General features: G+C 30.1%; 49 protein-coding genes (2 of these 49 only partly in view). 24 read left to right on the top strand and 25 right to left on the bottom strand.

Annotated features, from left to right (window positions below):
* Positions 1-1099: the 5' portion of an HD family phosphohydrolase gene (locus IU405_RS12885; RefSeq protein WP_197439019.1), read on the bottom strand. The gene continues 965 nt to the left of window position 1, outside the view; the window shows 1099 of its 2064 coding nt (coding positions 1-1099); its start codon is at positions 1097-1099; its stop codon lies off the left edge, out of view.
* Between the two features lie 134 nt (positions 1100-1233).
* Here IU405_RS12885 and IU405_RS12890 point away from each other — a divergent pair, with 134 nt between their 5' ends.
* A complete protein-coding gene (locus IU405_RS12890; RefSeq protein ID WP_197439020.1) occupies positions 1234-2409 on the top strand; it encodes an acetyl-CoA C-acyltransferase in 1176 nt (391 codons plus the stop codon).
* Between the two features lie 29 nt (positions 2410-2438).
* The gene (locus IU405_RS12895) at positions 2439-3209 is read left to right on the top strand and encodes a C40 family peptidase (protein ID WP_197439021.1); all 771 of its coding nucleotides are present in this window, start codon (positions 2439-2441) and stop codon (positions 3207-3209) included.
* Between the two features lie 52 nt (positions 3210-3261).
* Here IU405_RS12895 and IU405_RS12900 read toward each other — a convergent pair whose 3' ends face one another.
* Positions 3262-4506 carry a tetratricopeptide repeat protein gene (locus IU405_RS12900; RefSeq protein ID WP_197439022.1) on the bottom strand — a complete coding sequence of 415 codons (1245 nt, stop codon included), beginning with the start codon at positions 4504-4506 and terminating at the stop codon, positions 3262-3264.
* A gap of 22 nt (positions 4507-4528) precedes the next feature.
* Positions 4529-7051, bottom strand: a complete 2523-nt coding sequence (gene gyrA, locus IU405_RS12905) for a DNA gyrase subunit A (RefSeq protein ID WP_197439023.1) — start codon at positions 7049-7051, stop codon at positions 4529-4531.
* Positions 7052-7312: 261 nt separating this feature from the next.
* Here gyrA and IU405_RS12910 point away from each other — a divergent pair, with 261 nt between their 5' ends.
* The 3 genes from IU405_RS12910 to IU405_RS12920 all read left to right on the top strand — a co-directional run bounded on the left by IU405_RS12910 (position 7313) and on the right by IU405_RS12920 (position 12416).
* Entirely contained in the window at positions 7313-9889 is a 2577-nt protein-coding gene (locus IU405_RS12910) for an ATP-dependent Clp protease ATP-binding subunit (RefSeq protein ID WP_197439024.1), read from the top strand.
* Positions 9890-9974: 85 nt separating this feature from the next.
* Positions 9975-11723, top strand: a complete 1749-nt coding sequence (locus tag IU405_RS12915; RefSeq protein ID WP_197439025.1) for a TrkH family potassium uptake protein — start codon at positions 9975-9977, stop codon at positions 11721-11723.
* A gap of 9 nt (positions 11724-11732) precedes the next feature.
* Entirely contained in the window at positions 11733-12416 is a 684-nt protein-coding gene (locus IU405_RS12920) for a potassium channel family protein (protein WP_197439026.1), read from the top strand.
* Between the two features lie 15 nt (positions 12417-12431).
* On the opposite strand, the gene hutH is transcribed toward IU405_RS12920, so the two are convergent.
* The gene (hutH, locus tag IU405_RS12925) at positions 12432-13937 is read right to left on the bottom strand and encodes a histidine ammonia-lyase (RefSeq protein ID WP_197439027.1); all 1506 of its coding nucleotides are present in this window, start codon (positions 13935-13937) and stop codon (positions 12432-12434) included.
* A 111-nt stretch (positions 13938-14048) separates the two neighbouring features.
* Here hutH and IU405_RS12930 point away from each other — a divergent pair, with 111 nt between their 5' ends.
* A complete protein-coding gene (locus tag IU405_RS12930) occupies positions 14049-15074 on the top strand; it encodes a TlpA family protein disulfide reductase (protein WP_197439028.1) in 1026 nt (341 codons plus the stop codon).
* A 473-nt stretch (positions 15075-15547) separates the two neighbouring features.
* On the opposite strand, the gene IU405_RS12935 is transcribed toward IU405_RS12930, so the two are convergent.
* From IU405_RS12935 to IU405_RS12970, 8 genes are all read right to left on the bottom strand, one after another.
* A complete protein-coding gene (locus IU405_RS12935) occupies positions 15548-16501 on the bottom strand; it encodes an acetyl-CoA carboxylase carboxyltransferase subunit alpha (protein WP_197439029.1) in 954 nt (317 codons plus the stop codon).
* Positions 16502-16574: 73 nt separating this feature from the next.
* On the bottom strand, positions 16575-17489 hold the full coding sequence (locus IU405_RS12940; protein WP_197439030.1) for a DMT family transporter: 915 nt from the start codon (positions 17487-17489) through the stop codon (positions 16575-16577).
* Positions 17476-18567 carry an LptF/LptG family permease gene (locus tag IU405_RS12945; protein ID WP_197439031.1) on the bottom strand — a complete coding sequence of 364 codons (1092 nt, stop codon included), beginning with the start codon at positions 18565-18567 and terminating at the stop codon, positions 17476-17478. The genes IU405_RS12940 and IU405_RS12945 overlap by 14 nt, the downstream gene beginning before the upstream one ends.
* A 2-nt stretch (positions 18568-18569) precedes the next feature.
* Positions 18570-19700, bottom strand: coding sequence for a tRNA guanosine(34) transglycosylase Tgt (tgt, locus tag IU405_RS12950; RefSeq protein WP_197439032.1), 1131 nt, complete (start codon positions 19698-19700; stop codon positions 18570-18572).
* Positions 19701-19760: 60 nt separating this feature from the next.
* Entirely contained in the window at positions 19761-20654 is an 894-nt protein-coding gene (gene rluF, locus IU405_RS12955) for a 23S rRNA pseudouridine(2604) synthase RluF (protein ID WP_197439033.1), read from the bottom strand.
* Between the two features lie 32 nt (positions 20655-20686).
* A complete protein-coding gene (locus IU405_RS12960) occupies positions 20687-21289 on the bottom strand; it encodes an alpha-ketoglutarate-dependent dioxygenase AlkB family protein (protein ID WP_197439034.1) in 603 nt (200 codons plus the stop codon).
* A gap of 38 nt (positions 21290-21327) precedes the next feature.
* Positions 21328-21657, bottom strand: a complete 330-nt coding sequence (locus IU405_RS12965) for an FUSC family protein (RefSeq protein ID WP_197439035.1) — start codon at positions 21655-21657, stop codon at positions 21328-21330.
* Between the two features lie 5 nt (positions 21658-21662).
* The gene (locus IU405_RS12970; RefSeq protein WP_197439036.1) at positions 21663-22445 is read right to left on the bottom strand and encodes a DUF3108 domain-containing protein; all 783 of its coding nucleotides are present in this window, start codon (positions 22443-22445) and stop codon (positions 21663-21665) included.
* Positions 22446-22535: 90 nt separating this feature from the next.
* Between IU405_RS12970 and IU405_RS12975 the strand changes: the two genes are divergently transcribed.
* Together IU405_RS12975 and IU405_RS12980 are read left to right on the top strand one after the other, a co-directional pair.
* Positions 22536-22736, top strand: a complete 201-nt coding sequence (locus IU405_RS12975) for a hypothetical protein (RefSeq protein WP_197439037.1) — start codon at positions 22536-22538, stop codon at positions 22734-22736.
* A gap of 649 nt (positions 22737-23385) precedes the next feature.
* Positions 23386-24084 carry a hypothetical protein gene (locus tag IU405_RS12980; RefSeq protein ID WP_197439038.1) on the top strand — a complete coding sequence of 233 codons (699 nt, stop codon included), beginning with the start codon at positions 23386-23388 and terminating at the stop codon, positions 24082-24084.
* Positions 24085-24984: 900 nt separating this feature from the next.
* Here the strand turns inward: IU405_RS12980 and IU405_RS12985 are convergent.
* From IU405_RS12985 to IU405_RS12995, 3 genes are all read right to left on the bottom strand, one after another.
* The gene (locus IU405_RS12985) at positions 24985-26034 is read right to left on the bottom strand and encodes a nucleotidyl transferase AbiEii/AbiGii toxin family protein (protein WP_197439039.1); all 1050 of its coding nucleotides are present in this window, start codon (positions 26032-26034) and stop codon (positions 24985-24987) included.
* On the bottom strand, positions 26021-26629 hold the full coding sequence (locus tag IU405_RS12990; protein ID WP_197439040.1) for a DUF6088 family protein: 609 nt from the start codon (positions 26627-26629) through the stop codon (positions 26021-26023). Before IU405_RS12990 ends, IU405_RS12985 begins: the two co-directional genes overlap by 14 nt.
* Before the next feature lie 290 nt (positions 26630-26919).
* A complete protein-coding gene (locus IU405_RS12995) occupies positions 26920-27648 on the bottom strand; it encodes a hypothetical protein (protein WP_197439041.1) in 729 nt (242 codons plus the stop codon).
* A gap of 333 nt (positions 27649-27981) precedes the next feature.
* Between IU405_RS12995 and IU405_RS13000 the strand changes: the two genes are divergently transcribed.
* From IU405_RS13000 to IU405_RS13060, 13 genes are all read left to right on the top strand, one after another.
* On the top strand, positions 27982-28203 hold the full coding sequence (locus IU405_RS13000; RefSeq protein WP_197439042.1) for a hypothetical protein: 222 nt from the start codon (positions 27982-27984) through the stop codon (positions 28201-28203).
* A gap of 143 nt (positions 28204-28346) precedes the next feature.
* On the top strand, positions 28347-29921 hold the full coding sequence (locus tag IU405_RS13005; protein ID WP_197439043.1) for a tetratricopeptide repeat protein: 1575 nt from the start codon (positions 28347-28349) through the stop codon (positions 29919-29921).
* Complete coding sequence (locus IU405_RS13010; RefSeq protein ID WP_231749724.1) at positions 29890-30588, top strand: response regulator; 699 nt, start codon at positions 29890-29892, stop codon at positions 30586-30588. Before IU405_RS13005 ends, IU405_RS13010 begins: the two co-directional genes overlap by 32 nt.
* 312 nt (positions 30589-30900) lie before the next feature.
* Positions 30901-32217, top strand: coding sequence for a hypothetical protein (locus tag IU405_RS13015; RefSeq protein WP_197439044.1), 1317 nt, complete (start codon positions 30901-30903; stop codon positions 32215-32217).
* A gap of 2 nt (positions 32218-32219) precedes the next feature.
* The gene (locus tag IU405_RS13020) at positions 32220-32636 is read left to right on the top strand and encodes a hypothetical protein (RefSeq protein ID WP_197439045.1); all 417 of its coding nucleotides are present in this window, start codon (positions 32220-32222) and stop codon (positions 32634-32636) included.
* Positions 32637-32639: 3 nt separating this feature from the next.
* Complete coding sequence (locus IU405_RS13025) at positions 32640-34109, top strand: hypothetical protein (RefSeq protein WP_197439046.1); 1470 nt, start codon at positions 32640-32642, stop codon at positions 34107-34109.
* A 6-nt stretch (positions 34110-34115) separates the two neighbouring features.
* Complete coding sequence (locus IU405_RS13030) at positions 34116-37490, top strand: cell division protein FtsA (RefSeq protein ID WP_197439047.1); 3375 nt, start codon at positions 34116-34118, stop codon at positions 37488-37490.
* A 183-nt stretch (positions 37491-37673) separates the two neighbouring features.
* Complete coding sequence (locus tag IU405_RS13035; protein WP_197439048.1) at positions 37674-38348, top strand: hypothetical protein; 675 nt, start codon at positions 37674-37676, stop codon at positions 38346-38348.
* A 3-nt stretch (positions 38349-38351) separates the two neighbouring features.
* Complete coding sequence (locus IU405_RS13040; RefSeq protein ID WP_197439049.1) at positions 38352-39968, top strand: hypothetical protein; 1617 nt, start codon at positions 38352-38354, stop codon at positions 39966-39968.
* Positions 39968-40720: a hypothetical protein gene (locus IU405_RS13045; RefSeq protein WP_197439050.1), complete on the top strand. Its 753-nt coding sequence runs from the start codon at positions 39968-39970 to the stop codon at positions 40718-40720. Before IU405_RS13040 ends, IU405_RS13045 begins: the two co-directional genes overlap by 1 nt.
* Before the next feature lie 2 nt (positions 40721-40722).
* The gene (locus IU405_RS13050; RefSeq protein WP_197439051.1) at positions 40723-41427 is read left to right on the top strand and encodes a flagellar motor protein MotB; all 705 of its coding nucleotides are present in this window, start codon (positions 40723-40725) and stop codon (positions 41425-41427) included.
* A gap of 2 nt (positions 41428-41429) precedes the next feature.
* Positions 41430-42170, top strand: a complete 741-nt coding sequence (locus tag IU405_RS13055; protein ID WP_197439052.1) for a transglutaminase-like domain-containing protein — start codon at positions 41430-41432, stop codon at positions 42168-42170.
* Between the two features lie 32 nt (positions 42171-42202).
* The gene (locus IU405_RS13060) at positions 42203-43027 is read left to right on the top strand and encodes a DNA/RNA non-specific endonuclease (protein ID WP_197439053.1); all 825 of its coding nucleotides are present in this window, start codon (positions 42203-42205) and stop codon (positions 43025-43027) included.
* Positions 43028-43104: 77 nt separating this feature from the next.
* Here the strand turns inward: IU405_RS13060 and IU405_RS13065 are convergent, their stop codons facing one another.
* Together IU405_RS13065 and IU405_RS13070 are read right to left on the bottom strand one after the other, a co-directional pair.
* Positions 43105-43683: a hypothetical protein gene (locus IU405_RS13065; RefSeq protein WP_197439054.1), complete on the bottom strand. Its 579-nt coding sequence runs from the start codon at positions 43681-43683 to the stop codon at positions 43105-43107.
* Between the two features lie 218 nt (positions 43684-43901).
* Complete coding sequence (locus tag IU405_RS13070; protein ID WP_197439055.1) at positions 43902-45281, bottom strand: BspA family leucine-rich repeat surface protein; 1380 nt, start codon at positions 45279-45281, stop codon at positions 43902-43904.
* A gap of 144 nt (positions 45282-45425) precedes the next feature.
* Between IU405_RS13070 and IU405_RS13075 the strand changes: the two genes are divergently transcribed.
* Both IU405_RS13075 and IU405_RS13080 read left to right on the top strand, forming a co-directional pair.
* Positions 45426-45755: a hypothetical protein gene (locus tag IU405_RS13075; protein ID WP_197439056.1), complete on the top strand. Its 330-nt coding sequence runs from the start codon at positions 45426-45428 to the stop codon at positions 45753-45755.
* 190 nt (positions 45756-45945) lie between these two features.
* Complete coding sequence (locus tag IU405_RS13080; RefSeq protein ID WP_197439057.1) at positions 45946-46965, top strand: hypothetical protein; 1020 nt, start codon at positions 45946-45948, stop codon at positions 46963-46965.
* A 72-nt stretch (positions 46966-47037) separates the two neighbouring features.
* Here the strand turns inward: IU405_RS13080 and IU405_RS13085 are convergent, their stop codons facing one another.
* Genes IU405_RS13085 through IU405_RS13095 form a run of 3 tightly spaced genes read right to left on the bottom strand, consistent with a single transcriptional unit; the run spans position 47038 to position 50605 of the window.
* The gene (locus IU405_RS13085; protein ID WP_197439058.1) at positions 47038-47922 is read right to left on the bottom strand and encodes a DnaB-like helicase C-terminal domain-containing protein; all 885 of its coding nucleotides are present in this window, start codon (positions 47920-47922) and stop codon (positions 47038-47040) included.
* On the bottom strand, positions 47919-49688 hold the full coding sequence (locus IU405_RS13090; RefSeq protein ID WP_197439059.1) for a DUF262 domain-containing protein: 1770 nt from the start codon (positions 49686-49688) through the stop codon (positions 47919-47921). The genes IU405_RS13085 and IU405_RS13090 overlap by 4 nt, the downstream gene beginning before the upstream one ends.
* The gene (locus tag IU405_RS13095; protein ID WP_197439060.1) at positions 49685-50605 is read right to left on the bottom strand and encodes a helix-turn-helix transcriptional regulator; all 921 of its coding nucleotides are present in this window, start codon (positions 50603-50605) and stop codon (positions 49685-49687) included. Before IU405_RS13095 ends, IU405_RS13090 begins: the two co-directional genes overlap by 4 nt.
* A gap of 422 nt (positions 50606-51027) precedes the next feature.
* Between IU405_RS13095 and IU405_RS13100 the strand changes: the two genes are divergently transcribed.
* Positions 51028-54381 carry a TM0106 family RecB-like putative nuclease gene (locus IU405_RS13100; RefSeq protein ID WP_197439061.1) on the top strand — a complete coding sequence of 1118 codons (3354 nt, stop codon included), beginning with the start codon at positions 51028-51030 and terminating at the stop codon, positions 54379-54381.
* 117 nt (positions 54382-54498) lie between these two features.
* Here IU405_RS13100 and IU405_RS13105 read toward each other — a convergent pair whose 3' ends face one another.
* The 5 genes from IU405_RS13105 to IU405_RS13125 form a co-directional block, all read right to left on the bottom strand.
* Entirely contained in the window at positions 54499-54819 is a 321-nt protein-coding gene (locus tag IU405_RS13105) for a hypothetical protein (protein WP_197439062.1), read from the bottom strand.
* 19 nt (positions 54820-54838) lie between these two features.
* Entirely contained in the window at positions 54839-55978 is a 1140-nt protein-coding gene (locus IU405_RS13110; protein ID WP_197439063.1) for a DUF4433 domain-containing protein, read from the bottom strand.
* On the bottom strand, positions 55971-56666 hold the full coding sequence (locus IU405_RS13115) for a hypothetical protein (protein WP_197439064.1): 696 nt from the start codon (positions 56664-56666) through the stop codon (positions 55971-55973). Before IU405_RS13115 ends, IU405_RS13110 begins: the two co-directional genes overlap by 8 nt.
* Position 56667: 1 nt before the next feature.
* Complete coding sequence (locus IU405_RS13120; protein WP_197439065.1) at positions 56668-57351, bottom strand: macro domain-containing protein; 684 nt, start codon at positions 57349-57351, stop codon at positions 56668-56670.
* Between the two features lie 106 nt (positions 57352-57457).
* On the bottom strand, positions 57458-57671 hold the 3' end of the coding sequence (locus IU405_RS13125) for an ATP-binding protein (protein WP_197439066.1). Its footprint extends 2216 nt past the window's final position; 214 of the gene's 2430 nt are visible here — the last part of the coding sequence; the start codon falls outside the window, past its right edge — the gene reads right to left on this strand; the stop codon is at positions 57458-57460.

The following is a 57671-nucleotide window of genomic DNA, read 5'->3' on the forward strand; positions in this document are numbered from 1 at the left end:
TGTTTGGAACGATATATCCTAAAAGCAATACCGTTAAAACATGAGTAAATAGTCCTAAACGTGCATCAAAAAATGCTTTGATAATGATAGGAAGAATACTTAATGGAACTACATATAAATAATCTGAATTGTATTTTATCACTAATGTTTGAACGAATATGATTGCAAAAACATTGAAAAATATAAAGGTTACTTTGTTATTATTATTGAAAATATCGATTCGGTATTTGTGAAGAAATAACAACAACATCAATAATGCTAATGAAACAAGAATTGTGTATCCTAACACAATCCAATTGTAGTTTGATTCTGTCCAAATTTTTGATTCAGATTCCGTTTTTAATGAATTTAATATCGCTAATTTTTTACCTTCAACAATACCGCCTTTTAATATAATTAATTCTCCAGCTGCAACTTTCCCTTTTGTTAAAGAGATACTTTTCAACTGATTATCAATAATTTTCGTAGTAAATTCTTTATCATAAAAAACATTTGGCTTTATAGAATTTACCAAAATATTCAACAATATTTCCTGCTTAAAATCATACGGTTTTTTACCAAGGTTTGAATTAATTATTGATAAAATATCTTTCGTTGTAAGTAAATTTGTGAACAAAACATCACTGACAACATTGTCTTTTTTCAAAGCTACTATTTCATCATTTCTTGAAACCACATCAGTTGTCAAATCCTCCAAAAATCCTGCTTCATACACATTTTGCAATACTTTTTCTCCAATTTTTCTCAGTGATTTTACATCTTCATCACTTAAGGAATCTTTTGATTTGATTGAGTATATTTTTTTAACAAAAGTTTCATTGACCTCATCAACTATTTTAGTATCAAATTCAAAATAATGAATTGCATTGGCCTCAATATCCTTCTTTTCGGAAGCAATTTCATCTGCTGTTTTTTGAATAGCAAAATCAAAAGGAGCGTATAAATTATCATATTTCCAAAGTTGTCCATTGCTGAAATCATATTTAAATTGACCTCCTTTTGGAAATAAATAAACGATTGCAATCGTGGTAAGTATGAATAAGATTATCTTATAAATAATCGAATTATTTCTATAAAGTTTATTTACAAATTCGCTCATAAATGCTGGCTAATAACAACAAACTTACCATAAAAATATGAAGGTTAAAAATTACACCTCTATAAAGATTTCATTTTGATTAAAAATGGTTAATTTTACACTACAATTTTTTTATAAAATCAAAATCTAAACAAATGAAAGAAGTAGTAATTGTATCTGTGGCAAGAACTCCAATTGGAAGTTTTATGGGAAGTTTATCTACAATTCCTGCACCAATATTGGGAGCTACTGCCATAAAAGGAGCATTACAAAAAATAAATTTAAACCCAAATTTGATTGATGAAGTGTATATGGGAAATGTAGTTTCTGCTGGTTTGGGGCAAGCTCCTGCAAGACAGGCTGCAATTCACGCTGGAATTCCAGATACTGTTCCATGCACAACTGTAAATAAAGTTTGTTCTTCTGGAATGAAAGCAATTATGCTAGCTGCCCAAACAATTGCTTTGGGTGATGCTGATATTGTTGTGGCTGGAGGAATGGAAAATATGAGCTTAATTCCACATTATCATCATGCAAGAATGGGCTCAAAATTTGGACCAATTTCCATGGAAGATGGCATGCAAAAAGATGGTTTAGTAGATGCATATGAAAAAGTGGCCATGGGAGTTTGTGCTGATGAATGTGCCTCAACCTATGAATTCACAAGAGAAGACCAAGATGCTTTTGCCATAGAATCTTACACACGTTCTGCAAATGCTTGGAAAGAAGGGAAATTTGCGAACGAAATTGTTCCTGTTGAAATTCCTCAAAGAAAAGGAGATCCAATTCTTTTTTCAGAAGACGAAGAATATAAAAATGTATTTTTAGATAAAATTCCTTCTTTAAGACCTGCATTTACTAAAGATGGCACTGTAACTGCTGCAAATGCTTCTACTATAAATGATGGTGGTGCTGCATTGATTTTAATGTCAGCAGAAAAAGCAAAAGAATTAAATATCAAACCTCTCGCAAAAATCTTGAGTTATGCTGATGCAGCACACGAGCCAAAATGGTTTACAACTGCACCAGCAAAAGCATTACCAAAAGCATTAGCGAAAGCAACTATAACAATTGAAGATGTTGATTATTTTGAGTTGAATGAAGCTTTTTCGGTTGTTGGTTTGGCTAATATGAAAATCTTAGGATTGTCCAAAGAAAAGGTAAATGTGAATGGTGGAGCTGTTTCGTTAGGACATCCTTTAGGAGTTTCTGGAGCAAGAATTGTCATTGCGTTGACGTCTATTTTAGCGCAAAATAATGCTAAAATTGGAGCTGCTGCAATTTGCAATGGTGGTGGAGGTGCAAGTGCTATCGTTATAGAAAGAATCTAATCATTGTAAAACCATTTAAACTATCCATTTTGTTTTACGGAATTTGTAATCTTAGTATTGTTGCTGTTCGTTTTGAGGCATCAGAAAAATCAGAAATGGTGACGCAATTGCTTTTTGGAGAACATTTTACAATTCTAGAAAAACAGAAAAATTGGAGTAAAATAAAGATCTTTTCTGATGGCTATGAGGGTTTTGTAGATAACAAACAATTTGAGGAAATAACTGAAGATTATTTCGAAAAACTATCCATTTCTGAGCCCACTTTTTCAGGAGAAATCATTGATTTTATTTCAAACTCAAATAATGATTTCACCACAATTCCAATTGGTTCGAGATTGCCTTTTTTTTTCAAAAATGAATTTACCATCAACACCAAAAAATATGCCTATGATGGAAAAGTGTATTCAGAAAAACTTCCCAAAAAGGAAATTATTCAAAAGGCTTTTATTTTTTTAAATACCCCTTTTTTGTGGGGAGGAAAAACTCCTTTCGGAATTGATTGCTCTGGTTTTACACAAATGGTTTATAAATTATGTGGATATCAACTTTTGAGAGATGCCAAAAAACAAGCAACTCAGGGTGAAGTTCTCAGTTTTATAGAAGAAAGTGAACCTGGAGATTTGGCTTTTTTCGACAATGAAAATGGCGAAATTATTCATGTAGGTATTATTCTGAAAGAGTATCATATCATTCATGCTTTTGGAAAAGTGCGAATTGATACGCTTGATCATAGTGGAATTTTCAATGCTGAGTTACAAAAACATACTCATAAATTAAGAGTCATTAAAAAAATGATATAAAAAAAACCGAAATCCACTAGATTTCGGTTTTTTTCTAAAAGAAAATAAAATATTATTCTTTCATTTTTTTATAAATTGCTCTCATAGCATCTGCTTTGTCAGTCAATTCAAGAATATCATAGATATTCATTAATGATCTCACAGTATCTTCAGTTCTCTCAATTTCATCTGCTTTTTCAATATATGGCAAAGCTCTTTTGTATAACTCTTTTTGTTTCTTTTCTAACTCAGTATACTTTTTATTATTTGATAAATTATTATTCATCTCATTTACAATAGCTTCTTCACCAGATAAAATTGCCACAGCAGTATTCATATAAGCATCTCCATAATCTGGTTTTAATTCAATAGCTCTTTTGTAATACCCAATTGCCTCCTCAATTTTCTTTTCATTTTGATTCACAACACCTAAATTGAAAAACAACGTTGGATTGTTTGGATCTAATTGAATCGCCTCTTCCATCAATTTCGCAAATTTATCCATTTTCTCTAGTTTGATGTACAATTGAGCTTCATTCAAAAGTAAATTGATATCCTTTGGATCAGATTTTCTTGCTTCTTGCAAAGCAATCATAGCCTCTTCTGTTTTTCCTTCATTTACATAGATGTAAGCAATATTTTTAATGATATCAGCTCTTTTAGATTTTGTTACTTCAGTAGTAGGATCAGAATATTGACCTAACTTTACCATTGTATCTCTATTTTGTTTGGTACCTAAATTATCTTTAGTGCCTGTTGCTTTGTTAACTGCATAATACACAGTTTCAATTCCAGTATATCCAAGTTCTTGAAGTTTTTTATAATACTCTAAAGAAGTTGTATAATCTTTTGCTAATGAGGAACTTATTGCAGCATTATACAAAAAAGAAGTGTCTTTAGGACTCAATTGATACGTTAAATAAAAATTTTCAGAAGCACCTTTATAATCATTTCCTGAATTGTATTGGTCAATCGCTTTTTTCGAAACAAAACTTAACAATTCATTCAATTTTGGCTCAGCTTCTTTAGAGTATTTTTGCTTCCCAATTTGTTTTTCGTAAGCTGTTAATTTATTATAAGCCTCTGCAGCTTTTTTAACGTCTCTTGTACCATAAGCTTGCCCTTTTAAGAAATAATATTGAGCCTTGTATTTCTCTTCCATGGTTTCTTCCATGCTATCCAAAGATTCAATAATTGTAAGAGCTCCTTTAAAATCTCCTCCTTTTATGGCTTTTTCGGCATTTTTTAATTCGTCCTTTTGCGCATGTAATCCAATTGTCATGAATCCTAAACAAAGCGCTACTATTTGTTTTCTCATTGTTACTTGATTTAAATTAAATTTATTCTTGATTTTCGTTTGATTCGTTTTCAATACCTGTGCCATTATCAATTTCTAGGTCACTTTCTGCTTGAGTTTCGTTCTCATCTTCATGAACAACTCTTGCAACAGCCGCAATTGCATCATCTTCTTTGATATTGATTAAACGTACACCTTGTGTTGCACGTCCCATTACTCTTAAATCTTCAACTGCCATTCTAATAGTCAATCCTGATTTGTTAATAATCATCAAATCGTTTTTATCATCCACATTTTTGATTGCTACTAAATTACCTGTTTTTTCAGAGATATTCAATGTTTTTACTCCTTTTCCTCCTCTATTGGTAATTCTGTAATCTTCTAAACTTGAACGCTTTCCATATCCTTTTTCTGAAACTACTAAAATGTCACAATTCAAATCATTTACTGCAACCATTCCAATTACCTCATCTTTTTCGTCTTGCAAAGTAATTCCGATAACTCCTGAAGCTGTTCTTCCCATTGGACGCGTTTTTGCTTCTTCAAAACGAATAGCTTTTCCAGATTTTAATGCCAACATTACTTGACTATCACCTGTGGTTAATTTTGCTTCTAATAATTCATCATCTTCTCTAATAGTAATGGCATTGATTCCATTGGCTCTTGGACGAGAATATTGCTCTAAAGAAGTCTTTTTAACTTGACCTTTTTTAGTAGCCATAATGACATAATGACTGTTTACATATGCTTCATTTTTCAAATCTTCTGTCACTAAAAAGGCTTTTACTTTGTCATCAGATTCTATGTTGATGATATTTTGAATGGCTCTTCCTTTGGTATTTTTTCCACCTTCTGGAATTTCGTAAACTCGCATCCAAAATACTTTTCCTTTTTGAGTAAAAAACAACATGTATTGGTGATTTGTTCCAACAAACAAATGCTCTAAGAAATCCTCATCTCTTGTAGTTGCTCCTTTTTGACCACGTCCTCCTCTATTTTGTACTTTGTATTCATCCAAATTTGTGCGTTTCAAATAACCTGCATTTGAAATGGTAATTATAACTTGAGTATCAGGAATCATGTCTTCAATTTGCATGTCTCCTCCAGCATATTCTATAGTTGATCTTCTTTCGTCACCATATTTATCTTTGATGTGCAACAATTCATCTTTGATGATTTGGTAACGTCTTGGCTCGTTAGCTAAAATATCTTTATAATCAGCAATTGCCAACATGATTTCTTCATATTCTGAACGTAATTTATCTTGCTCAAGACCCGTTAATTGACGCAAACGCATTTCTACAATTGCTCTCGATTGAATTTCTGTCAATAAAAAACGTTCCATCAACTTTTCACGAGCTTCATCAGCATTGTTAGAACCACGAATAATGGCAATTACCTCATCAATATTGTCTGATGCAATAATCAATCCCTCTAAAATGTGGGCTCTTGCTTCTGCTTTTTTAAGTTCAAATTCAGTTCTTTTTACAATTACTTCATGTCTATGCTCAACAAAATAATGAATTAATTGTTTCAAGTTCAATTGTTCAGGACGTCCATTTACCAACGCAATATTGTTTACACTAAAGGAAGTTTGAAGTGCTGTATATTTATACAATTTATTTAGAACGATATTTGGAATTGCATCACGTTTTAAAACATATACGATTCGCATTCCATTTCTATCAGATTCATCTCTAATGTTTGAAATTCCTTCTAATTTCTTTTCATTGACTAAATCAGCAGTTTTTTTAATCATTTCTGCTTTATTCACTTGGTAAGGAATTTCAGTAACAATGATACATTCTCTTCCTTGCACCTCTTCAAAAGCAGCTTTTGCACGAATTACAATTCGTCCACGACCCGTTTCAAATGCCTCTCTTACTCCATCATACCCATAAATAGTTCCACCTGTGGGAAAATCAGGAGCTGTGATGTGCTGCATCAATTCTTCAATTTCAATATCTCTATTGTCAATATACGCAACAGTTCCGTTGATTACTTCTGTCAAATTGTGTGGAGCCATATTTGTAGCCATTCCCACTGCAATTCCAGAGGCACCATTGACTAATAAATTAGGAATTCTAGTTGGTAAAACTGTAGGTTCCTCTAAAGTATCATCAAAATTTAATTGAAATTTTACGGTTTCTTTTTCAATATCAGCCAACATTTCTTCTGATATTTTCTGCATACGCACCTCAGTATAACGCATTGCAGCTGGAGAATCTCCGTCTACAGAACCAAAATTTCCTTGACCATCAACCATCATATATCGCACACTCCATTCTTGAGCCATACGCACCATGGAATCATACACTGAAGTATCTCCATGAGGATGGTATTTTCCTAAGACTTCACCAACAATTCTTGCTGATTTTTTATACGCTCCTGTTGCTTTAATTCCTAATTCATGCATTCCAAAAAGCACTCTTCTGTGAACGGGTTTTAAACCATCTCTTACATCTGGTAATGCTCTTGAAACAATCACTGACATTGAATAATCAATGTAAGCTGATTTCATTTGATCTTCAATATTAATTGGAATTAACTTTTCACCTTCTGTCATAAATGTATTTTTACTATTTCTTGTTGATTTTTAAAACAAGGCAAGATACAATTTATTACCCTTTTGACAAAGATTTTGTAACTCTTTAATCCCTTATTTATCAACATTTTTTAATAAAATTTAACATGCTTATATTTGCTTGATTTTCAGTAAATTCGCTTCAAAATAAACTTGACAACATGTCAGTTTTTTTTGTTGGCACTTTTTTTGTTATTTTCTTGACAAAAAAAGACTTAAATTTACATCAATATAGACAAAAATATGGACGATAATTTTTCACCAAAAGTTAGAGATGTAATTACTTTCAGTAAAGAAGAAGCTTTGAGATTGGGCCACGAATTTATTGGAACTGAACATTTATTACTAGGTTTGATAAGAAAAGGCGAAGGAAAAGCCATTGAAATATTAACTGCATTTGATGTTGACTTGAATTTATTGCGAAAAAAATTAGAGCAATTAAATCCAACAAACCCAACTTTTGTAGATAATAGTAACAAACCCAATTTACAACTCACTAGACAAGCTGAAAAAGCACTAAAAACTACTTTTTTAGAAGCTAAATTATATCAAAGCGAATCTATAGACACTGCGCATTTATTGTTGTGTATCTTACGAAATGAAAATGACCCAACAACCAAATTGGTTCAGAAATACAACGTAAATTACGATGATGCAAAAGCATTGTACAAACAATTACATGTGGAAGAAAATGACCTTGATAATGATCAAGATTTACCTTCAAATCCCATAGCAGAAACCCCTTCTGATGATGATTATTCTTCAGAAAGAAACAATCCTTTTGATCAATCGCAAAGAGGAAAAACTGTAAAAAAATCAAAAACACCCGTTTTAGATAATTTCGGTAGAGATTTGACTGTTTTGGCAGAAGAAGGAAAATTAGATCCTGTTGTTGGAAGACAAAAAGAAATTGAACGAGTTTCTCAAATTTTAAGCCGTAGAAAGAAAAACAATCCCATGTTAATTGGCGAACCTGGAGTTGGAAAATCAGCAATTGCAGAAGGTTTAGCGCTTAGAATTATTGAAAGAAAAGTTTCTAGAATTTTATTTGACAAACGAATTGTTTCTTTGGATTTGGCAAGTTTAGTTGCTGGCACAAAATACAGAGGTCAGTTTGAAGAACGCATGAAAGCATTGATGAATGAATTGGAAAAAAATGATGATATCATTTTGTTTATCGATGAAATTCATACAATTGTTGGTGCTGGTGGTGCAACAGGTTCGTTAGATGCATCAAACATGTTAAAGCCTGCGTTGGCAAGAGGAGAAATTCAATGTATTGGAGCAACAACTTTAGATGAATACCGTCAAAATATCGAAAAAGATGGTGCTTTAGAACGCCGTTTTCAAAAAGTGATTGTAGATCCTACATCTGTGGAAGAAACGATTCAGATATTGCACAATATCAAAAATAAATACGAAGAACATCACAATGTTAATTACACAAATGAAGCCATAGAAGCTTGTGTGAAATTAACAAATAGATACATGACTGACAGATATTTGCCTGACAAAGCAATTGATGCTTTAGACGAAGCTGGTTCTAGAATTCACATCACTAATATTGTGGTTCCAAAACAAGTATTGGAATTAGAAGCGCAATTAGAAGTGATTCGTGAACGCAAAACAAAAGCGGTAAATGGTCAAAAATACGAGGAAGCTGCCAAATTGCGTGATGATGAAAAAAACATGGAATCTGCATTGCATTCTGCCCAAAAACAATGGGAAGAAGATTCGAAATTAAACAGAGTTGTCGTTACAGAAGACAATGTTGCTGAAGTAGTTTCTATGATGACAGGTATTCCTGTAAACAGAGTTGCAGAAGCAGAAAGTCATCGTTTATTTGAATTGCCTCAATTAATTAAAGGCAAAGTAATAGGTCAAAATGAAGCTGTTACTAAAGTTGTAAAAGCCATTCAAAGAAATAGAGTTGGATTGAAAGACCCAAACAAACCAATTGGTTCTTTTATTTTCTTAGGACAAACTGGTGTTGGAAAAACTCAGTTAGCAAAAATTTTGGCGAAAGAATTATTCGATTCTGAAGATTCTTTGATTCGGATTGACATGAGTGAATACATGGAAAAATTCGCGATTTCTCGTTTAATTGGTGCACCTCCAGGATATGTAGGTTATGAAGAAGGAGGGCAATTGACCGAAAAAGTAAGAAGAAAACCTTATGCTGTTGTGCTTTTGGATGAAATTGAAAAAGCACATCCTGATGTTTTCAACATGCTGTTGCAAATTTTAGATGATGGATTTATTACTGATAGTTTAGGAAGAAAAATCGATTTTAGAAATACGATTATCATCATGACATCTAATATTGGTGCTCGTCAAATCAAAGATTTTGGAAGTGGTGTTGGATTTGGAACTGCTGCAAAAAGTGCGCAAACGGAAGAATATGCAAAATCAGTCATTGAAGGCGCATTGAAAAAATCATTTGCCCCTGAATTTTTGAATAGAATAGATGATGTCATCATTTTCAATGCTCTTGAAAAAGAAGATATTCATTCAATTATTGATATTGAATTGAACAAATTGTTACACAGAATCTCAGATTTAGGCTACACGTTAAACATCAGTGATAAAGCAAAAGATTTCATTGCAGACAAAGGTTTTGATAAAAAATATGGAGCAAGACCATTAAAAAGAGCTATCCAAAAATATGTAGAAGACGCACTTGCTGAAGAAATTGTCAACTCAAAACTTACAGAAGGTGATACAATTACGATGGATTTGGACGAAGAAAAAAGCGAGCTTTTTGTCAAAATTCGAAAAGGCTCTAAAAAAGAAGAATCACGAACTGAATCTGGTTCATAAGTTTTAAAACCTCAAGCGAAAGTTTGAGGTTTTTTCATGCATGCTATTTTCTGCAAAGTCAACTAATTTTTATTATTTTTGAATAATGATTTTTAACAAGGAAAAATTACACAAAACTGCTTTTTGGGCAAGTGTTATAGGGATGCTTGCCTTTATCATAGATTTTGGATTCTCACAAAATACTATTTATCAACAAATTATAGATGCTTTTTACTTTATTGTCATCACTTTAGGAATATCATCAACAATTGTTAGATACTTTGCCAATATAAGTCTTTTTAAAAGAAAATTTTTCCTCTTTGACTTCATCACAGTTAGTTACTCTTTATACATTCTTTTTTTATATATTTTTATTGGAGAGGCATTTAAAACCGATTTGATTTTAGCCAATCCAACTTGGGTGGTTTTAGCAGTAATTTTATCATTTATCAGAGAGTTTTTCGAGTTAAAATTAAACTTAACTCGAACGTATTTAAACCCTGCACAACTTTTTATTTTTAGTTTTTTATCTATAATTCTAGCAGGAACTTTATTGTTAATGCTACCAAAAGCTACATATAATGGAATTTCATTTATTGATGCATTATTTACATCTACAAGCGCAGTTTGTGTTACAGGGCTTATTGTAGTAGACACAAGTACTTATTTCACTTTGTTTGGACAAACAATCATCTTGTTTTTAATTCAAGTTGGTGGTTTGGGAATTTTGACATTTGCGAGTTATTTCAGTTATTTTTTTAAAGGTGGAACCACTTACGAAAATCAACTTACTTTATCAGAAATGACCAATTCACAAAAAATTGGAGACGTTTTTAAAACTTTTAAATATATCATTATCATTACCATTACTGTAGAACTTGTTGCTGCTGTTTTAATCTTTTTCACTTTAGATAACAATTTGATAGGACGTTTTTCAGACAAAGCTTTTTTCTCCATTTTTCACTCAATATCAGCTTTTTGCAATGCTGGTTTTTCAACGTTGACAAATAGCATTTATGAAAGTGGATTTCGATTTAACTATCCTTTACAACTTGTTATCATTGCCACATTTATTTTAGGTGGATTAGGATTTCCGATTGTGGTAAATATTGTAAAATATACCAAACATAAACTTACCAATTTATTCCGTTTTCCAAACAATAAAAAGATTTACAAACCTTGGATTATCAATCTAAACAGCAGAATAACATTAATTACGACATTAACCCTAACTTTTGTAGCATTCTTTTTATTTTTGATTTTGGAATACAACAATACGTTAGCCGAACATTCATTTTTTGGAAAACTTGTCAACGCATTATTTGGCGCAGCAACCCCAAGAACTGCAGGTTTCAATACAGTTGATATGACAGCATTAGCAATGCCAACAATCATGATAACTTTTTTATTAATGTGGATTGGTGCTTCACCTGCTTCTACAGGAGGTGGAATCAAAACTAGTACTTTTGCGATTGCTACTTTGAATATTTTAAGTTTGGCAAAAGGAAAAAGCCGAATTGAAGTTTATAGAAGAGAAATTGCTGATATTTCAGTGAAAAGAGCTTTTGCAACCATTTCTTTATCTTTGGCTGTTATTGGATTTGCAATTGTTTTGGTGACCGTTTTTGACCCAGAAATAGAACTTTTGAAAATTGCTTTTGAAAGTTTTTCAGCATACAGTACTGTTGGTTTGAGTTTAGGAATCACTGCCAATTTAAGCACAGCCAGTAAATTTATTATGATTGGAGTCATGTTTATTGGAAGAGTTAGCATGCTGTCTATTTTTGTTGCATTTTTCAAGAAAATAAAACATAAAAATTATCGCTATCCAACTGAAGAAATAACAATCAATTAGATGAATAAAATGAAATATATTATTATCGGGCTTGGAAATTTTGGTGCTTCTTTGGCAGTAAAATTAACCTCACAAGGAAATGAAGTTATTGGTATTGACAATAGCATGGCTAAGGTTGACTCGTACAAAGAGAAAATTACGCATACTATTTGCATGGATTCTACTGACGAATTTACAGTTTCTGGATTACCATTAAACGAAACAGATGTTGTAATAGTGGCTATTGGCGAAGACAAAGGGTCAAATGTGATGACAACAGCATTATTTAAAAACTTACAAGTTAAACGACTGATTAGTAGAGCCATTGACCCACTTCATGAAAAAGTTTTAACAGCCATTGGCGTAGATGAAATAGTACATCCTGAAGAGGAAACTGCTGAACGTTGGGCAAAAAAATTATGTATGGAAAACGTAGTTGATTCTTTTGAATTGAGTGATAACTATAGCATTATTGAAATCAGTATTCCTAAAAAATATGTTGGGAAATCCATTCTAGAAATTCAATTGCGAAAAAATTACAATATTTTAGCCCTTACAACTATCAAAAAATCAGAAGTGAAAAGTGTGGTTGGAAAATCAAGAAATGAAGACCGAGTTCAAGGCGTTGCCTCTCCAGATACCATTCTTGAAGAAAATGATATTTTGGTGATTTATGGTGAAAACAAAGATTTAAAAAGATTTACGAATCAGTAACTATTATTTCAAAAACTAAAACAATTCTTCACTATCAATTTCCAATGTTTCTATAAATTCTGATGCTTTGAGAATATCATAATGCATCACTCTATCTTCTTCCACAAAAGTTACTTCATTTCTAAAAGCTGAAACTAGCGATGCTAAAAAAGGAGACGTTTTTGCTTTCGCAAAATACAGTGCTTGTGAAGCTGTAAATAATTCAATCGCTAAAATCGTTTGTAAATTGTCTACCACTTTTTTACATTTTGTTGCTGCATTTGCGCCCATAGAAACGTGATCTTCTTGTCCATTGCTCGATTCTATTGAATCTACACTTGCAGGAGTGGCATATTGTTTATTTTGACTGACGATACTTGCAGCTGTGTATTGTGGAATCATAAAACCTGAATTCAATCCTGGATTTGAAATCAAAAAAGGAGGCAAATGTCTGTGACCAGAAACCAATTGATACGTTCTTCTTTCAGAAATATTCCCCAATTCTGATAACGCAATCGCTAAAAAATCCAATCCTAACGCCAAAGGTTGTCCATGAAAATTACCTCCAGAAATAATCTCATTTTCTGCTACAAAAATGTTTGGATTATCAGTCACTGAATTGACTTCTGTCAAAAAAGTTTTTGTCACAAAACGAATGGTATCTTTTGTGGCACCATGAACTTGTGGCATACAACGAAAAGAATATGGGTCTTGAACATGTTGTTTTTCCTGTGAAATAATTTCACTATTTTCTAATAATTCTCTAATTCTTTCAGCCGTTTTTAGTTGTCCATTATGAGGTCTAACCAAATGAATTAATTCATTGAAAGGTTCAATTCTTCCGTCAAAAGCTTCCAAAGAAATGGTTCCAATAACATCTGATAAATAAGACAATTTGTGCGCTTTCAACAAGCAATAAATTCCAAAAGCCGTCATAAATTGAGTGCCATTAAGCAATGCCAATCCTTCTTTTGATTGCAGTTTTACAGCTTCCCAAGAAAATAGTTTTAAAACCTCTTCTGAAGATAATTTTTCGTTTTTATAATATACTTCTCCCAAACCAATTAAAGGCAAAGAAAGATGTGCTAAAGGCGATAAATCTCCTGAAGCTCCTAATGAACCTTGAGAAAAAACTACAGGAATAATGTCATTGTTGTAAAAATCAATCAGCCTATTTACGGTTGCCAATTGCACACCTGAATGACCATAACTCAACGATTGAATTTTGAAAAGCAACATCAATTTTACAATTTCTTTTGGCACTTCCTCTCCTGTTCCACAAGCGTGACTTTTTACCAAATTTTCTTGTAATTTCTGCAAATTATTATCAGAAATTTTCACATTATACAATGCTCCAAAACCAGTATTAATTCCATACAAAGGTTTCGAAATCGATTTCGTTTTTTCATCCAAAAAAAGGCGACAAGCATCTATTTTATCTTGAGATGAAGTGGACAATGCTAGCTTTTTTTCTTCAATAATGATTGCTTGAATTGTTGTTAAATCTAAAGGATTTGTATCTATAAAATGAATTGAGTTCATGGTGATTTGATTGAACCCCAAAAGTGCAAATTCAGAATTGTTTATGCAAACGATTTTAACAATATTATGCTTTTTAAAAGTATATATTTGCAAAAATTTAGAATTTTATAAATGAAAAATATTAATATACTTTTATTCGTAATTGTGCTTTTGAGCGCATGCAAAAACTCAGAAAAAAACGACTTTGTTACGTTATCTGGAAAAATAGAAAATAACACAGACTCGATTATCAGAATTTTCAGTAGAGAAGGAATTGTGAAAGAATTTTCCATTAATAAAGATGGTAGTTTTGAAGATACTCTTAAAGTAAAAGAAGCTGCAATTTATAATTTTGCCACTGAAAGCAACAAAAACGTTCCAATTTTCTTGAAAAATGGATATGATATTTCGATTAAAGGAGAGGCTTCAGATTTTTTTGAAACTTTTGTTTTTTCAGGTGAAGGATCACAAAACAGTAATTTTATTTTAGCGCAAATCAAACAAAGTAGAAATTTGGGTGACCCTCAACAAATTTTAGCATTAGAAGCGAGTGATTTTCAGAAAAAATTAAATCAGATAAAAACGACTTACGACAGTATTTTAAATTCATATACTGATTTAGACAGTGCCCTTTACACGAATATCAAATTACAAAATGATCAAGTAATTGGTTATTTTGAAAGTGTATATGCAAAAAATCAAGTGATGGGAAAAGGGAAAACTTCTCCAAAATTTGAGAATTATGTTGATTATAAAGGAGGAAAAAAATCTTTAGATTCATTCAAAGGAAAGTACGTTTATATTGATGTTTGGGCAACTTGGTGTGGTCCATGCATTCAACAAATTCCTTATTTGAAGGAAATGAAAAATTTGTATAAAAATAAGAATATTGTATTTATAGGAATTTCTACAGATGAAAATACACGCAGTGGTTCATGGGAAGCTGCCGAACAAAAATGGCGAGATTTTGTTAAAAATTATGAATTGGGTGATGTGCAACTTTGGGCTGGAAAAGATTTTTCCTTTCAGCAATCCTATGAAATTAATGGCATTCCAAGATTTATTTTGATTGATCCTGATGGAAAAATTGTGGATGCTGAAGCGCCAAGACCTTCTGACCCTAATCTAAAAAATTTATTAGATTCTTTAAACTTATAGTTTCAATCAAATTTTTAAACTAATTGTTTTAAGAACTGAATACTTAAAAGCTTAAGCTTTTGATTAATTTACTAGTCAATTTTGTAAAGAAATTGATGAAAAGGATTAATGAAATAAAAAACACCATAATAATTCCAAAGTCTAAAAATGATTCCATATCATTTAAATTCATTAAATATTTTCCAGCTTTAACAATGATAAAAAAAGTAATGATGAAAAAGATAATTTGTTGGATAGTGCTCTTGTACATAATTTAAGATTTAGAGGGTTTGTATTAAATTTCTTCATCAAATTTCTACATATTATCACTTAAAAAATTTAATATTTGTTAAACTGCAAGTAAGTATCGACAAAAGGAAATATTTTTTAGACGAATTAGTTTCTAATTTGTAAAACTGAACATAAAATTGGGCACAAAAAAAAGCAAAATTCAGATGAATTTTGCTTTTTTTATCACAGTTGTTGAAATCGTATTATTCTTTATAAACACCCATTTCTGAATATTTATCCATTCTTTTAGCTACTAAATCTGCATCAGACAACTCTTTCAATTCATCAAAAGCTTCCAAAATTTGAGCCTCTACAGCTTTAAAAGCACCTTCTCTATCTGTATGAGCGCCTCCAATTGGTTCTTTGATAATGCCATCAATCAAATTTAATTTTTTCATATCAGCACCAGTCAATTTCAAAGCTTCAGCAGCTTGTTCTTTAAACTCCCAACTTCTCCATAAAATGGAAGAACAAGATTCAGGAGAAATCACTGTATACCAAGTATTTTCCATCATATAAACCCTGTCTCCTACTCCAATTCCTAAGGCTCCACCAGAAGCACCTTCACCAATCACAATGGCAATAATTGGCGTTTTTAAACGAGTCATTTCAAAAATATTTCTTGCAATTGCTTCTCCTTGACCACGTTCTTCAGCTTCCAATCCTGGATATGCGCCTGGAGTGTCTAACAAAGTAACCACAGGAATTCTGAATTTTTCTGCCATTTTCATCAAACGCAAGGCTTTTCTATACCCTTCAGGATTTGCCATCCCAAAATTTCGAAACTGACGCGTTTTTGTATTGTACCCTTTTTGTTGACCAATCACCATGAAGGATTGATTGCCAATTTTGCCTAAACCACCCACCATGGCTTTGTCATCTTTTACATTTCTGTCTCCATGAAGTTCCATAAATGTTTCCCCAAAAATAGCACGGATATAATCCATGGTATAAGGTCTGTTTGGGTGTCTTGACAATTGAACTCTTTGCCAAGGAGTCAGATTTTTGTAAATATCTTTTCTGGCTTCTGCTAATTTCTTTTCAATTTTTTTACAAGTTGCTGTAACATCAACATCGCTTTCTTCGCCAATTATTTGACATTTTTCAAGTTGATCTTGAAGTTCTTTTATTGGCATTTCAAAGTCTAGATATTCCATTTTGTAGGTATTTTGAATTCATTTTTTGAAGTAACAAACATACTATAAAAATACTGTTTTTAGAAAAAATAGATTATTTTTTTAGTTTGATACGTTCTTGTATTTTTTGTTTGATGGCTGTCCTATTTTTTATAATTCCATTGGCTAAAACTACTCCAAAAACAATCAACGCCCCAAAATAAAAGGCAGGATTCATTTTTTCCTTTTCACCAAAAATTAATAATGCCAAAATTATAGCGTAAATAGGTTCTAAATTTATAGTCAACATTACTGTATAAGGAGATAAATATTTCATCACTTTTACTGAAGTAATAAATGCAAAAGCTGTACAAACACTGCTTAAAATTGCCAAATAAACCCAATCCATTTTTGGAATTTCAAAAAAAGTAGGTGTAAATCCGTTTGAAAAATACAAATAGATTGCTACGAAAACAGTCCCAAAAAACAATTGATATAATGAAATACTATTGGCGTCATATTTTTTTACAAATAACCCATTGAATACTGCAAAAAGCGCTCCTAAAAATGAAGATATTAGTGCATAAATAATGCCTAATTGATATTGAGTTTCAAAATTAAAAATGATGTACAAGCCACCAATAACCAGTAAACCAAGCACAATTTCTAATAATTTTATGCGTCTTCTAAAAAATAAAGGTTCTATTAATGACGTGAAAAAAGCTCCTGTACTCATCGTTACCAAAGCCACAGAAACGTTGGAAACTTTGATTGCTTTGAAAAAGAAAATCCAGTGAATTGCAATGATAATTCCCGTAATTAGAAATTTTATAATTCCATTCGTATCCAATAGAAATGATTTTTTTTTGTATAAAAAAAACAATACAATAAAGATGACAGCCAATCCCATTCTGAAAAAAACCAACGGAATTGCTTCTAAGGTAATCAATGCTCCTAAAATGGCTGTGAATCCCCAAATAAAAACAATGAGGTGTAAAAGAAGATAATTCTTCAATTTATTTTCTGGCATTGTAAAAAAGATAAGAACCTACAATTGCGAACAATATATTAGGCATCCAAACGTATAAAAGTGAATTTACACCTGCAACAGCTCCTAAAACCTCAGAAATTTTAAGTAAAAAAACATACAAAAACATCATTCCCACTCCAATTGCCAAGTTGACTCCTGTTCCTCCTCGCCTTTTCCTGAAAGCCAAACAAACCGCAATTAATGTCAAAATATAAGAAGCTATTGGAAGACTGGTTCTTTTGTGCAATTCAACCAAATACGCATTCAAATTTTTGACACCTCGCTTTTTTGAAATGTCAATGAAATCCATTAATTCTGGCGAAGGCATTTCTTGCGATAAGGCAGATTTATAAATCAAGTCTTTGGGTGTAAAATTAAAAAGTGTATCAACTTTACTTCCTGAAGAAATCTTATCTTTTTTAGTATATATTTTTCGTAATCTCCAATTTGTTAGTGAAAAAACGGAATCTTTTGGGTTGAACGTTATATAATCTGCAACCAATTTTGATTTTAATTTCAAACCATCATACACTTCTGAAGAAAAATCGTATCCTGAATTGTTATCCGTGCTAAAACTTTTAATGAATATATAAGTGCTATCTGTTATTTGCAAGCTAAAATCAGTTACAAATTTGAATTCTTGTTGCTGAGTATTGTTATCAAGATAAGTTTGCTCGAATTTTTTTCTTGTTTTACTACTATTTGGCACCACAAAATGATTCATCAAAAGTGACACTAATGTAACTATTGTTGCACCCACAAAATACGGATATAAAAAACGTACAAAAGAGACTTTCGCATTGTTAATTGCAATGATTTCAGTGTTGTTAGAAAGTTTTGTAGTGAATAAAATTACAGCCAAAAACAAAGCCAATGGCATGAAAGTATTGGCATAATAAATAGTGAAATTTTTATAATAATCATTCACAATTTCTGCTAAACCCAAATTGGGATGTTGCAAAAAATTATCCACTTTTTCTGCAATATCAATAGCAATTGCAATAGGAATCAATATCAATAAGGTAAACAAAAAAGTTACCAAAAAATTCTTTAATATGTACCTATCTATAATTTTCAAAACTACAAACGTTTATCCATTTGAATGACCATTTTATCTTTCCATTGGCTAAAATCGCCCGCTAAAATATGCTTTCTTGCTTCTCTTGTCAACCATAAATAAAAACCTAAATTGTGAATGGTTGCAATCTGTTTTCCAAGCATTTCGTTCGCTGCAAATAAATGACGAAGATACGCTTTTGAATAAAGTGTGTCAACAAAAGTGATTCCCATTTCATCAATAGCAGAAAAATCATTTTCCCACTTTTTATTTTTCATATTGATGGTTCCATGTGCCGTAAAAAGCATGCCATTTCTAGCATTTCTGGTTGGCATCACACAATCAAACATGTCAATTCCAAGTGCAATATTTTCTAAAATATTGATAGGTGTTCCAACTCCCATTAAATATCTTGGTTTGTCTTCTGGCAAAATGGCTGTTACAATTTCGGTCATTGCGTACATTTCTTCAGCAGGTTCACCCACAGAAAGTCCTCCAATCGCATTTCCTTGAGCGCCAGCGTTTGCAATATAATCCGCAGATTGTTTGCGCAAATCTTTATACGTACTTCCTTGAACTATTGGGAAAAAAGTTTGTTCATAGCCATATTTATAAGGCACTTTTTCCAAATGATTGATGCATCTATCCAACCATCTATGCGTCATGTGCATAGAACGTTTTGCGTAATTATAATCACATGGATAAGGCGTGCATTCGTCAAAAGCCATGATGATATCAGCCCCAATTTTACGTTGAATTTCCATCACATTTTCAGGTGTAAAAAAGTGTGTAGAACCATCAATATGGCTTTTAAATTTTACGCCTTCTTCATTTATTTTACGATTGCTTGACAAGGAATACACTTGATACCCACCAGAATCTGTCAAGATATTTCGATCCCAATTCATGAATTTATGCAAACCTCCTGCTTGTTCTAAAATATCAGTTTTAGGGCGTAAAAATAAATGATAGGTATTTCCTAAAATAATATCAGGATTTATTTCGTTTTTCAACTCTGTTTGATGCACTCCTTTTACAGTGCCAACAGTGCCAACAGGCATAAAAATAGGCGTTTGAATTTCGCCATGATCAGTAGTAATCACTCCTGCTCTTGCCTTGCTTTTTGGGTCTGTTATTTTTAAATCGAATTTCATTATCGGCAAAGATACCATTATTGTAAGAAGTGAAAAACTAAAATAGTTAGAAAGAAAATGCTAAAATTTACGCTTTGATTTTGACTGGAAACCTGAAGTATTCTTCTTATTTTTTTGAGAAGATTTTCTAAAAACACTGCTTTTCTTATTGAATTCGTTTTTAAGTGACGTTAATTTTTTCTTTGGAGTAGCAACTTTGGGTTTCTTTTCAGTAGCAGAAGCTTCCTCAGTTTTTGAAGAAGTTGCAATCATTTTTTGAATCACAGCAATTTCATTTTCTGTAAGCTCGCGCCAATCACCAGACTGCAAATTTCCCAACTCAACATTCATAATTCGAGTGCGTTTCAGTTTCAAAACCTCATAATTCAAGTATTCGCACATTCTTCGGATTTGTCTGTTCAATCCTTGAACCAAAATGATTTTAAACACTTTTTCTGATATTTTTTCAACAGAACATTTCTTGGTAACCGTTCCTAAAATCGGAATTCCATTGCTCATTTTTTGGATAAAAACTTCATCAATCACTTTGTCAACAGTCACCAAATATTCTTTTTCATGATTGTTGCCAGCACGTAAAATTTTATTCACAATATCACCATCATTTGTCAGGAAAATCAGGCCTTCAGAAGGTTTGTCAAGTCGTCCAATAGGAAATAAACGTTCTGGGTGTTTTATTTCTTTTAAGATGTTATTTTTCTCCTTTGAATCCGTAGTGGAAACAATTCCAACTGGCTTATTGTAAGCAATATAGAGTGTGTTTGATTTGGAAATCACAATTCGTCCATCCAATTTTACAACATCATGTTGAAAAACTCTATTTCCTAGTTTTGAAATCGTTCCATTGATGGTCACACGTCCTTCAAGGATGAATTTTTCAGCTTCTCTGCGCGAACAAATTCCTGTTGCGCTGATATATTTATTAAGATTTACGGATTCTTGATGATTATTTTCCAATAAAAATGTTTTGGGCAAAAATAACAATTCGCTTACAATTCAATCGTTCTAAAAGTCAAATTAATTCTTGGAGACGTTACTTTTTTGGTTGTTGGCAATCTGTGAAGCCAATGCGTTTGTGTTTCATCTTTCATGACCAGCAAACTTCCATGTTCTAAAATCACAGCTACTTTCTGATTATTTTTCTTGTGTTTGAAAGAAAAATTTCTTGTTGCACCTAATGATAATGAAGCAATTGCGCCATTTTTTTTTAGCATTTTTTCACCATCAGAATGATATGCCATGCCTTCTTCCCCTGAATGATAGAGATTTAGTAAGCAAGAATTATAGGTTTCGTTGGTTTCTTTTTCGATGATTTTTTTTAAAGCAAACAATTCATCTGTCCAAATCTTGGCTTTTTTGGTAATCTTTGAATACGTATATGAAAATTCAGAATCCCCAAACCATGCAACTTTTCTTTTGGTAGTAATGATTTTCCCGAAAATAATGGCTTGGTCATGTTCCCAAGGAATGGTTTCTAAAAGTGTTTTGAAATAAAAATCAGCCTCACTTTTTGATAAAATAATTCCATGATTGTTGGTTGTACCGTCGAAAGGAAGAATATTGATGACTTTTTCTGAAGAAAATAAATCCATCTTGTAAAGTTAGCAAAAATTTAATTTACAAAATTTGATTATTCTTCCAATTCTAACCCTTCCAATTCTTCAATAGCTTCTTCTTCTGATTGTTGCTCTTTTTGTTGGATATTTTTAGTATCACTTACCTCTGAGGTTGTGAAAAAAACTCTGTAGGATGTGATGCTTAAAGACGCTATTATTAAAAAAACCAACACTTTAAAAGTGGTTGAATTTGTATTGCTTTTTTGATTGATTTTCCATAAAATACCACAAAATAGTGCAGCAACAATTGCTGGGTAATAAGCAATAATATATACTGGTAAAAACGAAAATATAAGCGCTATGATTGCACTTACAAAAGCGATGATAGTTACTACTTTTTTCATGTTAATTAATTTAAAAGTCCGGTTGCTGATTTAATTTTAAGTTCACCTGTTCCTATTGCAATTTTGAATTTTGCCAAAACAGGAATTTTTGTAACATCTGCAGAGAGCCACAATAAATTGTCATTTGTTCCTTTCAAAGCATTGTCATTTTTTAAAGTCAAGCTCATTTTATAACATTCTTTTTTTCCTAGATTAGAGTTTATAGTCTCTTTCCCTAAATACTTTATAGTAATGATTTTTTCAGCAGTATCAAATATAAAAGGAAAACTTTTTGTTTGACCAACTTTTAATTTGGTAAAATCAAGGTTTCTTACGTTATAAATTGTTGCAATCAAATCTTTGGTATTTCCAGAATTTGGCACACTGATGTTTTCTTTAAATTCGCCATTTTTTTGAAACTTGTGCACAAAACAGTCAATAGTTTTGGTTTTATGATTGAATTTATATTGCTCAATTCTCTTGAAACCTCCTTCAACAATATCTCTTTTGTATAATAATGGCGTCAATGTTTTTGGATTTACATAACTTTCGTATAAATCCCTTACTTTAAAAAAATTATCAAACTTACTGAAGGTTGTTGCTGTAAATTTCAATTTTAGTAAGGTAGCCGTTGAAGTTTTTACAGGACTTGTTTCCAAAGAAATTTGGGCAATTTCTGTTAACAATCCTGATAAGGTATAGGATGCTGTATAAATTAGTTTTTCATTGGTATTTACAGCGGTATTTTGCGAGAAAATAAGATTCGGACTTGCCAAAAAAAGAAACAGTGAAAAGCAAAAATATTTCATTTTTAAATGTATTTAAATCGGCTCAAATGTAGGTAAAAAACTGTTTCAAAAATCACTAAGATTTTATTAGAATTACTATTTTTTTGAAGAATGCTCATTGATTGTTTTACCGAAGAAATTCGAAATTATGTAGCTACAATATATCAAGAAATTCAGCTTTTTTTTGAACTCAATATCAGTATTGTCAAATCGATTATTCCTTTGATAGATAGAAGATACTATAATTTACGCATGGCTTTATACAGTAAACTACTAAAGGATGTATTGGGTATGAAACGCTATAACCCATAATATACTACGTTATAAGAACGCTATACTTATGCTATAACCTGTAATGAACCCTTACTTTGCCCTTACTTTGCCCTGAGTTTGACCCGACTTTGAATCCCTGAACAACTACTTACAATAAGTAGGAAGAGTTTAGTGATGTTATTTCCCAAACTTGCTACAGTTACGACCTTTATGGACGTGTGAAATGGATTGTACAAAACATACCCGATGGTACTATAATATAAGCCCATACAGGTGATAGCTCGGAATCGCAACTTAATTCCACTATCAGTGTTTTTACTAATGATTTACTTTAAAAAGACTTTCTTAGTTTTTGTCTAAATCAGTACACTTTTTGCTAACGATTTACTCCATTATAAAGAATCTTAAACTGTTTATTGCTGATTATTTCCAACATACATAAGAAATAAAAATAAAATTATCTATTTTCCACTAGATTCAATTTTCAATATTGGATTGAGCTTAATTTTCCATTAAAAAGAAGTTTTTGTCAATTAATTCCCAGTATAAGATGTAAGATTTAATTTCACAATAGAAAAAATTTCACGTATGTTTATATTTTAAAAGAACTCATATGGTTGATAAATTATATGATTAAAAAACAATGTAAGCTATAGCCATTTTTTTAAACTTGACACTTATACCCATTATGGAAAAAACAGCTCATATAGAAAATCAAATACAATACGTTACCAATTTTCAAGACTTTATTTCCGCTTCATTTTATGGAAAAATGAATGCGATTTGTTGGAATCGAGAATTGGTAGGTGATTTTTCTGAGATTGTACGTAAATTAGAGTTCAACGAAAATATAGCTGAACTTCATCCAAAAGATCTTCTTCAACTTGAGTTGAGTGAACAGGGACAGCTTGCTCGTGAAATTCTTTTAAATGATTTGAAGACCTTAAAAGCTCTTGGTGCCTCTCCAACACTTAATCTCATTAAGTACTATGATAGAGATGATAGCTACCCTTTTTTTCCTACGGATGTTTATTCTTTTCATGTTGATCGCGCTCCAATTCCAGTCAACACCATTTTATGCACCTACTATGGCGAATCCAGTGAAATAATACCAAACTCTCAAGCCCAACAAAAAATACGTATTCCCGAAATACGTGAGGAGCTTAAAAAAATATACCAGGGAGCAGAGGAAGATTTTGAATCCTTTTTAAGTGAAAATTTCTTTGATTTGCACTATCTGGCGATGCCTGAGGCACAACCCATAAAATTAGGTTTAGGCAATGTATACAGATTGGCTATTGAGCACCCTAAAAGTAAAGTACTTCCTTGTGTTCATCGAGCACCAAAAGAAAAAAATGGGCAGAAACGATTGTTGTTAATCTGTTAAAGGCATTTGAAATATTTACTCATCATTTCCTGTCTGATGAGCATCACCTACTTTTAAACTAAGATTGAAATAGCAAACATTTAACAAACTATTTGTTATAACCAAAAAATCTCCGTTTTTTAATTCGCAGAAATCTTACTACTAAATTGATGTTTAGCTGATGTAATTAATATTGGATATATAATTACGAATGAAAATCTTTAAGTTTTCGCATTTTCCGCAAAGTTAGAATGTCATTCCTACAAAGTGTGTCATAGTGAACGGTTTTTCCAACATAGTAGATAAATTCACATAAATAAAAAACCCTAACTAATGAATATCATTAGATAGGGTTTTTGTTATGCGGAGAAAGAGGTAGTTTTACCCTTTAATATCACTAGTAAATTTATACTTCAGAACTTAAACTTTTCTATAGGTACACCTATAGGTCAACCGCTTTTTAAGCCTAAAAATTGACTTTACAAAACTAGGTTTTTGGTTCTACAAAAACAAATTTTTTAGTATTTTTAATTAAAATATTTCAATATCAATAAGGAATGTCAAATTGAAATAATTTTCCAAAATTTAAGAATTTGCCCCCTAAGAGACTATTGGAAATTGTCTGATAGCTTTAGAAGAAAATCGATTTCCAAAAAGTGAAATCGTTGGTTAAAGAAAAATATACATTAATTTCAAATTATTAGAAATCCCATAACAAAAATTACATCTAAAATTTACTGTAAATCAGTATACTTTTTGCTGACGATTTACATAAATTTATTATTTGCGTTGCTTTAAAATAAAAAACTTAGAGGCGCTTTGATTTAGAATACTAGTCTTAAAAAGTTTTAGTATCAAGGATTTGAGCCTTATATCCACAATAACGGATTAGATTTTAAAATGACTAAAATATCACCGATTTCAAATCGAAATTGGGATTGGAAATGTAAGTTCAAATGCCCAATCCAATGCTTGTAGTTTGTTTCTTAATTCCTCCAAATTATTTATTAGGTCTTCAAAGGATGGTTTCTTTTCTTCGTAAATCATATCTTCTTTCATTTTGGCATAATCGATTTTCCATTCCTCTATTTTTTCTGCCACTGGAATAGCATTTAAAGTTTTTGGGTTGTGTAGGTTGTAATTTACTTCGCCCACCCTTGAAAACTTGTAACGGTGCGCTACTATGGTTTCAAAAAGCTCTTTATCGTTTATTGCCTTTTCTGCAATTCCTGCTTTAGTTAAATTGTATATATCATAAAGATGGCGACTTAATCTATCTACTCGTATTTTTTCTGCTGGACGATGGAATTCTTCGTGTAACAAGAAAACTTTCTCTAAAAAAGTACGTTCGGGATTTACTGTGGGTATGTCAAATAACGGTTCTGCAAAATCTTTATCAGCATATACTTCATCTACCAATGCGCCAAATGATTTTACGGTAAATGGCTCTCTTAATGATCTACAACTTACTTCTATTTGAACACGAGGTTTTATGTATTCTGAAGGTTGTGCTATGATATTAGGGTAGAAGATTTCAATAACTCTTGGGTCATGGTCGCTATCTTCTGCTTCTATCACCATAAAATCTAGGTCATAAAACCCCTTTGTTTTAAATTCTTCTTGTAATTCATCGAAGAATATTCCAGTGGTATATATACCCGCTTCTTTTCTTAATTTGGAAATTTTAGATTTAGAAATATCTCCACTGTACCCTTCAAAAAACTCCTTATCGATTGCTAGATCAATATCTTCAGAAAATCTGTTTATCAATTTCCAAGCTTTGCTTAAAGAAGTTCCTCCTTTGAAAACCAAATGTTTGGCGATGTTCATTTGGAAAATAATTTCTAAAGTGCGGCTTACCCACCAATCTTTTTCTACAGCAAAAGGTGTCATCCCTTTTTCGTTAGCAATGGCATTGAAAATAGCTTCTTTTTCTGCTTTGTCTGTTGTATAAAAATTATTTTTTGCCATCGCTTATTGCTTTCATCATTATTTTTTGAACCCAAACTGGCGCTAGTGTAATGTCGTGTTTTAAGTCTTTTACTTCTTCCTTTTTTAGAAGTTCAATTATTTTCTTCTCTTCTTCTGCGGTTACTTTTCCGTTGCCAATTTCTTTTAATGCTTGAATGACCAATCGGCTGATTTTACCTTTTGCCAAAAGATTTTTGGGTGTGGTTTTTTTGAACTTTATTTTTCGTTTGCCTACTCTTATTTCTCTTGGTGAACCATCAGTAAGCAACACAATATTCATTGGCACTTGCGTACTTAACCCTAATGCGTTTAAAGCATAGCTTCCTGTAGGAACTGTTCTTATTCGGTCACGCTTGGCAATGGCTTCTGCGACTTCTTCGGCTGAAGGGACTAAAGCACCAATCAATTTACTTATTTTAGGGCGTACATAAATGCCTTGAGCCACTCGTACAATAACTTGTTTATCCGCTAAGCGTTCCAAGGATTTTTGAATGGCTTTTGATGTTCCATAACTCACATAATCGTCAGGCAAAACCAAAGTTCCTTTCGGCTTGCTTTTTATTGACTTTTCTATTTGTTTTTCAATGCTTTGCACTTGTTTTTTATTTTTAATTCTGTCGCAAATTTAGTAAATATTTGCGACAAAATGTATCCTAATTTTGTGACAAAATTAGACCATATTTGTTACAAAAATAATCCCCTCCCCAGCACTCCACTTTGGGGAGGGAGTTGAAACTGGATGCTATTTTTAATGAGACATTTATTCCATATCGGAATATGGAATAAAATAGTTGATTTACACACTTTTGGGGATAGTGTCTATTATTCAACAAAGTAGTCTTAACAATCAACCTCATTTCTAATTAGGCCTTTCAAAAAATTGATTCAATCATTACCCTTTTCTGGACAAATATATTTCTTAATCATATATTTAGAAATTGGCTTCAATGTTTTTCCAGTTTCAGGGTGTACACCTAAAGTTGTAAATATCTCTAATTCTCCTTTTAAATTTTTTCCGTACCAAATTTTCACATTTCCTTCTTTATCAAAAAATACTATATCACAACTTGGTTCAACTTTTTTAAACGTTGCAATACTCTCTTCATCATACATCTCTAATTCATCTAAATTGTACTTTTCTTTGTCAAATTCAACTTCAATATATTGATTATTTTCCCATATCATCCATCGTTGTTGCTTTTTAGAGAAAATGAAAAATACAACAATCAAAAGTATTCCTAAAATTAAAGAAACCTTATTTTTATTCATAAGATTAATTATTTTATCAACTCCATTTTTATCTCTTGATAATTCAACACTAGTTTTTAAATCGGAATTTTTATTTACAAAATCAATATAATCTTCATAACCTACATATTTACATAAAGAATCAACTACTTTCATTTGCTTGATTTCTACAACTTCTTCATCATTTCTTTTTGCCTTATCATAAAGAACTCGTAAACTTTTATCTCCAAAAACACATTTATAATCGTTCCATAAAACCTCAGAAATTATCTCCGAAAGTCTATTTTTTGATGCCACAATTCCCGTCTTTTTTTCTTCTTCTTTTTTAGCTTTTTCAAAAGCTTTTACTATCAATTTTTTATGCATTGCTGATACATTTTCAAGGTTGTTAAGTTACAAAACTAAATGGAAATAATTTTCCATTTAGTTTCCAAATACATTCCATTTTATTTCCATTTGATACAATGGATTCTTTTTTCATTTGTATTAGAATTGATTTTTCTATTAAAAAAAAACATGAATAGATAGCATCAATTTTAAAATCTGGAGGAGTAAAACTGTTTTATGAAACTGGGAAGTACATAACACTTTTTTACTCTTTACTCCAAACTTCCCAACAAAAAGAGAGACGTCTCTTTCATTGTTAACGTGTTCCTAGTCAACATAAAAACTGAGTATAAAACTCGGACTGGAACACTCATGTCCAATTTTAAAAATAATAAAATGAAAAAAATAATTTTAATTTCACTTGCAATTTTCCTGAACTTATCGTTGGTTTCATGTTCTGAAAGTGATGATTTCGATATTGTAAATAATGAAGGTGAAGTAGTTTTAGATGAGATTCAAGCCTGTTGTAATGGGAATGGAGAAATACCTCCTCCTCCTCCTCCTCCTCCTCCAACACCTCCCACAAATGGTTGACATTAAAAATAGTTTTATGAATCAAATTTAGTTGCTACTTTAGGGGGATGAAATTGATAAAAAATTCATCCCTCTTTTTTAGTCTCTTATTTGTTTGTTTTTCTCCTAAAAATGCGAAGGCACAGCAAACAAATGATAGTTTAGTGCATTATTACAATCTCTATATCAATGCGAAAGAAAATGTAGATTTTAAAAAAGTATACCTTTTTTTCAATCAACATAAAGAAGAGAATCAGCAAAAAAAAGATACCTCAAATATTATTTTTGACTTACGAATTCTCGCAAGTATCGAATATAAATTTGGGAGACTTCACAAAAGTGACGCAACAGCTGTATCTGCTTTGCAATTACTTGAAAAGATGAAGACTTCTTCAACTACTACTGAAGCAAAAATTGGTGTTTTCAATCATTTAGGTATTGTTGCATACGAATTGGGAAATTATGATAGAGCTTTAGAGTTTTATGATAGAATCTTAAAAATTGCAGAGAATCCTCAAGTCATTAATATTGTACACAACAATAAAGCAAATACGTATCTAAAGAAAAAAAAATATCAACTGTCCATTGATGAGTTTAAAAAAGTATATCTAAATAGTCTACAATTTGAAAACAAACTTGATATTGCTAGGTCTTTAGATAATTTGGGTTTTGCCAAATCGAAACTGAATTTAGAGGATGCTTTGCCTCATATGTTAGATGCTTTACAAATCAGAGAACATGAACAAAATATTGACGAACTTTTTGTGAGTTATAAGCATTTATCTGAGTATTTTGTTGCACAAAAAAACACGAAAATGGCCGATTATTACGCAAATAAAGCGCATGATATCTCCATAAAAACCAAAAACCCCTCCTATACATTAGAATCCTTATCACTTTTAATCAATGCTGATACTGATGTAAAAGTGATTGCCTATAAAAAGTTGAGTGATAGTATAAGCATGGCAAAACAAAAAGACGAAAATACCTTTGCATCAATGCAATACGATTACAATGAAGAAAAAAGAAAAGCGGACGATGCTAGACTGAAACTCGCCAAAACTCAACTTGAGGAAGAGAAACAAAAAAGGTTCAAGCTTTTATATTTATTTGGTGGTTTGTTGATACTCATTGGTTCGATATTCTTGTATTTTATTTTAAAAACGCGTCATAAAAAAGAAAAGTTATTAGAGGTTTATAAAACCGAAACTCGTATTTCTAAAAAAGTACATGACGAAGTTGCAAACGACCTCTATCATGTAATGATAAAAATGCAAAAGAATAGAAATGATGATAAAGTACTAGATGACCTTGAGGATATTTATACCAAAACTAGAGAGATTTCAAAGGAAAATAGTGCGATTGATGTTCGTGAAAATTTTGATGAATTGGTTAAAGATTTGTTAGAAAATTATAAAAGCGAAACCATCAATGTAATTACAAAAAATAGTTCTAAAGTTGATTGGCTAACAATTTCAAATGAGAAAAAAACGGTTATTTATAGAATCTTGCAGGAATTAATGACAAATATGAAAAAGCACAGTAAAGCCTCTATCGTGGTTTTAGCTTTTGATCAGACTGAAAAATTAACCATCAATTACAGCGATAATGGTGTGGGTTGTGTTCTTAAAAAAGGGAATGGTTTGCTAAATACGGAAAACCGTATACAAGCTATCAATGGAACAATTATATTTGAATCTTATCCTAATGAGGGATTTAAGGCAAAAATTACAGTATAGCATGTTTCAAAAAGTATTAGTTTCAGATGATTTAGAATGCACCAATGAAGGGGTGTTATCTGTGCTTAAAAGTCTGAAAATTAAACATGCAGAGCATGTACAATATTGTGATGACGCTTGTCTTAAAATTAAAAGGGCACAATTAGACTTAGAGCCTTTTGATTTATTTATCACTGATTTATCCTTTGTAAAAGACCACAGAGAGCAAAAATACACCTCTGGTGAAGCGTTAATTATCGCGCTGAAAAAAGAGTACCCAAAACTTAAAATTATTGTGTATTCTGTAGATGACCGACTGCAAAAGGTTCGTTTTTTAATGAATGGACATCAAACAAATGGGTATGTATGCAAAGGAAGACAAGGTCTAGTGGAGTTGGAAAATGCCATACAGGCTGTCTTTAACAATGAGACGTATGTATCGCCTCAATTAAGGCAAGCATTGAGTCCTAAAAATGACCAAGAAATAGACGATTATGATATTTTATTGATAAAATTGTTATCTAATGGACTTTCTCAAGAGGAAATTAGCGCACATTTTAAAAATGAAAATAGATCTCCAAGTAGTTTAAGCTCTATAGAAAAACGATTGAATAAACTTCGCATTCAATTCAAAGCAAATAATGCCATTCACTTAGTGGCGATTGTTAAAGATTTAGGTTTAATTTAAACTCTTTTCATTTTATTCTCTTTCATTACGGTTATCCGTAATATTACTTTTTATAAGGAAGTTATTTTTGTGGAGATTCTATTTTAGATTTTTAGGGGGATATTTAAATAGGGGAATTGCTATTGAAAAACCTTACGGGAAACCGTAAGGTTTTTTTTCTTTTAAGAAGTAAGTTTGGGTTTATTAATTAACCAATTTAAAAACTGATATCATGAACAGCCATTTACTTCAAATTTGTAAATCGTAAGTAAAAAGTGTACTTATTTAATAAAAATAACTAAACTATTTAAAAGAATTTGATATTTTAAAAAAATGAATAAAAAAAATCTCTCTAGTTTAATATTACTCTTTTTTTGTGTAATTACTACAATTGCTTGTAAATCAGATAAGGCTCGTGATATTAGTAACAAAGCTGTAAAGCAGGTTAAGGTAGTAAATAGCCAAATACATATTAATAAAATTAATTTCTATTTTGAAAACTCCGGTTCTATGAATGGATATTTGAATGGGGCGAATTTTCGTCAATCAATGGGAAGAATTCTTCACAGAGTTGAAGGTGATAATTTGCAAACCTACTTTGTAAACACAAAGGAGTATAAAGTAGATAAAATACTAGATAAAATTAGAGGAGATGTCAATAAAATTAAAACACCTGGTACTGAAAACTCTGATCATAAATTTATTTTCACAAATGCAATTAAGAATTCTTCAAACAACAATTTAAGTATTGTTGTAACTGACGGAATTTATTCAATGAAAGACGGCAATATTGCAGATGTTGAAGTAGATATTCAAGACGCTTATGAAGACGCACTAAAAATAAACGAAATAGAAACAGTTGTTTTAAAAATGACATCTGATTTTAATGGAACATATTATTTCTCTGAATTGTGTAAGTCAGGCCAAAAAGGAATTAAAATCAACCAAATTAGACCATATTATATTTTTTTATTTGGAAATAAACAGGTAATCAATAAAGCACTTAAAGACATTGTTATTATTGATGATTTAGAAGGTCATGAAGATCAAGCGAGATTTATGATTACAAAAGACTTGAGCGTAAATTACACAGTTTTAACTCAAGGAGAGGAAAAACAAGGTGATTTTAAACAAGTTAACCGAACTCCAATAGTTAAAGAGATAGGGGATGCAGTAAAATTCTCTAAAAGAGGGGGGCTCCTAAAAGATAATTACCTTCAATTTGGGATAGCAGTAGACTATTCTAAAACATCAATTCCAGAATCTTATTTAGTGAGCACATCAAATTATTCAATAGAGGATAATACTGGTTATAGCATTGAAGAAATAAAAAAAGTGAGTGATTTAGACAAGGCTAATAAATCTTATAAATGGATTGATGCACAAAATAAAAAAGGGAAATATAAGTACACATATATCATAGTTGTAAAAGCAAAAGAAAAAATTTATGGCGATTTAAACTTAAGTCTTAACATTAACTTTCCTGAATGGATTGAAAATACAGGCACAAATAACGATTGCAATATTAAAAAAGATACCAATACTACATTTGCTTTTGATCGTTTAATGATTGGGATTTCAAAAGCATATAAAAAAGTGGGTAATAAGGAAGACTTTTTTAAAATTAAAATAAAAATTAAAGCAGATTAACTATGAATGAAATTGCAACACTTTTTGAGTTTTTTTTTAATTGGGATACGTACCAAGAACTACTTAATGCAGTATACAATAATCTAGATTATGGTAAGATAGGTTGGCTAATGATAATCATCACAACAATAGTGCTTGTTGTTTTTTACAAGTTTTGGGATCCTATAAGTGCTTCAAAGTTGAAATGGTTGATTAGTTTGTTAGGTATAGGGATTTTATCATACGTAGCAACGTCATCAATATTGTACAATAATGTTGAAATAATTCAGCATTTAGGAATCGGACAATCACCAGATGGTGATTATTTTATATTTCAAATGAGTATGATTTCTTTTGTGTATAGCGTGATTATCGCTTTTGTTTTGTCAATCATACCATTCAGACAACTTAGCACAAACAATAGTAAAAATCCTTTTTAAATTATGGCAAATAAATTATATGTTTTCGGTATTGGAGGCACGGGTTCTAGAGTGATAAAAGCATTAACAATGCTATTGGCGTCTGGAGTAAAATTAGATCATAATTTTGATGTTGTAGTTCCAATTATCATTGATCCAGATACAGCAAATGGTGATTTAGAGAGGACTTCTAATATATTAACGAAATACCAAAATATTGTTCACAAAGCAGGGGAAAATAATTCTTTTTTCGGAACAAAAATAAAAACGTTAACCCAATTAACGAATGAAAACCTACCAAATTTAACTAATAATTTTAAGTTCAGTATTGATGGAAGTGGACAAAAATTTGGGGAGTCAATAGATTACAATGGATTGGATGATGATAATAAAGCATTAATAGATTTATTGTTTAGCAAGGAAAATATAGCTGCAGATATGACTGTGGGTTTTAAAGGGAATCCAAATATTGGTAGTGTTGTTTTAAATAAAATTGTTGATTCACAAGAATATCAAGAGTTTTCAAATTCTTTTAATGATGGAGATGCCATTTTTATAATAAGTTCAATTTTTGGTGGAACGGGTGCTTCTGGTTTTCCATTGTTACTAAAAAACTTAAGAACAAATGAAACTAGCAGACCTAAATCAAATATCATTAGTATAGCAAATATAGGGGCTATTTCTTATTTGCCATATTTTAAAGTTTCTGATAATAATAACAATGAAAAGGAAATTGATTCTTCTACTTTTTTCGGCAAAGCAAAAGCGGCACTGAGTTATTATGAACATGCAATTTTTAAGAACAATTCAATAAATGCATTTTATTACATTGGTGATAATGCCAATAATAATATGAAATATGCAGAAGGTAAAGCCGATCAAAAAAATGAAGCGCACTTTATTGAATTAGCAGGAGCTTTAGCTATTGTTGATTTTGTCAAAAATATACCAGTAACTACTCAAAGTACTCATACAACTATCAGAGAATTTGGTATAGAAAATGGAATTGGAAAATTAAAATTTGACAGTTTAGGGCAAGAAGCTAAAGTTAAATTAAGAGCTCCATTATCAAAATTATATTTATTAAATAAATTTATTGAAAAATCGTTAAGCGAATTAGTAAAATCACCTGGTCATTTTAACGGCGAAAATGGTATTAAAAACGAGTTTTATAATAGTGATTTTTACAAATCTGAATTCACACCTTTTCTTAATTATTTTAAAGAGTGGATAGATGAAATGAAGGCAAATGATATCTCCTTCATGCCTTTTCATGACAATCAACAACACGATTCATTATTTGATTTTATTATTGGTAATCAAGTGGCAAAAGGTGGCTTCTTCAAAAAAAATCATGCAACAGGGGATATTTTAATTAGTTCAGCAAATAAATTAATTAAAAGTGGTGAGCTTGATAGAGAAAAACAGGAATCAAAATTTATCAAAGTTTTTGATAAAATTTTAGATGAACAAATTAATAATATTCTAAATTAATTTACGATGACAAAAAAAGTTTTTAGAATTCATAGCCAAGGTTCATTAGGTAATGATTGGTTTGCATCAACACAAATTAATAGTGAATTAATTGAAAGTATAAATACAGATGGAGGTGATGGTAAGAAGTTACCAACATCAATTCCTAGCCCATTTGCTCGTATAGATTTAGTCAGAACCGCTTTTAAAGTGGTTGGAGAATCTGGCAGGTTAGATGGTATTGAAAAGAATGGAAAAGCAACGGGCTCTGATAACCATAAATTAATTTCTGATGCGTTAGATATTGGGCAAATTTTATTCAATTTCAATAAATTCAAAGATGATTTAAAATTAGTAGCTTGGGATAGAACGATAAGTTTAAATAAACTATTAAACGGAAACGATCAACAAAAACATTTAGGAAAGACTTTAGATTTATTTTTAAAACAAGATAGCAATCAATATAATTTTGACCAATTAGATAAATTATATATTGTAAAATACAAACATAACATTATTGGAGGTACTTCTCCTAGAACCTTGTTCTTCGCTGCGCCAGGGGTTACTGAAATTGACATTAAATTTGGTAATGATGTAATGCTAGATGATGGCTTGCATCCCTTATATAAAAGAGATAAAGAATATATAAAGTATTTATATGCTCTATCTAAAACAACAAACTTTAACACATATTTTCCTGAATTTAATAGTTATTTGATAGAAAATTTAAAAATAATAGCTCAAATAGACCTTAATTTCTATAATGAATTAATGATTTTAAATACCAATCAATATCTAAACTCATTGAAAAATTTAACGTTTAATGGTAATGCAGGTCAACCTTTGGAGGTCATCAATGGCCTTTCTTTAAAACAATTTGTTTTAGACCCTACAAAAATTCAAGAAAGTAGTGATTTAGTAATTTCTTCAAATAAAACAATAGAAGGGCTAAAGCCGTTAGTACTTCCAGTTGAACCTCTAAATCTGAGATATACATATACTTTTGATATATGGAATCCAGAAACAAAAGTTCCTGTTGAAGATATTAGACCTTTACACAAAAGAACACTACCAGAACAAGGCGATGTTTATCCATACTTAACAATGAATGATTTTCTAACCGATACGATTATAAAATTACCTTACGATATTGACAAAGACAAATTTTTTACGGTTGGTGAAAACAAATATTTATTGCCATTAACAAAATTATTTTTCAATTATTTCAGTGTGGAGGATATAGTCAATGGTAATTTTATTCAATTCAATGCAAGAGCATTAGGCAGTGTTGAAGTAATTATAAATATTCCAATCAAAAGAGGATCCATTCAATATTCAAAAATTTATTATCCAACGAATACAACAGATCCTAAAAAAGGAAATATTATTGAAAAATCATTTGCATTTTCAATTTTCCCTTTCATATTTAGTGATCAAACAGACATTACATACTCGTTAGGACTAGCTGATGTAACTCCTGAAAAAGGAAATAAGTTAGATTTAGAAGTTTTTAACACAAAAAGCAGCATCCAAAATATTAATAAAAATCAAAAACAACGCTCCGAAAGCCCTTTTATAACATCTCAAACAATTATTCAGAATAGGTTTGATATTGTTGAAATCAAATACAATGAGGTTGCGAATTATTTGATACCTAGTTGGCCAAAATACAGAGGTGTAGGGGGCGATAATTATGAATTTGCGATTGATTTTGGGACAACAAATTCTCATATTGAATATAAAATTGAAGGGCAAGGAAGTGAAAAAGCTTTTGATATTTCTGAAAATGATAAGCAAATAGCATTTTTAATGCCCGATAACACGCCTAGAAGAGGTGCTGAAATCATTGCTGTAGTCGATGGTGAATCACATTTAAAACAAGAAGTAATTAGTAAAAAGTTCGGGAAGAATGAATTAAGAAATGCTCCTTTTAGGACATGCCTGGTGCAAAACAAAGAGGTTAATTATAACCTACCTACATTTGTTTTTGCTGATGCAAATGCTGGTTTTGATTATGAAAAAGTAGCAATAAGAAAGTATCTAAAGGCATATACGGATTTAAAATGGGCTAGTGATCATAACGATAGCAATACTCGCTTATCGCTTTATATTAATGAGTTATTAATGTTGTGTAAAAACAAAGTTTTAATAAACGATGGGAACTTAGCAAATACAAAAATATCTTGGTTTTATCCTGTTAGTATGTCTACTAGTCATTTAAACAGATTAAGAAAGATTTGGAAAGATAATTTTAAAACTGTTTTCGGAAATGGGTTAAGTACTGACAACCTTATTAATTTTCCTGAAAGTATTGCTCCATTTTATTTTTATAAAGCAAAAGGAGATATTCACGCGATGGCTAAACCTTCAGTTTCCATTGATATTGGGGGTGGTACAACGGATATAATGATTTATGCTGATGGCGAACCAAAGCTAATTTCATCATTTAGATTTGCTGGAAACGCAATTTTTGGGGATGGTTTTAATGGGAGCATTAATAGTAATGGTTTTGTTAAAAAGTACTACCCTAATTTTAAAGAAATTCTAATTCAAAACAACTTAAAAGCTGAATTAGAGATTTTGGAAAAATTGTACAATGATAACCAGTCATCTCAAGACATAGTAAACTTTTTCTTTTCGTTGCATGAGAATAAAAACATACAAGACAAGCAACTAAAGAATCTAGATTTTTCTGAAAAATTGGCAAATGATGGTGATTTTAAAATTATCTTTTTGTTATTTTATTCTTCCATAATATATCACATAGCACAACTAATGAAGGTAAAAGGGATGGAAACCCCAAGAAATCTAATATTTAGTGGAACAGGCTCAAAAACCTTACAAATTCTTGATCAAGACACAAATAAATATACAGCTCTAAAGAAACTTTTTGAAGCTATTTTTAACAATGTGTACAATGAAAACGAGGCTAATATCTCTATAAAAGGAAGTGAAAATCCCAAAGAAGTGACTTGTAAAGGTGGATTTTATGTCGACAATGATTTAGGAGATTTAAATCACTCAGTATTGGTAGAGATAAATACGGGGAATGCTGATGAGCTTTCGGTACAAAGCATAAGTAAAATTTCAGAAACTACCATAAAATACAAAGATTTAAATGATTCTTATAAAAAGGGCGTTGTCAAAAATGTGGAGGATTTTTATAAATTATTTAATAAGTTAATGATTGAGCAAAATTTCAGGGACAGATTTGATGTTTCAAATAACTCTTCTGAAATTTTTAATAAAATTAAATCCCTAGATTTATTAGATTATGAAATGCAAGGCATCGCTAAATTAAAATCTGATGCCGTTGATGAAGATCCTTTAGGTGAAACTTTGTTCTTTTTTCCTCTAATTGGAAAATTAAATGAATTGACTAGAGAAATCGTTAATAAATAACACATATTTTTCATATAAAAATATCAAAAAAATGACAAGCCTTAAGGTAAAGTATTAAAAATGTTGAGGAAGTAACGTTTCATTTTACCTAGTAAATATAAAATATAGACTACTAAGTATTGTTGGTTTCAGTAACAGTAATAAATAATGATTTTATAAAAGATAATATATAAAAAAACTAAAATGTTAATCAAAGCGCTACTTGTATTGTCATTTATTTTAAATGTTTTTTTAGCAATAAAAACATTACGAAATAAAAAGTCTTATAAGTCTATTTTAAGGAGTAAAGAGTACTCAAATGAAAGAAAAATTAAAGATTTAAGTGAAAGGTATGATAACTTAAAAATTACCCATGCAAAATGTATTAAAGATCTTGATTCTTTAAGAGATCAAAACTATAACAATCAGAGCTTTAATGAAGAAAAGAAAGTAATAACTGACATGCCTGCAACAGCAGAAAGGGTAATGGAAAACGTTGATAATTCATTTTTGGAAGATGAAAAACCAATAATTATTAATCTAGATATTTTAAAAACAAGTAAAACATTAATATACCTTCCAGTACCTTTTAAGGAAAGAAGATTTGCAAAAGAAGATGAAAGTGAATCAAAAAAAACAACCTCTCTCTATATTGTTGAAGTTTCTAAAGATAAAAATGAGGGTATAATCTCTTTAATCGAATCAGCGGATTTATCTAGAGCACTAAATTCTCCTAACATATATTTAGAAACTGTTTGTGATTATGAAAATGTATACAGCCCTGATGCGAAAGGAATAAAGGTAGTTGAAAAAGGTAAGGTTGTTTTAGAAGGTCAAGATTGGGTAGTGAAAAAGAAAATAAGAATAAAATTTAATTAAACTATGTTAACTTATATAGAAGTTGTTATAATTATTGGAATAATTGCTTTACAGTTAAATTTAGCAAGAATATTATGGTATAAGATTGTTGAATATCGTGCTATTTTTGATTTTGATGCGCTTCCAGTAATTTCTCAAAAAAATGTGACAAAAAGTATTTACAACTCTGGTAATATAGATGAAATACTCTCTAATTTAGAAGAAGAAGGAAATATTACGATTACATATTTAGACTACAAAAGAAATAGCAAAGTACTTGGTACTATTGTAAAATACATAAATGTGTATTTAATAAAGAACAAAGGAGCATCTATTGATTTTCATTTAATAAAAGATATTGTTGATAAACATACTGAAACGATTGAAAACCAAATAGAAAATAGAATTCCAGCCCCTTTATATTTAGGGTTAGCTGCTACTATGATTGGAATTATTTTAGGCCTTTTTTCAGTTTCTTTTGATGGTGGTAGTAATGCCTTAGATTCTATACAACCTTTAATTAATGGAGTAAAGTGGGCAATGTCTGCGAGTGTAATTGGGCTGATTATAACGACGTATTTTTCAATTAAAGTATATAAAGACGCACAGACTGAGGCCGATGAAGAAAAAAGTGAGTTTTTATCAAAATTACAATCGGAGTTAATGCCAAAAATGGCAATAGGGAAATTGCCAGAAGTTTCCATTCTATCGGATAAGTTAGATATTTTTGCTCGAAATACTATCGAATCAATAACTCACCTAGACTATATAGTACGAACTACTTCAAGCACCATAGAGAGAGAACAAAAACTGATTAATGATATTAGCAAGCTAGATGTAGCTAAAATTACAACTGCTAATGTTGAAGTGTTTGGTCAATTAGATATAATGATGGATTCTTTTAAGAATTTTGCAAATTATTACAATCAGTTAAATAATTCCATGAATGGAACTACTGAACTTGTAAAAAAATTACAACATTTTATAGGAACTACCGAAAATATCAATGCTGTTTTAGAAGGTATTAAGAATAATATAGAGACAAGTAATTCGGCAACTACTTTTTTTAATAACCATATTCAAACATTTTCAAAATATGGTGATGCAGTGAACGAAGCTGTAGTGGCTACAGAATCAAAAATGGCTAAAGCGATTAATGAGTTAGGAAAATTATCTCAAGAACAATTTAATTTGTTTAATGAGGCAATTGCAGGCTTTGACTCAAAACTATCTACTGCATTTTTACAGTCTATTGAAAAGTTTACCAAAGCAATGGATGATCAAATTCTAAGAACGGAACAAGCCTATGAAAATAGCCGTCCTAAGTTTGAAAAATTAGATCAATTAGATCAATTACAACAATTGAGCAGTATAGATAAAGGCTTAGAAAATTTAAAGACTGATTTGTCACAAGTCTTTAAAAATAGTTGTCAAGATATTATTCTTGCAATAGGTAACGCAAATAAGAATAGTCAATTATCTGAAGCAAAAACATCTTCTAATTTATTCGCACCCTCTATTGAAAAAATTAAAAAATCTAAATTTGATACCTTTTCTGATGTTCTAAAAGTAGGGGCTTATGTAACCATCATTATTTATGGTGCTTTTTCGTTATTACTGTATTTTGACATAATTAAATAATGAAAAAATCTAACTTCTTTTGGGTTGGTTTTGCAGATTTAATGACAAGTTTATTTTTTATAATGTTGGTGTTGTATGTTGTGTCATTCACCTTATTCAAAATAAAAATAAATGAACTGAATAATGTTAATCAAAAATTAGATTCCCTGATAATTGATTTAGAGCAGAATAAAAAATTACTACTAATACAGGCTGAAAAAGCAAAAATAATTGATGATGTTGAAAAAAATTTAGAGCCTTTAATAAAAAATTCTTCATTATTTCGCTATGAAGAAAAGTATAAACGATTTACCTTAAGTTTTGATGTGAAATTTAAAGTAGGTAAAACAAATATTGATGAATATAGTTTAATTAATTCCAAAGAAACTATAAAAAAAATAACAGTTGTTGGAAAAGAACTTGAAAGCACAATAAATATTTTAATAAGTAAAAAAAACTTAAATCCCAACATGAAAAATGTTTCATACCTTCTAATTATAGCTGGCTATTCTTCTAAACTTATAAATGAAAATTTATTTGAAGAATATGATAGAAGCTATAAAAGAGCCTTTTATTTATGGGACTATTGGAATAAGTTAGGTATTGATTTTGAAGATTCAAAATACAATGGATTAGTTGATTTACAAATTTCAGGTAATGGATGGGGAGGAGTTGGTAGATTTGATAGAGATCCAAATAATTTATTTATTAATGAAACAAAAAATCAAAGGTTTATAATACAGATCGTACCAAAAATTGGTAAAACAGATTAATCATGAAAAAGTCAGGTTTTTTTTGGGTAAGTTATGCAGATTTAATGACTAGTTTATTTTTTATAATGCTTGTATTGTATGTAATTTCATTTGCAATTCTTCAAACCAAACAAAACACACTTGAAGTGCAAGCTAACCAACTAAAAGAAATAAAAGATATTCAAAAAGCGATAGAGAATTTAGACAATACTTATTATCATTTCGACACAGTAAACAAAAGGTACAAATTAAACATTGATGTTCGTTTCAAATCAAATAGTTCAAATATTATAGATATTCCTTTATCTACAAGAATAAATCTAGCAAAGGCAGGAAAAAATTTATTTAATAAGGTTAAAAGTATAATTGATACAAGTAAAACAATTGATTATTTATTAATAATCGAGGGCAATGCTCAAAGGTCTAATAACAATTGGGTATCTAATCCAAACATGGGATATAATCTAAGCTATAATAGAGCATTGTCTTTATTTAATTATTGGAAAGAAATTGGTGCTGATTTCAATAGTTTAGGAACTCAGTGTGAAGTAATTCTTGCTGGGAGCGGATATTTCAGCCATTCTCGTGATGAGGAAGATGAAAATAATAACAGACGATTTACAATACAAGTAACATCTAAAGTTGGTAAATTTTTAAATGATATTGAAAATAATAAAGATTTAAAAAGCCAAGCGAATAAAACTTCCCAAAAAAAAATATTTAAATAAGTATGAAATATAAATTAATAATAACTATTTCTTTAATAATATCATCTTTTATCTTTAATTCTTGTAGTAGTTGTTCTAGATCAGGCCGTTCAAAAATAATTGCAATGGCTAAATCAGAGGCAAGTAAAAAAAACACAATACCTGAACCTAATACAATAATAAAAAAATCGGAACCTCAAATTATTAATATTGAAGACATTGTATCACCAAATGAAAAAAATCGTATTAATGAAGAATTGATAAAAAGTAAAATTCCTCCAGTAATTGGAAATTTAATACAAGTTGAAGGTTTAGTGTTAAAGGAAGTATCTGAATTAAATATAAAGCTCAATACGAGTGGCTCTCAATTAGAACAAATTTTAGCAATGCAAAATTATGTTTTCAAGAATTGGCATTATATTTTTGATCCTATTACAGGTAAAGATACTTGGAGGTCAGCAGAAGCAACTCTATCATTAAAATACAATGATCAATATTCAGGTGATTGTGATGATTTTGCAATTTTAATGGCTTCAATGGCAAGGCAAATTGGTTTAAAGTCAAGAATGATTGGTGGATTTGATGATGAAAGTGGCCATGCTTTTGCAGAATTTCTATTGCCTGAAGAAGAATTATCGAACGAATTATTAAATGGTTTAGACTTCAGAAAAGATTCATTAGGTATTTGGGTGAGCTTAGATTGGTTTAAAGGTGAAAATCACAAAAAATTTACTAAAAATATAATAATCTATGAGAATATATAATTGAATTAAATTATTAAAACATTAAAATTATTGTGAAAAAAATATTATTCTTTTTTTTTATTGTTATTCAATTTATAAATTGTACTTCGAAATCTGCTAATGCCAAATTAAGAAATGGCATTATAAACCATGAAAAAAGCACTGATAATCTTGATGTTATTTTGCCTATTTCAAACAATTTCTTCTATTATCCAACCTCTAAATCGAACCAAATAATTAGACATAAATATTTTATGGCCTCGTATAGTGAAAAAGACGAGCAGGCAGAATGGGTCTTCTATAAGGTTTCAATTAATAATTACAATAGTAAAGTTATTAGAACAAATGATTACAGAGAAGATCCTTCTGTGAAAACAAAATCCGCGTCACCAGATGATTATAAGGGTAGTGGTTATGATATGGGGCATTTGGCTCCTGCTCAAGCAATGAGTTTTAGTTTTGATTCAATGAGTGAAAGTTTTTTTTTAAGTAATATATCACCTCAAAAAGCTGCTTTTAATAGAGGTATATGGAAGTCTCTTGAGGGAAAAGTAGAATATTGGTCAAGTTTTAATGATTCAATATATGTAGTTACAGGTCCAATTTTAGATAATCCAATTGATCAAATTGGTACAAATAAAGTAAATGTTCCAAGAGCCTTTTTTAAAACACTTATTAGTTTTAAAAATGGTAATGCAAAGGGTATTGCATTCATGATTCCAAATGAAAAATCAGATAAATCTATTTATTCATTTGCAACATCTATTGATGAAGTTGAAAAAATTACTGGTATTAATTTTTATTTTGAACTTGATAAATCAGCTCAAGATAAAGCTGAAGCTAATTATGATATAAAAAAATGGATTTTGATAAATTAGAATTTAATAATTAATTTTTAGGTTTTAATTTTACTTTTCATACATAAATAGCATTTAATTGCAATATTTAGCATAAATCAATCTATTTCTTTTGAAATATTTTTTAGTTCAGCCAACCTATTTTTGAACATTTCAAAAATTGATTCAGGTTCCCATTCATCAGTTTCTGTTTTTCCATGACCTAAAGATTCATAATAAAGAAGTTTTCCTCCTCTAAAATAAAATTCACAAACCCATGGTGAGGTCGCAAAATGATTAATTGGCATATACATTGAGGATTCTAGTGCATAAATCAACTCTCCATTTTTCTCAAAATAAATTTCTTCAAAGAGTAAAGAATCCTCCTGTGAATTAATAATAATTATTTTTTTTCCTTTTTTACTTTCACAAATTCTCCAAAATTCCTTTTTACCATTAAAGTCTGAAGCTGCAACTATATTTTGATCACATTTTGAAAATTCTTCTTTGAATTGAGAATATATTTCTAATATAAATTTTCTTTCCTTTTCTTCATTAGTTTGCTCAGTAATTTCTGGGATTTTTGAAGATATTTCTATATCAGATTTAGTTTCTTTTTTTTCTAAAGAGTTGCCTTTTTTAAATTCGCAAGATGCTAATGAGATAATAGCTACTAATAGTAGAAGAGTTTTTTTCATTTTAATTTTTTCAAGACCAAATATAATTATTAAATAATAAAAAAAATATTATTACACAATAAGATTAAGATTTGAATTTTATTGTTAATGACTGGAAATTCAAATAATTTTTACTGGTCTGCTATTCATAATGATTTAAATGCGTATTTTAGTGGTAGAATAAAATGAAATGACACAGTTTATTGAACACTTCTAAGCTTAAGCATTTTAATTTGATATTAATTACAGTTTAAACCTGCATCTTTAACATTCCAATTAAATTTATCAATTAGTATTTGCCTATCAGATTCGCTATTGCAATAAGTAATACCTTTGGCATCCAATTTAACACCAGGTTTTAGACTTAACTTAGACCAATTAGATAAAATTTTATCATAATTCGTAGATGAAAGATTTGTTTCGTCTAAAAAGAAGTCCATAAATGTTATCTTACTTACATCCCAAGAACTAATATCCTGATCGAATTTATAACAATTTCGAAACATAGAACCTAAATATGTTACATTTCTAACATCCCAAGAGCTGACGTCTTGGTTAAATTCATAACAATTTATAAACATTGAACCTATAGATTCAGCATTGCTAATATCCCAAGTACTTACATCACTATTAAATTTATAACAACTAGAAAATATTACAGAAATATCTTTTGCTTTGGTTACATCCCAAGAACTTACATTCCCATTAAATTCATGACAACTCCCAAACATACCTTCCATATTCTCAACATTGCTAACATCCCATTTGTTTAAATCAGAGTTGAATTTATAACATGTATTAAACATTCGTTGAGTAGATAATACATTACTTACATTCCAATTACTAATATCTTGATTGAATACATGACAGCCAGCAAATGTTCTCATCATATACATAACACTACTCACATCCCATTTACTTACGTCTTGATTAAATTTGTTGCAGTTTTGAAACATACTTCTAAAATCATTGACCTTACTAACATTCCAAGAAGTGATATTTCCATTAAAATTTGTACATCCTTCAAACATTGAGCCCATTCCTACAACATTACTCACATCCCAATTACTTAGATCTTGATCAAAAAAAATACACCCCTTAAACATGGAATCCATAGTTGCAACTTTACTTACATTCCAAGAATTTAGAGTTTGATTAAATCTTAAATTTCCATTAAACATTGCTGACATACTTTTAGTGTTACTTACATCCCAACTATCAATATTTTGGTCAAAGAAACTGCACCCATTAAACATTCTATTCATATCTTTAACATTGCTAACATCCCAAGAGCTTATGTTTTGGTTGAAATTTGTTTTCCCATAAAACAAACTATTCATATCTGTTATTCTTGAAGTACAAACTATAGAAACATCATTATCATCGAGAATCATTCTTGAGAGTATTAATTCATCTACAATTGTATAAGTAATTTTATTGATAATACCAGTATCACCAATTTCTGCCCAATCTTTAGCTTTAATGGTTATTCCATTATCATCTAAATAAACTGCATTGTCGTTATCATTATTTTGAATTTGTTCATCTGGAATTGTAATTCCATCTCGTGAGCAAGATACAATAACAAAAAGGACCAATAAATAAAGTGTGTTTTTCATAGCTCAATTTTTTGTTTAAAAATATGAAAAAAGAATAAAACTGACAGTATGCTTTTTATTATTTTGTTTATAATAAAGCTAAACCGTCATATTTTGACGTAGTGATGTAAGTTCTTTGTAGTAGAAATTTAAAATACAATTACAATGGAAAAAATTAAAGTAACTGACTTCACTTTATCGTATGATGGGATGTATAAAATATCTTGGAAAGATTATACCGTTCGTGTATTTTTAGAATTAAATGATATTCTAAAAATGTTGGAAATAGAGCGATACGATCTTAATTTTATCGATGAAAAAATAAAGGCTTGGGAACCTATTCCATTTTCAAAAGTTACACTTTTCTTCTTTGGAGAGCAAAAAGATGGCATTATTACCTCTTTTAGAACTTCTGATGGATCAGAAGATTATATGGAATATGGGATTTACTTGATTGAGTTGGAAATTGATTCAGTATCATCTTTTATTGATTAATGTATTAAAAACTAAATAAATAATCTTAATTTATTATTACAAATGTTAACCAATTTCGATACTCATTTGTATGTAAACTACTTCAAAATATACAATTAGAACAGGTGGCAAGTAGTGAAAAATGAGCTTTCTCAATTATGACCAATCTTATGAAATACTTTTCTTTATAAAATTTAAAAAATTAAGAGCTATGAAAAAATTTCCCGATGTATTCAACTATACTACCACCGAACTTTCTCAGGATGCTTTTTTAACTTGGTTTATTCAATGGTCAGCTGAAGATTATAAAAAATTAGATAGTACCTTACATTCTTGTGCCAAATTATTTGTACAAAGATTATTAGGAGAACCATCAAATTATCCAATTAGGAGCGTTGAAGCAGGAGGACAATGGAATCAAATTGATGTTTGGGCTTTCATCAATGAGGCATATTTTATCGTCATTGAATATAAAAAAGTGCCTATAAGAGATACAACCCTACTACATACATATACTGAAATTGCTGAAAATCATTTTAAAAATTCAAAACTAAACGTAAAACTTGTTTACTTTGAAATGGAAGCACTAGGGAATTATAGCGAAATCATTGATGCTGGATTTTCGGTTTTTACAAGAACTGATATGCTTGAAATACTTCATGAGTATTTTGAAAATACGGACAACGAAAAACAACATGATACAATCACAAATTATTACAAAAGCTTACAAAGTTTGGATGACAAAATAAATAGATATAAAGTTACTCCAATTAATGAATGGCATTGGCTTTCATGGAAAGGTTTTTACTTAGAATTGCAGAAAAATATTGGTGGAGACTGGGGATATGTACCAAATGTTTCTGGAGGGTTTTTGGGATTTTGGTGGCAATGGAAAAATTCAAAAATAAATGAAAAAGAGTTTGATTATTATATACAAATAGAACAACATCAATTAGTTTTCATGCTTTATGCATACAATGAAAATGAAAGAACTGAAATTCGAGAATTTTATAGAGAAATTTTATTTAAAAATGCAAATCTACTACAAATTGAAATTAGTAAATTTGGGAGGTATGGAAAATATATGGGAGTTGCTAAATTAAGCACGGAATATAGAAAAACGGATAAAAATAATATGCTAGATTTTGAGGAAACTGTTCATAATTTAAGGAAAATTGGAGAACTAATTCCTAAAACTGAAAAAGAGATTGCTGAATTAAATACTCCATAAAACTAGACTAAAAAACACTTTATAAACACCCTTACATTTAAAAATTTAATTTTCATTAATCTGTCTGGCCTCCTATGATTTTTTAGTAAAAATTAGGTCATCCACCTCCGTAAAACGAGAACTATATCCATCAAAAGACAGTTTGAAATTATTGAGGTTTCCGTGTCTATTTTTTAGAATTATTAACGCTGCTTCCCCTTCACAAGATTCGTGGGTGTCATACCAGGTTTTTAATCCATCATATTCGGGTCTGTAAAGAAATGTAACAAGATCTGCATGTTTTGCTATGGGTGTATCTTCATATACTTCCTTAAGTGTGGGTATTCCCTCATTATTAGCATACGATTTTAAGCTGTCTGGAAGTTCTTGGGTGATGATGATTGCTATGTTTTCATATTCTGCTAATTCTTTTAATTTGGCACCTATAAAATCCTGCTCTTGGAGCTTGGAATGGGTGTGCTGTTCGTTATCCGTTACTAAATGACATCCATGAATTACCAACAACTTTATGGTATGCTTACTTTTCAATTGTTTTACTTTAAAAATTAACTCATTTAGGGTAAAAGATGGGTCGTCATTTATAAAAATGGGTGCTTGTGCTATTTTGGCAGTGGCTGTATTTAATTTTTGGGTAGTTTCTTCCAAATGATTTTGTCTTTGAACCTCAACATATGATATGCCTGCTTCAGTGGCTATCATTTTTTGAAGATAGGTTTTTGCTGATTGTTCTAGTGAAAAAATGGCTACTTGATTTTGATGTCTGATACTTGTATTGAGTACTAGACATTTGGCAAATGCTAAATTTCCCATTCCTGGTCTGCTAGCCATTAAAATGAGTTGACCTGGTTGAAAGCCCTTGGTAAATTTATCAAATTTTAGGAAACCTGTTTTTAATCCTTCTAGATTTTGATTGGTCTGTTTTTTTAACCTTCTAAGTATTGTGTAAGTGCTTTTCATTTTACCCCATCATAAAAATTTACAGAAAAATACGTTTTCATAAAATGATAAATCTTCTCACCTCTCTTATCTATTAAGCCTGCCCAATTCTCATGATTAGCCCACTTGTCTTTATTTTTTTCATGCTCTGCGTAATTGCCAAATTCCTTAATATCATAATTCTTGACCTTAGGGTGTTTATTTCCCTCCCGTGAATTTTCACGATTACCTATAATCATTAAATTTCCAATGCCATTTATTCTAGAATTAATGCTATTTCTAAATACTTCGTTGTTATCTGAATTCTCTATCAATTCAATCCAGTTTTGAGGTAAAGTATGTTCAATTGATTTTCCTTTTTTAAACAGTATTCTAATTTCTTTCCTTAATTCTGTAGGCGTATCAAAATTCTCTATCTCATACTTGTAAAGCAAATATGTCATTTTTTCTTTCCAAAAATTAAATGCTCTTTTTTTAATGCTATCCTCATTTTTATTTAGAACATCTTCGATAAATATATCTTGCAATCTACCATGAAGCTTTCCAACAAAACCATTTGTAACGAAGAAATTAATTATTTCGTTGACCCCTTTATTTTCATTTAAAATTTGACTATATATCCCTTGAAAATTGTCTCTATGATGTAAACCATGATATTGGCTATGAAAATCTCTAGTATATAATAGTAGTTCCCATTTTGTTAAATCAAGTTCATCAATCTTTTTATGATGAAGTAAAAGCAGAAATAACTCTAATGAATGAATTTTATCTAAAATTATACAGTCTCCAACTAGTGGTTTTTTTTCATCTAAATCGATTAAACTGTCACAAACAAATTCTACAGATTCTTTAAATAATTTTGATAAGTTTAAAATATACTTTTCTTTATCACTCAGATTTTCTTTTTCATTTAGTTTATCAGAAATATACTTTAAAACATTCTCTTCGATTTTTCCAATTGCTGGTGAAAAAAAATCGTTGTATTCTTTCTTTGTACCATCATCAATGACTCTCAAATGATGCAGTAAAATATTATCTAATTTTAAATCTCCTCTAAAACTAGATTCAGCTGTTTTCTCTTCTAATGCATAAATATGGGCAAAGTCATCTTGTAACGCTTTTATGTTTTTGTCAGCAGCATTTTCATCTGGTGAGTGTAAATAAATTTCTTTCATTAAACGAGATTTAAATTTCTCCATTAAATCTAATGATATACCTCTAGAATTTTGTAATTCAAATATTTGAACAGCTACTTTTTTATCCTTTGCTTTATGCACAGAAATTTCAGCATTTAGTATTGTTTTTATTAAAGATTCAACATTTTTTGATTCTCCTATTTTTTGAAATTGTGTTTTAAAACATTCAATAGCAATAACTATACGTTTTATAGAAGACTTGTCTTCTAAAGATGTTTTAATAAGTGTATTTTGTTCTAAAATAGCTTCTACAAGTTGTTTAAACCTATCAGAATCATATTTAATCGTCTTAAACCTATTACGTAAAAGCATTTTATCATCTGAACTTAACGCATAGTTTAAGTATAGTTTTGAAGATAAAATAAACAGCATAAAAGTTGTAATTCTCTGCTGACCATCTATAACCTCAACAGTTTTATCGTCAGTCTCTTCCAAAATAAAATGCCCATAATAATATGTTTTATTTTGCATTTCAATTAAATCATTTATAAATTGTTCAATTTGCTCTTCACCCCAAGCGTATGCCCTTTGGTAAGGAGGAATACATATTATTCTATGATAATTATAAATTAATTCTCTAAATGTTTTCATAATTTATTTTTTGTTTTGTCTTTTTTTAATACTTCTAACGCATTTTTATACTCCTTGATTATCAAGTTTTTAAGACTCTCTGGTTTTATGTTTACTAAAGAATCACCATAAGACATTAACTCCATTTTAAAATCGAATGTTGGCACTACAAAAACACTGAAAATAACTTGTTCTGCTTCTTCTTTTATGATTTGTTGTGAATGATGTAAAGGCAAACTCTTGATATATTTTGCTTGAAAAGCAGTAAACGTCAGTTCGATGAGCATAGGCTTTTCGTTATTGGGAGAAATGATTCCGAAGCTATTTGTGAATAGTGACTCGATATCCATATTCTCAAATTTACAATCTGTTGCAGTGATTATTAGATTTTGAATACGGTCTAACCCATAAATTCTAGGTGCTGCCTTTTGTATATCTATTCCAACCGCATACCATCGCTGTTTGTATTCTTTTAAAAATCGCGGTTCAATTGTTTTGGTTTCCTCTTGCTCTTCCCAATACTTTTGATAGTTGAATTTGATTTGTTTTTTATCCGTTATTGCCTTTAGAATTGGAACCAGATGCTGAGTACCTTGGGGTTGACGTTGTTCGAAGATTAGTTTGTCAGAGATTTTATCTTTTAATAACAAGGCATGGTAGATGTCTACCGTTTCTAACAATTTTTGTTGGGTTAACGATTGCAGGTCGTTTGCAATGGTGTACTTCCCTACTTGTCTATCGTATTTTATTTCTAGCCCATATACCTCAGCGATGGTCTTTATATCTCTTTGTAATGTTCTTTTGGAAATGATGAGGTCAAGGCTGTGTATCTCTGATTCTATTTCAAGATACCTTGAGATCTCCTCATAGGTATGATTGCCTTTGCGTAATTTGTTTAGAATTAATTGTTGGCGTCTGCTTATTACTGATGTATCCATTTTTATACTATTTTGGGCTTCTTGTGCCAGGTATTCTTTGATGCGATTGGTGAATTTGACCATAAACTTTTCCATAGGACAAAAGTAAACGGTTACTGCGCCATTATCTGACGTTTAAAGATACTGAATAATTATTTTAAAAAGTTTTTGGTTTTAATTGTTTGGATTTAAAATTAAATAGCATCGTTGTTTTTAGAGTGCTATTTTAAATTTGAAAATATATTTACTTTGACCGCACTTGTACTTTTTAATTTTATAATATAATCTTAAGGGGTACTATACTAGTTGTGTTTTGATGCTGTTTTGTTGCGAGGTCAGGAGACCTCGAAGAATGAGTAAAACCTCCAACTTTTTAAACATATTACATTAAATCGTTACATTTGGTTTTATAATTAAATACAAATTAATTTTTTTATTCTACTATGAGAAAGTCAAATAATCAAATCATTTTTTCAGCTTCAGATTTATCGGATCACATTCATTGCAAACATTTAACTAATCTTAATTATGATGTTGTTCAAGATTTAAAAGAAAAGCCAATTAATTATAATAGGGTTTTAGATGTTTTGAGAGAAAGAGGTATTGATTTTGAAAATTCTTTTTTAATTGAATTAGAAACTAAAGGTCTTTCAATTGTTAAAATAAATTCTGAAGAACTAAATGCAAAGCAAAAAACAATTGAAGCTATGCGTCAAGGTGCTGACTATATCTATCAAGCAAGATTAAGTAATGAAAAATGGCAAGGGTGGGCTGATTTTTTAATAAAAGTAGCTACTCCAAGTGCGCTTGGAAATTGGTCTTATGAAGTTATAGACACAAAATTATCGACACAGACAAGAGCTGGTACAATTTTACAAATATCATTATATTCAGAAATAATTGAAGAAATACAAGGTTTGTTGCCTGAATACATGCATGTTAAAACACCTGAAAGTGAGCTGTCTTATCGTGTGAATGACTATATTTCTTACTTAAGATTAATAAAAAAAAGACTTGACAATGCTATAAATACTCCAATTGCTACCTATCCAGAACCTTGTTCCCATTGTGATATATGTAATTGGTGGCAACATTGTAACAGTATTAGAAGAGAAGATGACCATTTAAGTTTTATTGCAGGTATGGGAACTTCTCAAATCAAAGAAGTAAAACAACACGGTATTACCAAATTACAAGCAATGTCTGAACTAACTTTACCGATTCCTTTTAAACCAACAAAAGGTTCTAAAGAGACTTACACAAAGTTAAGAGAACAAGCAAGAGTTCAAAACGAAACAAGAACTACTCAAAAGCCTATATATGAGGTATTAGAACTCATTGAGAATACTGGTTTTTATAATTTACCAGAACCCTCTGATGGAGATATTTATTTAGATTTTGAAGGTGACCCTTTAGTAGAACCTTCAGGATTAGAATATCTATTTGGTTGGGTATTTCAAAAAGAATATCATTGTATTTGGGTTTCCAACTTAGAAGAAGAAAAAGCTGCATTAGAGCAGTTTATTGATTTTGTTTTTGATAAAAGAAAAGAATTTGCTGGATTACATATTTACCATTATGCTCCTTATGAAACCATTGCCCTGAAAAGAATGATGGGAAAATATGCTATTAAGGAAAATGAAATAGATATACTACTTAGAACCAAAAGTTTTATTGACTTGCACAGGGTTTTAAAACAATCAATAAGAGCAGGAGTTGAACGATATTCATTAAAAGACCTAGAAGTTTATCATGGTTTTGTTCGAGAAATGGATTTACGAACCCTATCCAAATTTAAAGCCGATTATGAATTTTTACTCGAGAGTAAAAAATTTGAATTAATTACTGAAGAAATGAAAGCTGCCATTCAGCTTTACAATCAAGATGATTGCTATTCTACCTTAAATTTACATTTGTGGCTTGAAAAAGAAAGAGCATTATTAATTACTAATGGTCAAGTAATTGAAAGACCAATTGAAAATACTGTAGAAGTACCAGATAGTGTTACTGCTCATTTAGAAAGAATTACACCCATTTATGATGCATTAATGAAAGATATTCCTTTAGATATTAATGAACGAAATAAAGAACAACAAGCAAGATTTATACTCGCTAATATGCTTGATTGGTATCGAAGAGAACAAAAATCATTTTGGTGGGAATATTATAGGATTTTGGAATTAGAACCTGATGAATTATTAGATGAAAAATCTACTTTAACTTATCTACAGTTTACAGGTCAAAGTGTTCCTGATAAAAGAAGCTTTATTGATACTTATACTTTTCCTAGTCAAGAATGTGAACTACGGCCTGGAAATAAAGTGAAAATTGAAGATGGGAAAACATTAATGGAAATTATTGAAATTGATGAATTGCATGGTATTGTCAAAATAAAAAAAGGCCCAAGTATAAAAGATATACACCCTAACACTATAATTAAATTTGAACAATTTAGTACAAAAGATAAAGAAGAAGCCTTAATTCAATTTGCAGAATGGATTTTAGCTAATGGTTTTGAAAATAGTCAAAGTGATTATAAAGTTACACGAGATTTATTGTTGAATACCTTACCCAATTTATTACAGCCTATAATTGATACAACTGATTTAGTTGCAAAAAGTATTGATTGGGCTTCTAAATTAAATAACAGTTATCTACCCATACAAGGACCGCCGGGATCTGGAAAAAGTTATACAGGAAGTCATATGGTTCTTGAACTAATTAAAAAAGGCAAGAAAATTGGCATTACTGCCTTGAGTCATAAAGTAATCATTAATTTACTTGATAAAGTACAAAAATTAGCCATTAAACAAGGCATCGATATTTCAATAATTTATAAAGGCTCTAGTAATGATGATGGAGATTACTCATGGGAAATGGCTAAAAATATTGATACTATAGTTACAAACATTGCTAAATATCAAGTAATTGCTGGTACAAGTTTTATGTGGTGTAATGAAAATCTTAAAAACAAGGTAGATTATTTGATAATAGATGAAGCTGGACAATTTGCATTAATTGATACTCTAGTTGTAACTCAAGCATCCAAAAACATTGTCTTTTTAGGTGACCATCAACAATTAAAACAACCAATGAAAGGTGTTCATCCTGACGGAACAGATGTTTCAGCATTAGAACATTTACTTGAAGGTAAAAAAACAATTTCAAAAGAAAAAGGTATCTTTTTAGAAAAAACATATAGAATGCACCCATCCATTTGTTTTTTTGATTCTGAAATGTTTTACGAGTCAAGATTAAAGTCTGTAGATGGTTTAGAACATCAAAGAGTTGAAGGTAATACTGAATTTCAAGGTTCTGGATTATTTTATAAATCGATAATACATGAAGGAAATACTAATTTTTCACTCGAAGAGATTGAAGTGATTGAAAAAATAACAACTGAATTAACCAAAGGTGATGTGTTTTGGTATGACGATCAAAATATTAAAAGAGCATTGCAAAGTACGGACATCAAAATTATTACACCCTATAACAGTAGTGTGTTTGAATTACAAAAAAAAATACCAACTATTGAAATTGGAACCGTTGACAAATTTCAAGGTCAAGAAGCTGCTGTAATTATATATAGTCTAGCTAGTTCATCGCCTGAAGATGCTCCACGAGGAATGGATTTTTTATATAGTCCCAATCGTTTTAATGTTGCAGTATCAAGAGCTAAAGCAATTTTTATTATGGTTGGTTCACCAAAAATATTTGAACCCGATTGTAAATCACCGGAACAAATTAAATTAGCTAATCCTTTTTGTAGATTTATTGAACTTGCTGAAACAAAATAATTGTCATTAGCGAAATGAAGCAAACAAACCCTTCGTCTGCGCTCAGGGTGACAGTGAGTTTAGGAATACTTGGACTAAATGAAAGTTTTGTGCAGCTGAATGAAATAATGATATTACTCAATCAACAAGCATAGTTATCCTAAAGTCTAAGGCTTTTTCTTTACACTTTGGACAATAATTATTGACTGTATTTAATTTTAAATCAAAATTATTGATTTTGTTATTATCGTGATTATTTCCTTTTAAAACATCATCAGTGTAAAATAGATATTTATCGGAATTCTTGTGTTCTAAATAATTAATATTTTCAAATGCTAAGGTTTCCTTATTAATAGCAGGAACCGGACAATTCGTTTGATAACTAAATTTGCCTCCACCATATCTAAACTCATTTGAAAAACCACAAGATTTACATTTTGTTGCTATAATATTCCCCATAATGTTTTGATTTTAATTGTTAAAAATACATTGACTTATTTACGAAAGTTTTTATACCCAGGTGATTAGGAAATAAAGGTATAATCCTATCTAATACCTTTTCATCATAAACAAAAATGTCATTTATAACAAACAATGGGATTTGGTTTTTCACAAGTACCTCTGAGCACATTATTCTTCTACCTTCTTCAATACCGAATTCATAGTTATACCAAGAGCCTTGTTTAATTAAACTCCAGTTTATTTTATTAAAATCATCAATATTCTTATAGAAGTGTGTAGAACTAGAAGCTGCATTTCCATCAGAAAAAGCTACATCATCTATCAATAGAATATGAGGGTTAATGCGTAATAAGACCAGCGTGTTTTTATCTTTATTTTTACATAAAGTATATAGCATTGGATTTTTATGATTGAAATATAATGGGGAATAATCGTGAATATTACCGCCGAGTAAACTCACAAATCTATTTCGTCTTGCATTAACAGTCTGGTTTGAAATATCAACTTTAACTAATCCTTTTTGATGCGCTTGATTATGAGATAAGATCCCATATTTTAATATACTTTCAATATTGTCAATATGTGTTATGTAGAAAAGACCACCGAATGGAATTTTACTTAGTTTTTGTTCGTCAAGTTTTAATCTGTTGCCGATTACTTCTCTTCGTTCAAAATACTCTAAGAATTTCTTATTGTCATCTTTTACCTTGTTAAGAATACTATTAAATGCTTCTATTTGTTCCGCTTTAAAAGTTACAGATAAGTTGTCTATTTTTGAAAATAAATGTTTATAAAATCTCAAAATCTTCAATAGAACAGAACTATAAATTTTATCAAGTTCAACAATTGTTTCTGATTTTAAGGTTAATGTTAAATGATAATAAGAATTGCTTCTGTCCAAATTTTCTTCATTCCTCCATAAAGAAAGTGAATGCACTATTTTTGAAACTTTGTAGCTTATGTGATTAACCAGTAAATCATTTGAAAAAATATTTTCATACAATTTTTCCAATTCATCAATTTTATTAAATTCATGATTTTTAACAATTGAATTTAAAAAAGCTTCTACTTGATTTAATTCATCAAAAAGAAATTTGAGAATATTTAAATATATATTTTCATTATAGCAATCCAGTATTTCGACTTTACTATTCAAAATAAACTATTTTCAAATTCCTATTAGGCATTTTTAATATGAATTTTGTTACTTCACCAAAATCACCAAAAAATACATTGAACACATAATCAGGATCAACTCCTTCATAAATGTATTTGTTGGATTTAATGGTTTTTATATATGCTTTCTTTGGTGATAGTGATGGTTCTATTGATACAACAATTTCATTCTTATCCTTTGAAAAATTAAGTCTAATTGTTCTTTCAATCTCACTTTCGGAAGTGAGCCCATCATTTTCAAAACGCTTATGCTTCGTTGAGTAGAAAATTGCTATATCATAATTACCTTCATCAATTTGGATGCTGTGATTTTTTTGAAAATAATCAATCAAAAATTCCCACATACCATCCCAAGCAACATTTTGTTGTATTCCGAAAGTCGCATTCATTGCCTCAGCTACTCCATAATTATTTGGAAATAATTCCATAGCTGCTTCTGTGAAAGCCTTAGTTGTAGGCAATAACTCTTCTGTTCCTTTTAATATTCCTATGAACATATCCTCAATGCTTCTAGCCTTACTTGATTGTTCTTTTTGATTTTTTAAATAATAATAACAAGCATTGTTTATTACTTCCGCTTGCAAATCTTGACCATTAACACTTCCTCTTCTAGTATTAAGATTGGTAACCGATTTTATTAGAATTTGTTTTGCTGTTTCAATGTTCATATTAAAAAAGATTAGTTTGTATATTTAGTGTATCAGCACGCATAGCAAAATCAAAACATCTTTGGATTGTAGTTTCGCCAATTCCTTTATATTTTGCTAGTTGTCCCATATTTTTTAAATGCTGGTTTTCAAGTATTTCTTTCAAATAAATAATTTTGTTTTCCTTTAACAAACTCATTTTTTTTAAGTCAGAATTGTTGATCGATAAAAAGGTTTTACTAAAAAGTTCATACAAATCATCTGGAGCTTCTGCATCAAATTGATAAACTTCAACAGGTATTTCAATATTATTTAAGTATTTTTCCAACATTTCAAGTGATTGTTCTTTTGAAAGACCTCCATTTTGAGCACCCAAAAGAGGAAAAGCAATTGAAGTTATTCCTTTTTCCTTGTATGTTTCTTTAAATTTTTGCAATCCTTTTTCTAAATATTCTGGTTTTGTTTCGTACTTCCAATGATACTTTGTTGGAAAATTAAGTACCCATTTTTGATTAGATTTATATAAATATAGTTTGCCAATATCAAGCAACTTTTTATCACACATATCTTTATATTTTAAGAACATTTCAGGGTAACGATACTTGCACTCTAAAGCAATTCCAGCACCCATAATGCCAAAGCAATTAACTGTGTTTACTATTGTTTGGTGTTCAGTTTTAAAGATATTTCCGGTAATAATTTTCATTTAACTTTTATTATTAATTATGCTTTTCAATGTGTCCATTTGAATTGTAAACTTGAAGATTATAAAATATTGTAAAAGATAAATAAATCTATTTTTTTATAACTCGTTATTTACTCCAATCATATTTTGTTGTATCACAACCACATCTAATTTTTTTTGCAACTGTATCATAATTTATTAAACTGACTTTAGGTTTTTTACAAGCTGCTTCTTGACAGATAAATAATTTTTCCAACTCAATTATATCATTCCAAAAAGCTTTAAGGTCTCCTATTTTTGGATTAAATGGATTGTCGTGAGAAAGTAAATTACCTAATAAC

Source organism: Polaribacter sp. BAL334 (assembly GCF_015767435.1).
In the GTDB taxonomy this organism is placed as follows: Bacteria; Bacteroidota; Bacteroidia; order Flavobacteriales; family Flavobacteriaceae; genus Polaribacter.

What these genes read in the sequence shown, in the direction of transcription:
- IU405_RS12940 (WP_197439030.1), bottom strand. Translation starts at nt 17,489, where the DNA reads ATGCCAGAAAATAAATTGAAGAATTATCTTCTTTTACACCTCATTGTT.
- IU405_RS12980 (WP_197439038.1), top strand. Translation starts at nt 23,386, where the DNA reads ATGGAAAAAACAGCTCATATAGAAAATCAAATACAATACGTTACCAAT.
- IU405_RS12890 (WP_197439020.1), top strand. Translation starts at nt 1,234, where the DNA reads ATGAAAGAAGTAGTAATTGTATCTGTGGCAAGAACTCCAATTGGAAGT.
- IU405_RS12930 (WP_197439028.1), top strand. Translation starts at nt 14,049, where the DNA reads ATGAAAAATATTAATATACTTTTATTCGTAATTGTGCTTTTGAGCGCA.
- IU405_RS13120 (WP_197439065.1), bottom strand. Translation starts at nt 57,351, where the DNA reads ATGAAAATTATTACCGGAAATATCTTTAAAACTGAACACCAAACAATA.
- IU405_RS13035 (WP_197439048.1), top strand. Translation starts at nt 37,674, where the DNA reads ATGTTAATCAAAGCGCTACTTGTATTGTCATTTATTTTAAATGTTTTT.
- IU405_RS13020 (WP_197439045.1), top strand. Translation starts at nt 32,220, where the DNA reads ATGAATGAAATTGCAACACTTTTTGAGTTTTTTTTTAATTGGGATACG.
- IU405_RS13070 (WP_197439055.1), bottom strand. Translation starts at nt 45,281, where the DNA reads ATGAAAAACACACTTTATTTATTGGTCCTTTTTGTTATTGTATCTTGC.
- tgt (WP_197439032.1), bottom strand. Translation starts at nt 19,700, where the DNA reads ATGAAATTCGATTTAAAAATAACAGACCCAAAAAGCAAGGCAAGAGCA.
- IU405_RS13065 (WP_197439054.1), bottom strand. Translation starts at nt 43,683, where the DNA reads ATGAAAAAAACTCTTCTACTATTAGTAGCTATTATCTCATTAGCATCT.
- IU405_RS13095 (WP_197439060.1), bottom strand. Translation starts at nt 50,605, where the DNA reads ATGGATACATCAGTAATAAGCAGACGCCAACAATTAATTCTAAACAAA.
- IU405_RS13000 (WP_197439042.1), top strand. Translation starts at nt 27,982, where the DNA reads ATGTCCAATTTTAAAAATAATAAAATGAAAAAAATAATTTTAATTTCA.
- IU405_RS12975 (WP_197439037.1), top strand. Translation starts at nt 22,536, where the DNA reads ATGCTCATTGATTGTTTTACCGAAGAAATTCGAAATTATGTAGCTACA.
- IU405_RS13010 (WP_231749724.1), top strand. Translation starts at nt 29,890, where the DNA reads ATGAGGGATTTAAGGCAAAAATTACAGTATAGCATGTTTCAAAAAGTA.
- IU405_RS12985 (WP_197439039.1), bottom strand. Translation starts at nt 26,034, where the DNA reads ATGGCAAAAAATAATTTTTATACAACAGACAAAGCAGAAAAAGAAGCT.
- IU405_RS13055 (WP_197439052.1), top strand. Translation starts at nt 41,430, where the DNA reads ATGAAATATAAATTAATAATAACTATTTCTTTAATAATATCATCTTTT.
- IU405_RS13105 (WP_197439062.1), bottom strand. Translation starts at nt 54,819, where the DNA reads ATGGGGAATATTATAGCAACAAAATGTAAATCTTGTGGTTTTTCAAAT.
- IU405_RS12910 (WP_197439024.1), top strand. Translation starts at nt 7,313, where the DNA reads ATGGACGATAATTTTTCACCAAAAGTTAGAGATGTAATTACTTTCAGT.
- hutH (WP_197439027.1), bottom strand. Translation starts at nt 13,937, where the DNA reads ATGAACTCAATTCATTTTATAGATACAAATCCTTTAGATTTAACAACA.
- IU405_RS13030 (WP_197439047.1), top strand. Translation starts at nt 34,116, where the DNA reads ATGACAAAAAAAGTTTTTAGAATTCATAGCCAAGGTTCATTAGGTAAT.
- IU405_RS13075 (WP_197439056.1), top strand. Translation starts at nt 45,426, where the DNA reads ATGGAAAAAATTAAAGTAACTGACTTCACTTTATCGTATGATGGGATG.
- gyrA (WP_197439023.1), bottom strand. Translation starts at nt 7,051, where the DNA reads ATGACAGAAGGTGAAAAGTTAATTCCAATTAATATTGAAGATCAAATG.
- IU405_RS13115 (WP_197439064.1), bottom strand. Translation starts at nt 56,666, where the DNA reads ATGAACATTGAAACAGCAAAACAAATTCTAATAAAATCGGTTACCAAT.
- IU405_RS13015 (WP_197439044.1), top strand. Translation starts at nt 30,901, where the DNA reads ATGAATAAAAAAAATCTCTCTAGTTTAATATTACTCTTTTTTTGTGTA.
- IU405_RS12920 (WP_197439026.1), top strand. Translation starts at nt 11,733, where the DNA reads ATGAAATATATTATTATCGGGCTTGGAAATTTTGGTGCTTCTTTGGCA.
- IU405_RS13090 (WP_197439059.1), bottom strand. Translation starts at nt 49,688, where the DNA reads ATGAAAACATTTAGAGAATTAATTTATAATTATCATAGAATAATATGT.
- IU405_RS12965 (WP_197439035.1), bottom strand. Translation starts at nt 21,657, where the DNA reads ATGAAAAAAGTAGTAACTATCATCGCTTTTGTAAGTGCAATCATAGCG.
- IU405_RS13080 (WP_197439057.1), top strand. Translation starts at nt 45,946, where the DNA reads ATGAAAAAATTTCCCGATGTATTCAACTATACTACCACCGAACTTTCT.
- IU405_RS12900 (WP_197439022.1), bottom strand. Translation starts at nt 4,506, where the DNA reads ATGAGAAAACAAATAGTAGCGCTTTGTTTAGGATTCATGACAATTGGA.
- IU405_RS12935 (WP_197439029.1), bottom strand. Translation starts at nt 16,501, where the DNA reads ATGGAATATCTAGACTTTGAAATGCCAATAAAAGAACTTCAAGATCAA.
- IU405_RS13045 (WP_197439050.1), top strand. Translation starts at nt 39,968, where the DNA reads ATGAAAAAATCTAACTTCTTTTGGGTTGGTTTTGCAGATTTAATGACA.
- IU405_RS12995 (WP_197439041.1), bottom strand. Translation starts at nt 27,648, where the DNA reads ATGCATAAAAAATTGATAGTAAAAGCTTTTGAAAAAGCTAAAAAAGAA.
- IU405_RS12960 (WP_197439034.1), bottom strand. Translation starts at nt 21,289, where the DNA reads ATGGATTTATTTTCTTCAGAAAAAGTCATCAATATTCTTCCTTTCGAC.
- IU405_RS13050 (WP_197439051.1), top strand. Translation starts at nt 40,723, where the DNA reads ATGAAAAAGTCAGGTTTTTTTTGGGTAAGTTATGCAGATTTAATGACT.
- IU405_RS12915 (WP_197439025.1), top strand. Translation starts at nt 9,975, where the DNA reads ATGATTTTTAACAAGGAAAAATTACACAAAACTGCTTTTTGGGCAAGT.
- IU405_RS13100 (WP_197439061.1), top strand. Translation starts at nt 51,028, where the DNA reads ATGAGAAAGTCAAATAATCAAATCATTTTTTCAGCTTCAGATTTATCG.
- IU405_RS13040 (WP_197439049.1), top strand. Translation starts at nt 38,352, where the DNA reads ATGTTAACTTATATAGAAGTTGTTATAATTATTGGAATAATTGCTTTA.
- IU405_RS13025 (WP_197439046.1), top strand. Translation starts at nt 32,640, where the DNA reads ATGGCAAATAAATTATATGTTTTCGGTATTGGAGGCACGGGTTCTAGA.
- IU405_RS12970 (WP_197439036.1), bottom strand. Translation starts at nt 22,445, where the DNA reads ATGAAATATTTTTGCTTTTCACTGTTTCTTTTTTTGGCAAGTCCGAAT.
- IU405_RS13085 (WP_197439058.1), bottom strand. Translation starts at nt 47,922, where the DNA reads ATGAAAAGCACTTACACAATACTTAGAAGGTTAAAAAAACAGACCAAT.